A 57,671-nucleotide genomic window follows, 5' to 3' on the forward strand; every position below is an offset into this window, starting at 1 on the left:
CCGGCATGGTCGCGCTGGTCTGGTGGATCATCGAGATCCCGCACGGCGGCTCGCTGATCACCCTGGGCATCGCGGTGCTGGCCCTGGTCGGCTTCGTGATCTGGGAGAACGTCACCTCGTCGCCGATGGTCCCGCTGGCCCTCTTCAAGAACCGTGACTTCAGTGGTGGCTCGCTCTCGCTGACCCTGGTGCAGGTCGGCAACGGTGGCCTGCTGCTGGTCTTCACCCAGTACCTGCAGTTCGTGCTCGGCTACTCGCCGATCAAGGCCGGCCTGGCGTTCGTGCCGCTCGCCGTGGCCGCGCTGATCGGCAACGCGACCGGTGCGGCGCTGGCCGCGAAGGTCGGCAACCGGGCGCTCGTGCTCACCGGGATGCTGGTGATGGCCGGCGCGTTCGTCCTGCTCGCCACGGTCTCCGCGTCGACCGGCTTCCTCGTGGCGGCGATCGGGCTGGGGCTGCTCGGCGTCGGCGCGGGCCTGGCCATGCCGGCGGCCATCAGTGCGCTGATGGGGACCATCCCGCCTGCGCAGGCCGGGGTCGGATCGGCGCTCAACGACACCATCCAGCAGGCCGGGACCGCGCTCGGCGTCGCCATCCTCGGCTCGCTGCTGACCAGCGGCTACCGGGCTGAGATGCCGGCCGGAGCGCCCGCGGAGGCCCGGGAGTCGATCCTCGGCGCGGCCGGCGACCCGGCCCTGGCGGCGGCCGCGCGGGAAGCCTTCACCAGCGCGATGTCGACCACCTTCACGATCAGCGCGATCGGGGTGGTTGCGGCGGCGGTGCTGGCGGCGGTCGTCATGCGGGGTCGCAAGCCGGCGCCGGAGCGCGAGGAGGTCCTCGCCGGCTGACCACACGGCGGCGCGGAGGTGGGGAGTCCAGCCCGGACTCCCCACATTTCAGCCGTCAGCCGGGTTGGGGTGCGGCAGCGGGGCTGCGAAGGCCGGACCGGCCGACCGCCCGGACACCGAAGAAGACGTTGTCCTTGGAGATGTCGACGGTCACGGAGGTGACGTTGCCGACCGGGATCACGTGCTCCCAGTCGGGAGCGGTGGTCTCGCGCCAGACCACCTCGTAGCCCGCCAGGTCCGCTTCGGTGCCGGCCTGCCAGCGCAGGGTGGTCTCGTTGGTGAGCTGCGTGGTGTCGATGACGACGCCGCGCGGGGTGCCGGGTGCCTGGGCCAAAGACCAGAGAGTGGCGGCATTCACCCTGGCGACGCGTGCGATGTAGTCGAAGTCGCAGAATTCGACCAGGTCCCCGTACTGGATGCCGTTCTCGACGCGGACGTCCTGGTGTTCGTGGGCGAAGTTCTCCCGGGGCTCGGTGAAGCGGGCCGCCGGGTAGCCGCGCAACAGGAACGAGATGTGGTCGCTGCCGCGCAGGTAGCGGTCGCGGCGCCAGATCGGCCGGACGTTCATGCCGGTCTGCGGGTTCTCCGCGACGTCCTCGACGAACCGGCCGAGCTGGCGGGAGGGGCCGTCGTTCTCGCCGCCGACGCTGCGCCGCACGTTGGCCTGCGCGGCGGTCTCCGCGGTGGGTACGCCCTCGACGAAGAGCCGTACGGTGCGCGGGTCGGGTCTGGTGCCGTCGCCGGGGTTGCCGGTGCCGACGATGTCGTTGCTGAACATCGCCTGGATGTCGGCGTTGGCGTCCTTGTACCGCTGGGCCATGTGGTCGGAGCCGTAGAGGCCCTGTTCCTCGCCGGCGACCGCGGCGAAGACCAGGGTGGCGGCGGGGGAGCGGGTGGCGAGCACCCGGGCCAGCTCCATGATCACCGCGACGCCGGACGCGTCGTCGTCGGCGCCGGGCGCGTCACTCACCGCGTCCAGCACGTCGGAGGCGCGGGAGTCGTAGTGGCCGGTCACCACGTAGATCCGCTCCGGCGAGGTGCTGCCGCGCAGGGTGGCGATCACGTTGGTGATCGTGGTGGGCACCGGGATCCGCGGCGAGACGGGCTGGACGAACGACTGGAGCTCGACGGTCATCCGGCCCGCGGAGGCGGACGCGTACTCCTGGAGCTGCTGGTGGATCCAGTCCCGTGCGGCGCCGATGCCGCGTGCCGGGTCGGTCTGCGAGGAGAGGGTGTGCCGGGTGCCGAAGGAGGCCAGCTTCCGCACGATCGCCTCGATCCGGTCCGCGTCGATCTCGCGGAGGATCCTGCGCAGGTCGGCGTCCGGCGGGTGCTTGCGCGGGCCGGCCGCCTGTGCGGCCGGCGAGGAGCCGACCAGCGGTGCTGCGGCCGCGGCGGCAGCGGTCACGGACAGGAAGGTACGCCTTCTGGCCATGGGAGACACTCTCGTCCACCCCGGACGAGATGTCCATGGCCATCGATATTCAGATCGTGCCGGTGAGGTAGCGCTGGACGGTCGGCGCCAGCCAGGCGATCGCCGTCTCCCGGTCCAGCGCGACGACCGGCGGCAGGCGCAGCACGAACCGGCAGAGCGCGAAGCCGAGCATCTGTGTGGCGATCATGCCGGCCCGGGTGGGTGCCTCCGCCGGGTCCGGTGCCACCCGGGCGGCGAGCGGGCCGACCTGGGCGGCGAAGAGGCCGCGCATCCGCTCGGCCGCGGCCTCCTGGGTGACCGCGGCGCGCAGCAGGGCGAGCAGTGTCTCGTCACCCTCCCAGCGGCTGATGAAGTGGCTGACCAGGAGGGTGCCCAGCTGGTCGGCCGGTGCGCCGGTCAGGTCGGGCATGCGCAGGTCGAACTCGGCCGCCGCGGCGAACAGCCGCTCCTTGTTGCCGTAGTAGCGCATGACCATCGACGGGTCGATGCGCGCGTCGGCGGCGATCGCGCGGATGGTGGCCCGCTCGAACCCGTCGGCGGCGAACCGCTCCCGCGCGGCGGTCAGGATCGCGGCCCGGGTGGCGTCGGAGCGTCGTGGTGCGGTCATGCCCTCAGGCTATGCCAACAAGTGTTTGCCAACAAGTGTTGACTCGATCTCGTGAGAGCGCCTACCGTTGCCAACAAGTGTTGGCAAACTGATCGGAGAAGCGTCATGCACACCACCGTCGCCATCGTCGGAGCCGGACCGACCGGCCTGCTGCTCGCCGGGGACCTGGCCCTCGCCGGAGTTCCGGTGACCCTCTACGAACGTCGCAGCGACACGTCCAACCTCACCCGGGCGTTCGGCGTGCACGCCCGCACGCTGGAGCTCCTCGACGCCCGCGGGCTCGCCGACGAGATCCTCACCACCGGTGTCCGGATCGACCGGCTCCGGCTCTTCGACCGCATCCGGCTCGACCTGTCCCGGCTGCCGTCCCGCTTCCCGTTCCTGTTGATCACGCCGCAGTACCACGTGGAGCGGTCCCTGGAGGAGCGGGCGGTCAAGGCCGGCGCTCGGATCGTGCGCGGCGCGCGCCTCACCGGCCTGCGCCAGGACGACTCCCGGGTGACGCTCGAGTTCGGCGAGGACACGGCCACCGCCGACTACGTGGTGGGCACCGACGGCGTGCACAGCGTCGTCCGCTCCGCACTCGGGCTGCCGTTCCCGGGCCGTGCCGTGCTCACCTCGATCATGCTGGCCGACGTGCGCCTGGCGCGGCCGCCGGAGGACGTGCTGGCGGTCAACGCGATCGGTGACGCGTTCGCGATGGTCGCCCCGTTCGGCGACGGGTGGTACCGGGTCTTCGCCTGGGACCGCCGCCGTCAGGTCACCGATCAGACCCCGGTAACGCTCGACGAGATCCGCGCGGTGCTCGACCGGGTGCACGGCACCGACTTCGGGCTCGGCGAGGCGCGCTGGCTGTCCCGGTTCCACAGCGACGAGCGGCAGGCGCCGCGCTACCGGGTGGGACGGGTCTTCCTCGCCGGGGACGCGGCACACGTGCACTCACCGGCCGGTGGCCAGGGCATGAACACCGGGCTGCAGGACGCGGCGAACCTCTCCTGGAAACTCGCCGCCGCGGTGCGGGGCTGGGCGCCGGACGGGCTGCTGGACACCTACCAGGCGGAGCGCCACCCGGTCGGCGAGCTGGTCCTGCGCAGCAGCGGCGCGCTGATCCGGATGGCCATGGTCCGGTCCACGGTGGGCCGGTGGGCCCGCAACACCGCGGGCTCCGTGCTGCTGAGGCTGCCGCCGGTGGTCCGGCGCGCGACCGGCGTCATCTCCGGCGTCGGCATCTCCTATCCGGGCGCGCCGCGCGCGGAGGACGTGGCCCTGCGGGGCGGCGAGCGCCTTTACGAGGCGCTGCGCGAGGGCAAATACGTGCTGATCACCGGTTCCCCCGTTCCGGGACATGCGGACCGCCTGCGCGTGGCGGCGCCGGAGGCGGACTCCGGCGAGGCGAGGCTGATCCGGCCGGACGGCTATGTTGCGTGGCACGGACCGGCCGCCGAGGCCGCGGCGGTGCTGCCCCGCTTCCTGCCGTAGGCGATCCGCGGACCGCGCCCGAGGGGACGAGCTGTGATCGAGATTCGCGGGCGCCGGCCGGAGAGGTCAGCTGTCGCTGACCGCGGCGTCCACCCCGGTCTCGCGGCGGCCCAGGAAGACCGGGTCGCGCTGGGAGAGCACGTCGAGAGCGGCCTTGAGGGCGGCGCCGTGCTCGCGGACCTCGCCGCGCAGCCATTGCGGGCGGTAGACGCGTACCGAGTCGTCGCCCACCCCGGTGGCGTCGACGCCGAGTGTCCGGCAGAGGGCCACGGCGCGCTGGAGGTGGAAGTCCTGGGTGACCACGATGGCCCGGTTCACCCCGAAGATCCGGTGAGCGCGTGAGCAGGAGTCGTACGTGTCGAACCCGGCGTGGTCCAGGATCACCTGACTCGCCGGTACGCCCCGGGCGACGAGCCAGACCAGCATCGCGCCCGGCTCGTCGTAGTCCCAGTCGGCGTGGTCGCCGGAGACCAGGATCGCCTTCACCTTGCCGGCCCGGTAGAGCTGACGGGCGGTCTCCAGTCGCGCGGCCAGGAACGCCGAGGGCTGGCCGCCCGGCAGGACCTGGGCGCCGAGGACCAGCGCGACCGGGGCGGGTGGGACGGACCCCAGGTCGTGGACGTGGTCTTCCGCGGTCACGCGTACCCAATGATCCGCGCCGGCGATGGCGCTGACCACGAGGGTCGCGCTCAGCGCGCCCACCGTGACCAGCCGGTTGAGGACGGCGCGCGGGGAGGGAAGCTTCGGCACCGGCCCGAGGATGTCAGATTCGGTCAACGAACCGTCACCCTGGCATCGGGCCGGACAGCTTCGATGCGGCAGCATGGCGTCATGACCGAACGGGATCCCCTGATTCGCTGGGCGGTCGCCGCCCGGGATGCCCGCGTCTGGCGCCGCCCGGACGCGGTGATCGTGGCCTGCCCCGATCTGTCGCACTGGGACCGGCTCGTGATGGACGGCGACCCGGACGCGCTTGCGCTACTGGTCCGCGAGGTGCTGCCCGAGGTGACCGGCGACTTCCGGCCGTTCGGTGCGGAGCAGCTGGTCGCCGCGGTGGTCGAGCGGGTCACGGAGCTGGAGGTCAGCGCCCGGTTCGCGTGGATGGAGACCACCGAGCCGGTCGGTTCCCGCGCGCCGGGGGACCACAAGCCGGCCTGGCTGCCGGAGGACGCCTGGCCCGAGGTGAGCGAGCTCATCGAGGAATCGTTTCCGGACTCCTACGCGAAACCCGGCGACACCGACGTGCGGCGCTGGGCGGGCATCAGGGACGACGGTGGACGGCTGATCGCGGTCGCCGCGGAGGCCTGGTCCACCGACGAGATCGGCTTCCTGGCCGGAGTGACCACCCGCCCGGACGCCCGCGGCCGGGGCCTGGCGGCGGAGTTGTGCGGGTTCGTCGCGGACGACCAGCTGGTGGGGCGGGAGCGGGTGGCCCTGCTCGCGGACTACTGGAACACCGCGGCCATCGCCACCTACCGCAAGCTGGGCTTCACCCTCCGGCCGGTGGCGGCCGCCCGGCAACGCTGACGGCCGCCGCCGGAAGGTGTCAGCCCGCACGCCGGGCGGTGTACAGCAGGTACTCCCAGTCCATGACGGCGCCGCCCTGGTCGAATCGGCGGGCCAGCGCGACCAGCTCGGAGTCCAGTGCGGCCACCTGGGACGGATCGTCGGCGATGTTCTTGTAGACCGCGATGGTCGGCCCGTACCGGCTCTTGAAGTAGTCCCGGAACGCCTCGGGACGGTCGAACAGATCGACCCGCAGGCTGCGGCGTTCCACGGTCACGTCCTCGACGCCACCACCGAACAGGCCGGCCAGGTGGGCGGGGTCGCCCCAGCGCGGCGGCGGCTGCGCACCCGGCGGGGGCGGCGGGGCGTACGGCTTCATCGTCGCGAACATCTGCCCGATGAACCCTTCCGGCGTCCAGTTGATCAGCCCGATGGTCCCGCCGGGCCGGCAGACCCGCAGCAGTTCACCGGCGGCGGCCTCGTGGTTCGGTGCGAACATGACGCCGATGCAGGAGATCACGGTGTCGAACTCGGCGGTCTCGAACGGTAGCGATTCGGCGTCCGCCTCCCGCCAGGTCAGCTTGGCGTCCAGGGAGGCCGCGTGCCGCTCGCCGACGGCCAGGAGCTCCGGGGTGAGGTCACTCGCCGTGACGGTGGCTCCGGCCCGCGCGGCGGGAATGGAGGCGTTGCCGGTGCCGGCGCCGACGTCGAGAACGGTCTTGCCCGGGCCGATGCCGGCCGCCTCGACGAGGACCGGCCCGAGTGGGGCGACGATCTCGCTGGCGAGGGCCGGATAGTCACCCGACGCCCACATCGCGCGGTGCTTGGCTTTCACAGGGTTGGTCATGCCTTCGACGCTAGAGATTCGGCGCCGATCCGGCCTAGTACATGATGTGTACCGCCACTGTCCGCAATCGGACGTCGCGCATTGATCGCGCCGGGCATATCGTCGCTGCATGGGCGCGTCTTACGGGCAGTTCTGCCCGGTCGCGAAGGCGATGGAGCTGCTGGACGAACGCTGGACCGTGCTGGTGATCCGGGAGCTGCTCTCCGGCAGCCGGCGCTTCAACGACCTGCGCCGCGGCCTGCCGCGGATGTCGCCGACACTGCTCTCCCGCCGCCTGCACCAGCTGACCGCGGCCGGCCTGATCGAGCGGCAGCAGTTCGGCGCCGAGGTGGAGTACACGCTGACCCCGGCCGGCAAGGAGCTGGAGTCGATCGTGATGGCGCTCGGTGTTTGGGGCACCCGGTGGATCCCCGAGCTGGGCGACCGCGATCTGGACCCGAAACTGCTGCTCTGGGACATGCACCGGGAGATCGATCACAGCGCGGTGCCGCGCCGGCGGACGGTGCTGCACTTCAGCTTCCCGGCCGCGCCGCCCAAGCTGCGGGACTGGTGGCTGGTGATCCGGCCGGACGACGTCGATCTCTGCGACGTCGATCCCGGGCACGAGGTGGACCTGCTGGTCACCGCCGATCTGCGCGGCCTCACCGACGTCTGGCTCGGCAAGCGCACCTGGGACGCCGCGCTCCGGGCCGGCGAGCTGCGCTTCACCGGCCCGGAGAAACTGCGCCGGGCGATGCCCGGCTGGTTCAAGAGGTCCGCTTTCGCCAGCATTCCGAGACCTTGACCCATTCGGGGTACGAGTAATCGCCGAGTCCCGCCGCTCCCGCGCGACGTCCGCGCCCGCTCCCGTCCGCAGCGCGGCCGCCGGGAAATGGCAGGTGGCTTCCGGGCGCAGCGGAAGCCACCTGAATCTCGGCAGGCGCGGGAGCCGCCTGAATCTCAGCTGATCCGGAACTTCGCGGAGTGCAGGGACGACGGGCGGGAGTCCGGGCCGACGAGCAGCTCGAAGTCGCCCGCCTCGACGACCCGCCGGCCGTCGGCGTCGACAAGCGTGCACACGCTCGCCGGCACCTCCAGCTCGACCGTGACGCTCTCTCCCGCCGGCACGCTGACCTGCCGGTACGCCTTCAACTCCCGGGCCGCCCAGGTCACGCTGGTCACCAGGTCGCTGACGTACACCTGCACGGTCTCCAGCGCGGGTCGCGTTCCGGTGTTGGTGAGCCGCACCGTCGCCCGCACCACACCGTCGGCCGGAACGTCGGGTTCGCCGATGGTCAGACCGTCGTAGACCACCGTCGTGTAGCTGAGCCCCTCACCGAAGGCGAAGAGCGGATCCTGGGTGAGGTCGGCGTACCGGGTGCCGTGCTGGCCACGCAGCTGGTTGTAGTAGATCGGCTGCTGGCCGGCGTGCCGGGCGGCCGAGATGGGCATCCGGCCGGTCGGCTCGATCAGGCCGAGGAGCAGCTCGGCGATCGCCTGCCCGCCGCGCATGCCCGGGTTGAACGCCTGGATGATCGCGGACGCCTCGAGCGCCGACGGCGGCAGCACGTGCGGCTTCGAGTCGATCAGCACGACGATCATCGGGGTGCCGGTGGCGGCGACCGCGTCGAGCAGGGCGATCTGGCCGCCCTGGAGTTCCAGGGTGGCGGTGGACTTGCCCTCGCCGGTGAGGTCGACCGTGTCCCCGACCACCACGACCGCGTAGTCGGCCTGCTCGGCGGCGGCCGTGGCAGCGGTGAGACGCAGCGGGGAGGCCGGGATCGGCTGCGCGATGGCGGGTCGCGGCTGCCCGTCCGGGAACGTCTCGCCGTCCGGGTCCGGCACCAGCCGGACGATCTCCGCTCCCGGCTCGTGGACGACCTCCCAGTCCGCGGGCACGGCTTTCAGGAGCCCGTCCAGCACGGTGGAGGTCAGCTCGCGGGGGTGGCCGTCGGGCATCCAGTCCACCTGGCCGGAGTTGCCGGCCCAGTCGCCGAGCTGCGCCGACACGTCGTGGGCGTTGGGCCCGAGCACCGCGATCCGCCGGGATCCGCCGGACGGCAGGGGGAGTACGCCGTCGTTGCGCAGCAGGACCAGCGACCGGCGGGCCACCTCGAGGTTGAGCTCGGTGTGCGCCGGGGCGCCGATCACCGCCCGCTGCCGCTCGGCGTCCGGGGTACGCGGGTTCTCGAAGAGGCCCAGCTCGAACTTGAGGCGCAGGATCCGGCGTACCGCGGCGTCGATGTCGTTCTCGGTCAGCAGCCCGCGCCGGATCGCCTCCTGGGCGCCTTCGAAGAAGGCGGGTGTGACCATGACCACATCGTTGCCGGCCTTCACGGCGGCCGCGGCCGCCTCGGCGTAGTCGGCGCAGACCTTCTGCTCCCAGACCATCCGGCCGACGTTGTCCCAGTCGGTGACGAGCGTGCCGGTGAAGCCCCACTCGTCCTTGAGCACGTCGTTGAGCAGCCACTTGTTGGCGGTGATCGGCACGCCGTCCATCGACTGGTAGCCGAGCATGAAGACCGCGCAGCCTTCCTGGGCGGCCCGCTCGAACGGCGGCAGGAACCAGGAGCGCAGCTTGCGCCGGCTGATGTCGGCCTCGCTCGCGTCCCGGCCGCCCTGGGTCTCCGAGTACCCGGCGAAGTGCTTGGCGGTCGCCAGGATCGCGGTCGGGTCGGTGAGCCCGCCGCCCTGGTAGCCGCGGATCATCGCGGCGCCCAGTTCGCCGATCAGGTACGGGTCCTCGCCGAAAGTTTCGTCCACCCGGCCCCAGCGCAGGTCGCGAGCGATGCAGAGGACCGGGGAGAAGGTCCAGTGGATGCCGGTGGCGGCGGCCTCGATCGCCGTGATCCGCGCCACTTTCTCGACCAGCTCGGGGTCCCAGGTGGCGGCCATCGCGAGCTGGGTGGGGAAGACCGTGGCACCGGGCCAGAAGCCGTGGCCGTGGATGCAGTCCTCCGCGGTGATCAGCGGGATCCGCAGCCGGGTGCGTGCGACCAGCTCAGCGGCCTCGACCAGCTTGGCCGGGGAGGTGTGCAGGATGGAACCGGCCAGCTTCTCCAGGACGATCTCGCCGAGGTCCTGGCGGGCGTCGAGCTGGAGCATCTGCCCGACCTTCTCGGGCAAGGTCATGCGGCCCAGCAGATCCTCCACGCGCTCCGTCGTGGGGCGCGAGGAGTCCTGGTACGGGAAGTCTGCGGGCATGTGTTGCCTCCGGTGGCGATGAACACGAACGGTTCGGAGTCTTCCAGTACGGAACCGGTTCCGGCACCCCACCCCGGTTCCGGAACTTTGCGATCTCCGTTCACCCGGGCGGGGAAGCGGATTTACCCGGATGCCGGTATGGTCCTCACTGGACCGCACGCATCGAGGTTGAATTATCACCTTGAGTCACCGTGAGGGGGAACATGGGTTCGGCCGACCGGGTCCTCAGACGGACCAGCGAAGCGATCGAACACATCTCCGGCATTTGTTTCAAGACCGGCCCGCCCCGGCGGATCGGCGCCGAACTGGAATGGACCACGCACCCCGCCGCCGACCCGTCCGCGTACCTGCGTACTGATCAGCTGGCCACCGCGCTGGGTGAGCACGCACCCCGCTCGCTCGGCAACCCGCACCCCGTGCCACTGCCCGCCGGAGGCACGGTCACCGTCGAACCGGGCGGCCAGGTCGAGATCTCCTCGGCCCCGGCGGACTCGCTGACCGCCCTGCACGCCGTCGTCACCGCCGACCGCGACACCCTCGCCGAGCTGCTGGCCCGCTCTGGGATCGTCCTCGGTGAGCGCGGGCTCGACCCGTACCGGGCGCCCCGGCGAATTCTCGACACTCCCCGCTACGCCGCCATGGAGCGCGCCTTCGACGATGCCGGGCGCACCATGATGGGTGCCACGGCCGGACTCCAGGTCTGCCTCGACGGCGGTACGCCGGACCGGTGGGCCGCCCTGCACGAGTGGGGTCCGGCGCTGATCGCCCTCTTCGCCAACTCCCGGTTCCGCGCCGGCCGGGACACCGGCTGGGCGTCCGCGCGGATGGCCGCCTGGTACGGCATCGACCCGCGCCGCACCGCGCCGGTGCCGCTCACCGGCGACCCGGCCGAGACCTGGGCCCGGTACGCGCTGGACGCCCCGCTGCTCTGCGTCCGCCGCGACGGCGACCGGTGGGACGCCCCACCCGGGACCACGTTCGCCGACTGGATCGAGACCGGTGGCATCGAACGCCGCTGGACCGGTCCGGGCCGGATCAGCGCACGCCGGATCGGTGCCCGGCTGCGCGGCAAGCCGAGGGCCGCCGAGCCGGTCGAGCGCCCACCCACCCTGACCGACCTGGACTACCACCTGAACACCCTCTTCCCGCCGGTACGGCCGCGGGGCTACCTCGAGGTCCGCTACCTGGACACCCAGCCGGCCGGGCAGTGGATCGCTCCGGTCGCGGTGCTGACCGCCCTGCTCGCTGACGAGGCGGTCACCGACCGGGCGCGAGGGCTCGCCGCCGGGGCCGCCGACCGGTGGCATCCCGCCGCCCGGCACGGGCTGGCCGACCCCGCCGTGCGTACCGCGGCCGCCGGCCTGGCCGATCTGGCCTGCCGCAATCTGGCCGCCACCGGCCTGCCACACGCCGTCCGCGACACCGTCGCCGACGTCGTCTCCCGTCGCCTGCACGCCGCCGTCTCCGGCCGGCTGATGAAAACCGCCTGAGGAGGGACCCCGCACATGACCCAGGACCTGCGGCTCACCATCGCCGCCGAACTGGAACGCACCCGGGCCCGGACAGCGCTGCTCACCGACGCCGTCGACGACACCGATCTGATCCGCCAGCACTCACCGCTGATGTCCCCGCTGGTCTGGGACCTGGCGCACGTCGGCAACCAGGAGGAACTCTGGCTGGTCCGGGACGTGGGCGGCCGCGACCCGGTACGCCAGGACATCGACGAGCTGTACGACGCCTTCAAACACGCCCGCCGGGACCGCCCGGCCCTGCCGCTGCTGGATCCCGGGCAGGCCCGGGCCTATGTCGCCCAGGTCCGCCAGAAGGCCCTGGACGTGCTGGACCGGGTGCGCTTCGAACCGGATCGGCGCCTGGTCGACAACGGTTTCGCGTTCGGCATGATCGTGCAGCACGAGCAGCAGCACGACGAGACCATGCTGTCCACCCACCAGTTGCGGGCCGGCTCACCGGTGCTGACCGCGCCCGCGCCGCCACCCTCGGCGGCCCCGGTGACCGGGGAGGTGCTCATCCCCGGCGGCCGATTCGTGATGGGTACGGACACCGACCCGTGGGCGCTGGACAACGAGCGGCCCGCGCACACCGTCGACGTCCCGGCGTTCCGGATCGACGCCGCGCCGGTCACCAACGCGCAGTACCTGGCCTTCATCGACGCCGGCGGCTACGACGACCCGCGCTGGTGGAGCCCGCGCGGGTGGGAGCACCGGAACAACGCGGGTCTTCAAGCACCGCTGCACTGGATCCGGGATCCCGGCGGCTGGCTGTACCGGCGGTTCGGCCGGGTCGAGCCGGTGCGGGGCGACGAGCCGGTGGTGCACGTCTGCTGGTTCGAGGCGGAGGCGTACGCGGCGTGGGCCGGCAAGCGGCTGCCCACCGAGGCCGAGTGGGAGAAGGCGGCCCGCTGGGATCCGGCGACCGGGCGGTCACGCCGCTTCCCCTGGGGTGACGACCCGCCCGGTCCCGAACACGCCAACCTGGGACAGCGGCATCTGGCGCCGGCGCCGGTGGGCGCCTACCCGGGCGGCGCCTCCCCGCTCGGCGTGCACCAGCTGATCGGTGACGTCTGGGAGTGGGTCTCGTCCGGGTTCGAGGCCTATCCGGGGTTCGCCGCGTTCCCGTACCGGGAGTACTCCGAGGTGTTCTTCGGCGGCGACTACCGGGTGCTGCGCGGCGGCTCGTTCGGCACCGACCGGGCCGCCTGCCGGGGCACCTTCCGCAACTGGGACCACCCGATCCGGCGGCAGATCTTCAGCGGCTTCCGCTGCGCCAAGGACGTCGCCTAGTGTGCCGCCACCTCGGTTACCTCGGCTCACCCGTACCCCTATCAGATCTGCTGCTGGACCCACCGCACGCGCTGGTGAAGCAGGCCTGGGCGCCGCGCGACATGCGCGGCGGAGGCACCATCAACGCCGACGGCTTCGGCGTCGGCTGGTATCCGCCCGGCGCCGAGGCGCCGGTGCGGTACCGCAGCGCGATGCCGATCTGGACCGACGCGTCGCTGCCCGCGCTCGCGGGCGCGACGTCGGCGGGCGCGCTGCTCGCCGCGGTGCGCTCGGCGACGGTCGGCCTGCCGGTGGTGGAGACCGCGGCGGCACCGTTCGCGGACGGCCGGTGGCTGTTCAGCCACAACGGCGTGGTGCGTGGCTGGCCGGGCACGATCGCCGGCCTGGCCGGCGAGATCCCGGTGGAGGATCTGCTCACGCTGGACGCGCCCACCGACTCGGCGGCCTTATGGGCATTGGTACGCGCGAGGCTGCGCGCCGGTGAGCCCGCGGCGAAGGCCGTCGCCACCGTGGCCGGCGAGGTCGCCGCCAGCGCACCCGGATCCCGGCTCAACCTGCTGCTCACCGACGGAACCCAGCTGGTCGCGACCACTCTCGGCCACTCGCTGTCGGTCCGCTCCCGGCGCGACTCGGTGCTCATCGCCTCCGAACCGCTCGACGCCGATCCGTCCTGGCGGTCGGTACCGGACGGCCGCCTGGTCGTCGCCACCGCCTCCGCGCTTCTCATCGAGGAGATTTCGTGATCAAGCTGATCGACGACCGGGATCTGGCCCGGTCGCTGCGGACCGACGTGCGTGCCGGTCTGACCGCCGCGCCGAAACAGCTGCCGCCCAAGTACTTCTACGACGCCCGGGGCAGCGAGCTGTTCGAGGAGATCACCCGCCTGCCGGAGTACTACCCGACCCGTACCGAGCGGGCCATCCTCACCCGGCGCGCGCCGGACATCGCCCGGATCACCGAGGCGAAGACGCTTGTCGAGCTGGGTTCCGGCTCGTCGGAGAAGACCCGGCTGCTGCTCGACGCCATGCTCGGGCACGGCACGCTCGGGTCGTTCGTGCCGCTCGACGTCTCGGAGGCCGCGCTGGCGGGTGCCGTCACCGCGCTGAACCACACCTATCCGGGACTGACCGTCAGCGGGGTCGTCGGCGACTTCGTCGAGCACCTGTCGTACCTGCCGGAGGGTGACAACCGGGTGGTCGCGTTCCTCGGCGGCACCCTCGGCAACCTGGAGCCGGCCGAGCGGGCCGGATTCCTGGCCGGGCTGCGCGCGGTGCTGCAGGACGGTGAGTGGCTGCTGCTCGGCGCCGACCTGGTCAAGGACCCGGCGGTGCTGGTCCCGGCGTACGACGACGCGGCCGGGGTGACGGCCGACTTCAACCGCAACGTGCTCCGGGTGATCAACCGGGAGCTGGGCGGCGACTTCGACCCGGACGCCTTCGAGCATGTCGCGCTCTGGGACCCGGACCGCGAGTGGATCGAGATGCGCCTGCGGTCCCGGGCCGCTCAGTCCGCCCGCATCCGGGACCTGGACCTGACGGTCGGGTTCGCGGCGGGGGAGGAGCTGCGTACCGAGGTCTCGGCGAAGTTCCGCCAGGAGGGACTGGCCGCCGAGCTGGCCGCGGCCGGTCTCACACTACGGCACTGGTGGACCGATCCGCGGAACTGGTTCGGGGTGGCCCTCGCCCAGGCATGAACGCTGACGAAGGGGTACGCCGTCCTCCGACGGCGTACCCCTTCCGCGTCCGGTGGAATGCGGTTGCCGCGGGGCTCTGCGAGTTGATACGGTCTTCTGCATAGTCATGCGGAGGTAAGTATGGGAATCCGGGTCGCGGTAGCAGGGGCAAGTGGGTACGCGGGGGGCGAACTGCTCCGCCTGCTCGCCGGGCACCCCGAGTTCGACCTCGTCACGGCCACAGCACACAGCCAGGCTGGTTCGCCCGTCAGTGCCGTACATCCGCAGTTGGCCGGCCTGGACCTGACGCTCGGCGCGACCGACGCGGCCACCTTGAGCGGCGCTGACCTGGTGTTCCTCGCCCTCCCGCACGGGCAGTCGGCGGCCGTGGCCGCCCAGCTCGACGCCGGGGTCAGGGTCGTCGACCTGGGCGCCGACTTCCGGCTGGAGAGCGCCGAGCAGTGGACCCGCTACTACGGCGGCGGCCACGCCGGCACCTGGACCTACGGGCTGCCGGAGCTGCCCGGCGCGCGGGCGGCGATCGCCGCGGCCGACCGGGTGGCGAACACGGGTTGCTATGCGGCCACCATCACCCTCGCGCTCGCGCCGTTGATCGCCTCCGGCGTGGCCGACCCGGAGGACGTCGTGGTCGTCGCCTCGTCGGGCACCTCCGGGGCCGGGCGCAACGCCAAGACCCACCTGCTGGCCAGCGAGATCATGGGCGACCTGTCGCCCTACAAGGTCGGCGCGCACCAGCACGTCGCGGAGATCAAGCAGGCCACCGGCGCGGCATCGCTGTCGATGACGCCGATCCTGGCGCCGATGCCGCGCGGCATCCTGGCCACGGTGACCGCGCGCCGGCTCAACGGCGGGGATCCGCGCGAGGCCCTGCTGGCGGCGTATGCGGACGAGCCGTTCGTGCACGTGCTGCCGGAGGGCACCTGGCCGCACACCGCGGCCACCGCGGGGTCGAACTCGTGCCACCTGCAGGCCACGGTCGACATCGACTCCGGCCGGATCATCGTGGTCAGCGCGCTGGACAACCTCGGCAAGGGCGCCGCCGGCCAGGCCGTGCAGGTCGCCAACATCATGTTCGGGCTGCCCGAGACCACGGGCCTGTCGGTGTTCGGAGTTGCGCCGTGACTGTCACCCATCCGAAGGGTTTCCGGGCCTCCGGGGTCGCCGCCGGGCTCAAGACCAGCGGCAACGCCGACGTCGCCCTGGTCGTCAACGACGGGCCGGACTTCACCGCGGCCGGTGTCTTCACCGCCAACCGGGTCAAGGCCGCGCCGGTGCTCTGGAGCGAGCAGGTGCTCAAGGGCGGTGTGATCCGCGCGGTCGTGCTCAACTCCGGCGGCGCGAACGCCTGCACCGGCTCGCAGGGTTTCCGGGACACCCACGCCACCGCCGAGCACACCGCGGCCGCGCTGCGTACCGGCGGGAAGCCGATGATGATCGGCGCCGGTGACGTGGCGGTCTGCTCGACCGGCCTGATCGGCGAGCTGCTGCCGATGGACAGGCTGCTGCCGGGTGTGAAGGCGGCCGCGAAGGCGCTCGCCGGCGACGGCGGCACCAGGGCGGCCGAGGCGATCATGACCACCGACACGGTGCCGAAGAACGCGGTCGCCCAGCGCGGCGGCTGGTCGGTCGGCGGGATCGCGAAGGGCGCGGGCATGCTCGCTCCGGCGCTGGCCACCATGCTCGTGGTGATCACCACGGACGCGTCAGCCGACAACGAGACCCTCGACGCGGCACTGCGCGCGGCCACCCGGGTCACCTTCGACCGGATCGACGCGGACGGCTGCATGTCCACCAACGACACCGTGCTGCTGCTCGCCAGCGGCGCCTCCGACGCGCAGCCGACGCTCGCCGAGCTGACCGACGCGGTCACCGAGGTCTGCCACGACCTGGCCCAGCAGCTGATCGGCGACGCCGAGGGCGCCACCAAGCACATCGCCATCGAGGTGATGGGCGCGGCGAGCGAGGCGGACGCGGTGCAGGTGGGGCGGACGGTCGCCGGCAACAACCTGGTGAAGACGGCGTTCTTCGGCAACGACCCGAACTGGGGGCGGATCCTCGCCGCGGTCGGCACCACGAGCGCGGCCTTCGAGCCGGACCGGATCGACGTGGCGATCAACGGCGTCTGGATCTGCAAGAACGGCGCGGCCGCCGAGGACCGCAACAAGGTCGACCTCACCGGGCGGGACGTCAAGGTCACGGTGAACCTGCACGAGGGTGAGATGAGCGCGACGATCTGGACCACCGATCTGTCCCACGGGTACGTCCACGAGAACTCGGCGTACTCCTCGTGAAAGCGCAACAGAAGGCCGAGATCCTGATCGAGGCGCTGCCCTGGCTGGAGCGTTTCCACGGCAGCACCATCGTGATCAAGTACGGCGGCAACGCGATGATCGACCCGGCGCTTCAGGAGGCGTTCGCGGCCGACATGGTCTTCCTGCGGCTGGTCGGCATCAAGCCGGTCGTGGTGCACGGCGGCGGCCCGCAGATCAGCCGCATGCTGGGCCGGCTCGGTATCGAGAGCGAGTTCCGCGGCGGCCTGCGGGTCACCACCCCGGAGGCCATGGACGTGGTCCGGATGGTGCTGGTCGGGCAGGTCGGCCGGGAGCTGGTCGGGCTGATCAACCAGCACGGCCCGTACGCGGTCGGCCTCTCCGGTGAGGACGCCGGCCTGTTCACCGCGGTCCGCCGGCAGGCCGTGATCGACGGCGAACCGGTCGACATCGGCCAGGTCGGCGACGTGGACCAGGTGAACACCTCGGCCGTGGACGACCTGATCGCGGCCGGCCGGATTCCGGTGATCGCGACCGTGGCACCGGACGCCGACGGGGTGCTGCACAACGTCAACGCGGACACCGCCGCCTCGGCCCTGGCCGTCGCGCTCGGCGCCCGCAAGCTCGTCGTCCTCACCGACGTGCCCGGCCTCTACACGAACTGGCCGGACCGGGACTCGCTGACCTCGGAGATCGACGCCGACGCACTGGAGAAACTGCTGCCCGGCCTGGAGTCCGGGATGGCACCCAAGATGGAGGCCTGCCTGCGTGCCGTCCGTGGCGGGGTGCCCGCCGCGCACGTCGTCGACGGCCGGGTCGGCCACTCGACTCTGCTCGAAGTCTTCACGGAAGAAGGATTCGGAACGATGGTAGTCCCTGCCATTCGCGAGCTTGCGAGCGAATCGATGGGTTCAGTGCCGGACTCATGTCGATGCCGGAGCGAAGCGGAGGTGTCGGCATGAGCCTCGTCGATCGGTGGCAGGCGTCCATGATGAACAACTACGGCACCCCGGCGATCGGCGTGGTGCGTGGCGAGGGCGCGGTGCTGACCGCTGAGGACGGCAAGCAGTACGTCGACTTCCTCGGAGGCATCGCGGTCAACGCTCTCGGCCACGCCCACCCCGCCGTGGTCGCCGCGGTGACACAGCAGATCCAGCAGCTGGGTCACGTCTCCAACCTGTACATCTCCGAGCCGCCGGTGGCCCTCGCCGACCTGCTGCTCGCGCTCGCCGGCCGGTCCGGGCGGGTGCTGTTCTGCAACTCGGGCGCCGAGGCCAACGAGGCCGCCTTCAAGATCTCCCGGTTGACCGGCCGCACCCATGTCGTGGCCACTGACGGCGCCTTCCACGGCCGGACCATGGGCGCCCTGGCCCTGACCGGGCAGCCGTCGAAGGCCGATCCGTTCCGGCCGCTTCCGGGCGATGTCACCCATGTCCCGTTCGGCGATGTCGAGGCTCTCGAAGCCGCGGTGACGACCGAGACCGCGATGGTCATCCTGGAGCCGATCCAGGGGGAGAACGGCGTGGTCGTCCCACCCCCGGGATATCTGGCGGCGGCCCGCTCCATCTGCGACCGGTCCGGGACCCTGCTCGTGCTCGACGAGGTGCAGACCGGCATCGGGCGTACCGGGCATTGGTTCCACCACCAGGGCGAGGGCGTCGAGCCGGACATCATCACCCTGGCCAAGGGCCTCGGCGGCGGCCTGCCGCTGGGCGCCTGCATCGCCTTCGGCGCGACCGCCGACCTGCTGACGCCCGGTTCGCACGGCACCACCTTCGGCGGCAACCCGGTCTCCTGCGCGGCCGGCCTCGCGGTGATCCGCACGATCGCCAACGAGGGCCTGCTCGACCACGTGAAGCGGGTCGGCGAGCAGCTGCGCCGCGGCCTCGAGGGCCTGAACCACCCCCTGGTCAGCCACGTACGCGGCGCCGGCCTGCTGCTCGGCGTCGTGCTCACCCAGCCGGTCTCCGCCGAGATCGCCGCGAAGCTGCGCGACGCCGGCTTCCTGGTCAACCCGGCCAAGCCGGACGTGATCCGGCTGGCCCCGCCCCTGATCATCTCCTCCGATCAGGCCGATGCCCTGATCGCTGCCCTGGACGGTATCCGGTGACCCTGCGCCACTTCCTCCGCGACGACGACCTCACCCCTCAGGAACAGTCGGACGTGCTCGACCTGGCCGCCGAGATGAAGGCGAACCGGTTCGCCTACACGCCCCTGGCCGGCCCGCGCTCGGTGGCGGTCTTCTTCGACAAGGCCAGCCTTCGGACCCGGCTCTCCTTCGAGGCCGGCATCGCCGAGCTGGGCGGGCAGCCGATCATCGTGGACACCCAGAACACCCACTTCGGGCGCGGCGAGAGCCTCGCCGACGCCGGCCGGGTGGTCTCCCGGTACGTGGCCGCGATGGTCTACCGCACCCACGGGGACGAGCGGCTGGCCGAGCTGGCGTCCGGCGTCGACGTCCCGGTGATCAACGCGCTCAGCGACGGTTACCACCCCTGCCAGCTTCTCGCCGACCTGATGACGGTCCGGGAGCGGTTCGGCGGCACGTCCGGCCGGACGCTGGCGTACGTGGGTGACGCCGCCAACAACATGGCCCACTCGTACCTGATCGCCGGGGCGACCGCCGGTATGCACGTCCGTGTCGCCGGCCCCTCCGGTTTCGACCCGTCGCCGGCCGTGGTCAGCCGGGCAGCGGAGATCGCGGCGTGGACCGGCGGCTCGGTCGAGGTACTGCGCGACCCGCGCGAGGCGGTCGACGCCGCGCACGTGGTGGCCACCGACACCTGGACCTCGATGGGCCAGGAGGCGGACGGGAAGGACCGGCTCACCCCGTTCTGGCCGTACCAGGTGAACAAGGACCTGGTCGCGGCCGCCGCGCCGGACGCGATCGTGCTGCACTGCCTGCCGGCGCACCGCAACGAGGAGATCACCGACGAGGTGATCGACGGGCCGCACAGTGCCGTCTTCGATCAGGCGGAGAACCGGCTGCACGCGCAGAAGGCCCTGCTGAGCTGGCTGCTGGCGGTCCGGGAAAAGTGAGCGCGCCGGTGACCAGGGCCGGGCGGCACGCCCGGATCGTCGAGCTGATCCGCAGCCGGACGGTGCGCTCGCAGACCGAGCTGGCCGACCTGCTCGCCCACGAGGGCGTGCAGGTCACCCAGGCCACCCTCTCCCGGGACCTGGAGGAGCTCAACGCGGTCAAGGTGAGCGGGGCGTACCTGATCCCGGAGGACGGCAAGCGTCCGCTGCGGGAGACCCAGCAGGGTCCGGCCCGGCTGATCCGGCTGCTGCGGGAACTGCTCACCGGGGTGGACTCCAGCGGCAACATCGCGGTGCTGCGTACCCCGCCGGGTGCCGCGCAGTTCCTGGCCAGCGCGCTGGACCGGTCCGGGTTGTCGGACGTCGTCGGCACCATCGCCGGCGACGACACCATCTTCGTCGTGGCCCGCGACGGCGGGCCCACCTCCGGCGCCGCACTTGCCGAGAAGCTCGGCAACTGGAGCCGGTCGGACTCCGAACACCGTGAGGAGAGCCATCAATGACCTTCATGCCGGCGGTGGAGGCACGCTTCCCCGATTTCGCCGATCACACCGACACGCTGGTCGGGCACGGCGTGGAGTTCTTCCTCGCCTCCAACGAGACGTTGCGGCCGCACCTCAACGAGAACCCGTACGGGCACAAGCTGACCTGGCTGGACTTCACCGACACGACGGAGAAGGACTGGTCGATACGCGACTTCCTGAACTACTTCAACGTGATCAACGGGATCGCGTTCGGCGACCGGGGCATCCCGATGCCGCAGTGGGTGATGGTCGACCTGATCCTGATGCCGGCCGCCGCGCTGATCGCCGGGCTGCCGCAGGACGATTTCGCCGCGATGGTGGAGCGGTCCACGTTCCGTTTCGACACCGACGTCAAGCAGCTGCTGCGCAAGGTGCAGCAGGAGATGCGCGACAACGGTTACCGCGGCCCGGTCCCGGTCGGCGGCTACTGCGCCGCGCCGAGCGCCGAGCACGGCCGCTGGGTCGGCTGGTCACTGTGGTCGCTGATGCCGGCGGTCGGCCTCGGCAAGGCGGCCAAGGCGCTGGCCCTCTCCGCCTACCGGGCGCAGAAGCTCGACGGCGTCACCCAGTACGACAACAGCGCGCTCAAGGTGCACACCGAGTTCGGCCCGCTGCGGGTACTGGTCGCCACCGTTCCGTTCCACACCTCGCCGGGCTCGTTCGTCTACCAGAGCGACCTCACCCTGCCCGCCGGGGGAGAGCTGCCCGAGCCGACCTTCCTGCTCGATCCCTTCGACTACGATCGCCAGCGGGCGATGCAGAAGGACATCGAGGCGGGCCGCTGCGTATTCCATGTCCTGCCGCCCGGCCACGTCCGCCGCGACGGCAAGACGTATGTGCCGATTCTCGAAGGAAAGCCGCAATGACCACCAAGCGCAAGATCGTTCTCGCCTTCTCCGGCGGCCTGGACACCTCGTACGCCCTCGTCGCGTTCCGCGAGGCGGGCTGGGACGTGGTGACGGCGAACATCGACACCGGCGGCCTGCACAGCGGTGAGGGCGAGGCCGTCAAGGCCCGCGCCGAGGAGCTGGGCGCCGTCGAGCACCACATCGTTGACGCCCGCGCGGAGCTCTACGACCGCGTCATCACGTACGCGATCAAGGCGAACTATCTGCGCAACGGCGCCTACCCGTCGTGCGTCGGCGCGGAGCGGCTGATCCAGGCGGAGAAGGTCGTCGAGGTGGCACTGAAGGTCGGCGCGGACGCCGTTGCGCACGGCTCCACCGGCGCCGGGGCGGACCACGTCCGCTACGACGCGGTGATCCGCGCGCTGGCACCGCAGCTGGAGATCGTCACGCCGATCCGGGACGAGCGGCTCACCCGCGAGGAGGAGACCGACTTCCTGCGCGGCCGCGGCTACGAGGTGAGCGAGAAGGTCAAGAAGTACTCGATCAACGAGGGTCTGATCGGCACCTCGATCGGCGGCGAGGAGACCTACGGCTCCTGGGAGTACCTGCCGGAGGACGCCTGGACGTACACGAGGTCGATCGACGCGGCCCCGGCGACGGGTGTCGAACTGCAGCTCACCTTCGACAAGGGCCAGGTCGTCTCGGCGACCACGCCGGACGGCAAGCCGCTGACCGAGGACACCGAGAACTTCGCCATCCTTCAGGCGCTCAACGAGCTCGGCGGCGAGCACGGCATCGGCCGGGGCATCCACATGGGCTCGACCATGGTCGGCAACCTGGCCCGGGTCGGCTTCGAGGCCCCCGGCATGCTGATCCTCATCGCCGCACACCGCGAGCTGGAGAAGCTGGTGCTCTCCAACCGCCAGCAGGCCACCAAGGCGACGCTCGGCAACACGTACGGCGACATGCTGCACGAGGCGATGTACTTCGACCCGATCATGGACGACTTCCGGGCCTTCCTGGACTCCAGCCAGACCCGGGTCACCGGCACCGTCCGGGTGCTGCTGCACAAGGGCAACATCGTGCCGCTCGGCAGCAAGAGCCCGTACAGCCTGCTGGACGCCGCCACCCGGTCCGGCGTGGTCTACGGCCACGGCTCGTCGCTGTGGACCGGGGAGCAGGCCCGCGCCTTCGCCCACATGTACTCGGTGCCGGGCGCGATCGCCCGCGCCGCCGCCAACCCCGCGAACTGACCCGTCCGTGCTGCGGCTGGTAGCTGCTGATCCTAGTAGCTGCCAGCGCCAGCCTGGTCCGGGCGGACGTGGACAAGCAGGCCCGCGCGGTCGTCGAGATCATCGATCGGAAGGCCCGGGCGGTAGCCCTGCTCCAGTTCCGGTTCTCCGACGCGTACGGCTTGCAGACCGCCTACACCGCGTCGGATCACGAGCTGAAGCACGGGTTCTTCGTCGGCCGTCGAGGAACAGACCGCGACCACCGGAGAGATGAACCGCGGCGTTTCCAACGCCGCGGTCGGCAGCGGCGAGATCACCGAGAACATCGCCGACCGTACGCGGGACAGCGCCGACCATTCCCGGCAGGCCGCCGACGAGCTGACTCAGCTCAGCGAGGCCCTCAACGATCTGACGCGTAGTTTCCGCCTCACCTCGGCGGACCGCCTCAGCTGAGCCAGCTGGTCAGCACGCGCAGCGCCTGACGGATCTCCGGCACCGGCACATGCTCGCCGTCGGTGTGCGCCAGCAGCGGATCGCCCGGCCCGTAGTTCACCGCCGGAATCCCCAGCCCGGCGAAGCGGGACACGTCCGTCCACCCCAGCTTCGCCTGCGGCACCCGGCCGACCAGGTCGACGAACTCCTTCGCGGCCGGCCGGTCCAGCCCGGGCCGCGCGCCCGGGGCCGCGTCGACCACCTCCAGCTCGAAGCCGGCGAACACCGAGCGCAGGTGTGCCTCGGCCGCGGCGACGTCGCGGTCCGGGGCGAAACGGTGGTTGACGTAGACGGTGCACAGGTCCGGGATGACGTTCCCGGCGATGCCGCCCTCGATCTTCACGGCGTTGAGACCCTCGTGGTACTGCAAACCCTCGACCACCGGCTGCCGCGGCTGGTAGGCGCGCAACACGTCCAGCACCGCCCCCGCGCTGTGGATGGCGTTGCTGCCGCGCCACGAGCGGGCGGCGTGCGCGGCCACGCCCGGCACGGTGATCTTCACCCGCATGGTGCCCTGGCAGCCGCCCTCGACCGTGCCGTCGGAGGGCTCGCCGAGGATCGCGAAGTCGCCGGCCAGCCAGTCCGGGTGGTTGCGGACCAGACGGCCCAGGCCGTTGAGCTTCGCCGCGACCTCCTCGTGGTCGTAGAAGACGTAGGTGACGTCGTAGCGCGGGTGGTCGAGGAGCGCGGCGAGCTGGAGGAAGACGGCGACCCCGGCCTTCATGTCGACCGTGCCCCGGCCGGACAGGATCTCGCCGGTGATCGTGGTCGGCAGATTGTTCGCGATCGGCACGGTGTCCAGGTGGCCGGCGAGGACGACGCGGGTGTCACGGCCGAGAGTCGTGCGGGCCACCACGGCGTCGGCGTCGCGGAGAACCTCGAGGTGCGGGTATGCGCGCAGGGCGGTCTCGACGGCGTCGGCGAGAGCTCTCTCGTCGCCGCTGACGCTCGGGATGTCGCAGATGGTCCGGGTGAGATCGACGATGTCGCCGGTGAGATCGAGGCTGGCCATGACGCAACTTTATCATCTTGGTAGTATTTTTATGCATCGAGGCGTGAGGTCCTGCCTGACCGCCTCAGCGATAGGGTCAGGAAGTAGTTTCCTGCGCGAGTGACCAAGGAGAAGGTGTGCCGGAGAACGAAGAGCCCACGCGGCTCTGGGGTGCTCGTTTCGCGGGCGGTCCGGCGGAGGCGCTGGCCCGGCTGAGCGTCAGCGTCCAGTTCGACTGGCGGCTCGCGCCGTACGATCTGCTCGCCTCCCGCGCGCACGCCCGGGTGCTGGCGAACGCGGGTCTGCTCGACGCGGACGAGCTGGGCCGGATGCTGGCCGCCCTGGACGACCTGGAGTCGGCGTGCGCGGCCGGCGAGTTCCGGCCCACGATCGAGGACGAGGACGTGCACACCGCCCTGGAGCGGGGCCTGCTGGAGCGGCTCGGCTCGCTCGGCGGCAAGCTGCGCGCCGGCCGGTCCCGTAACGACCAGGTCGCCACCGACCTGCGCCTCTATCTGCGGGATCACGCCCGCGGGGTGGCCGTGGCGCTGATCGAGCTGGCTGACGCGCTGACCGAGCAGGCGGCTCGCAACGTGCACACACCGGCGCCGGGCATGACCCACGTGCAGCACGCGCAGCCGGTCAGTTTCGGGCACTGGCTGCTCGCTCACGTCCAGCCGCTGCTGCGTGACCTGGAGCGGCTGCGGGACTGGGACGTGCGTGCCGCGATCAGCCCGCTCGGCAGCGGTGCCCTGGCCGGCTCGTCGCTGCCGCTGGATCCGGCCGCGGTCGCCAAGCAGCTGGGCTTCACCGCCCCCGCGGAAAACTCGATGGACGCCGTCGCCGACCGTGACTTCGTCGCCGAGTTCCTCTTCGCCACCGCGCTGATCGGCGTGCACCTGTCCCGCCTCGGCGAGGAGGTGGTGCTCTGGACCTCCACCGAGTTCGGCTGGGTGGAGCTGGACGACGCGTTCGCCACCGGTTCCTCGATCATGCCGCAGAAGAAGAACGCGGACATCGCGGAGCTGGCCCGGGGCAAGAGCGGCCGGCTGGTCGGTGGCCTGGTCGCGGTGCTGACCATGCTCAAGGGACTGCCGCTGACCTACGACCGGGACATGCAGGAGGACAAAGAGCCCGCATTCGATGCGGTGGACACTCTGGAGCTTCTGCTGCCGGCTCTGGCCGGCATGATCTCCACGATGACGGTACGGGTGGACCGTCTCGCCGCCGCCGCGCCTGTCGGTTTCTCGCTCGCCACCGAGGTCGCCGACTGGCTGGTCCGCAAGGGAGTGCCGTTCCGCGACGCGCACGAGATCACCGGCAAGCTGGTGGCGCTCTGCTCGGCCCGTGAGTGCGAGCTGGAGGACGTCACCGACGACGACCTGAAGACGGTCAGCGAGCATCTCGACCCGTCCGTCCGCGAGGTTCTCTCGGTCGCGTCGGCACTGGCCGCCCGGACCACTCCCGGATCGACGGGTCCGGGCCCGGTGGCCGAGCAGCTCGCCACGGTGCAGCACAAGCTGGACACCTGGCGGCAGTGGGCGGTGGAGAAGGTCGTGCCGCGGTGATCTGACACCCGGCGTCCATCCAGGGCGGTGACAGGCATGAGCCTGTCACCGCCTTTTTACATTGCCTGTCCGCTTTCTTACTGGTTGCGCCGTGGGCCTGCTCCGGACCAGTCAGGGCTTTCAGTGCATCGTGAAAGAAGTTGCAGAGCTGTGTTCTTCCAAGGGCTGACGGCGGACCGCCCTCGCTGGCAAACTCATGCAACCGCTTCCATGACGATTGCGTTGCGACAGTGTGTTGCACGCGGACAGAGCCGCAGCTAGAGGCCTTGCCTCGCCCGCTTAGTCCGGATCGTGGGTCTTCCGAAGAGCGCAGTGTTGCAAGTTGGTTCGCAAGGGGTTTCTAACTCAGAAACTTCTTGCTACGGTCCGTCCGAACCCAGCAGGTAATCAAGGAGCGCAACATGCGTCGCATAACCAAGGGAATCGCCGCTCTGGCCTCCGTGACCCTCGCCTTCTCCATCGCGGCCTGCGGTGGAGACAAGAAGGAGGAGTCCACCGAGGCGGCCAAGGTCGACCCGGCCTCCCTCTCCGCCGAGCTCACGTGGTGGGACACCTCGGACGCCAAGAACGAGGGTCCGGCGTTCAAGGAACTGATCAGCAAGTTCAACCAGACCTACCCGAACGTCAAAATCAACTACCAGTCGGTTCCGTTCGGGGACGCGCAGAACAAGTTCAAGACCGCTGCCGCGGCCAAGACCGGTGCGCCGGACATTCTGCGGGCCGAGGTCGCCTGGGTCCCGGAGTTCGCTTCGCTGGGTTACCTCTACGCGCTCGACGGCTCGGAGCTGCTCGCCGACGAGGCCGACTACCTGGAGGCGCCGCTCGCCTCCAACAAGTTCGACGGCAAGACCTACGGCGTACCGCAGGTCACCGACAGCCTGGCGCTGCTCTACAACAAGGAGCTCGTCGAGAAGGCCGGCGTCACGGTGCCGAAGACCTGGGCCGAGCTGAAGACCGCCGCACAGACCATCAAGTCGAAGACCGGCACCGACGGCCTGTACGTCAACGCGGCCGGCTACTTCACCCTGCCGTTCATGTACGGCGAGGGCGGTGACGTCGTCGACACGGCGAGCAAGAAGATCACCGTCAACTCGGAGCAGAACGTCGCGGGTCTGAAGATCGCCAAGGACCTGATCGACAGCGGCGCCTCGGTCAAGCCGTCGGCCACCGACTCCTACGGCACGATGATGACCCTCTTCAAGGAGAAGAAGGTCGCGTTCATCATCAACGGCCCGTGGGAGGTCAACAACATCAAGACCGCCCCGGCCTTCGGTGGCGTCGAGAACCTCGGCATCGCCCCGGTCCCGGCCGGTTCCGCCAAGGCCGCCGCGCCGATCGGTGGGCACAACTACGTGATCTGGTCCGGCGTCCCGCAGGAGAAGGCCCCGGCCGCCGTCGAGTTCGTCAAGTTCCTCAACTCCGCCGAGTCCCAGGCGCTCCTCGCCGAGAAGCTGGGCCTGCTGCCGACCCGCAAGTCGGCGTACGAGGTCGACGCGGTCAAGAACAACGCCGTCGTCTCCGCGTTCAAGCCGGTCGCCGAGGCCGCCGCGAGCCGCCCGTGGATTCCCGAGGGTGGCCAGTTCTTCGGCCCGCTCGACCAGATGGCCACCGAGGTCCTGATCCAGAACAAGGACCCGAAGGCCTCGCTCGACGCGGTCGCTGAGAAGTACAAGGCAGAGGTCGTCCCGGCGTACTCCGCCTCCTGATCTCTTGTGATGGGCGCCGGCCGCGAGGCCGGCGCCCGTTTTCCCAGCCGCGCCTGCTTCCCCTGGAGCACCTGAGATGACCACGGTTACCGCCGATCCGGCGCCGAGCGGCGCCGGACTACTGCCCAAGCTGCGGCGCAGCTGGGACAAGCACTGGTCCGCCTGGGCGATGGTCGTGCCCGTCGTCCTCGTCATGGCGGTCCTGATCTTCTACCCCCTGATCAACGGCGTCTGGATCTCGTTCACCGACCAGACCGAGGCGAACCAGCTCGCCGAGATCTGCACCAAGTCCATCACCGGTGGCGAGGTCTGCAAGGAGAACCCGAACGCCTGGTCGTTCGTCGGCTTCGACAACTACGTCAACATCCTGACCGGCAAGATCGGTGAGTTCTGGCTGTGGGCCGGCAACACACTGGTCTGGACCATCGCCGGCGTGACCTTCCACTACGGCCTCGGTCTCGGCCTGGCCGTGATGCTGCACCGGCAGATCCGGTTCCGTGGTCTCTACCGGGTGCTGCTCGTGCTGCCCTGGGCGGTGCCCGCCTTCATCAGCGCCTTCGCCTGGAAATTCCTCTTCAACGAGCGCCTCGGGCTGGTCAACTCGCTGCTCAACGCGGTCGGCATCGACTCGGTCGCCTGGTTCTCCGAGCGGTGGTCCGCGCTGCTCGTCGCGATCCTCACCAACATCTGGCTCGGTGTGCCGTTCATGATGGTGGCCCTGCTCGGCGGCCTGCAGAGCATCCCCGAGGAGCTCTACGAGTCGGCCGAGATCGACGGCGCGTCGGCGTGGCAGCGGTTCCGCGCGATCACCCTGCCGGGTCTGCGGCCGGTCAGCATGACCGTGATCCTGCTCGGCACGATCTGGACCTTCAACATGTTCCCGATCATCTTCCTGGTGACCGAGGGGCAGCCGGCCGGACAGACCGAGATCCTGGTGACGGGTGCCTTCCGGGCCGCCTTCGAGGGCATCCGGAACTACTCGCTCGCCTCCACCTACGGCGTGCTGATCCTGTCGATCCTGCTCATCTTCTCGGTGTTCTACCGCCGGGTGCTGCGCAAGCAAGGCGAGGTGTGGTGATGACCCAGATGGCCACTAGTGCGCCGGTCACTCCGGCGGCCGCGGTGCCGGTGAGTCCGGCCCCGCTCAACCGGCCACGTCGCGGCCGGCGCTCGGTCGGTATGTCGGTGCTGCTGCACGGCACGCTGATCGTCGCCTCGCTGATCGCGATCGGTCCGATCGCCTGGGTGGTGCTCTCCTCGTTCAAGCCCGGCTACGCCGTGCAGAGCACCGAGATCACCCTGGTCAAGGACCCGACCCTGGCCAACTACGAGTACGTACTGTTCGAGACCAGTTTCCCGACCTGGTTCCTGAACTCGGTGATCGTCGCGGCGCTGACCATGCTGATCGGCATCTTCTGCTCGGCCACCACCGGGTACGCGCTGTCCCGGTTCAACTTCCCGGGTCGCCGGCCGCTGATGATGGTCTTCCTGGTCACGCAGATGTTTCCGGTCGCCATCCTGATCGTCCCGATCTACACGATCATGGCCACCCTCGGGCTGATCAACACGCTGCCGGCGCTGGTGATCGCGTACCTGACCATCGCGGTGCCGTTCTGCGCCTGGATGCTGAAGGGCTACTTCGACTCCATCCCGACCTCGCTGGACGAGGCGGCGTCGCTGGACGGCTGCGGCCCGTTCCGTACCTTCTACCGGGTCATCCTGCCGCTCGCCCGGCCGGCCATCGCGGTCACCGGCTTCTACACCTTCCTCACCGCCTGGGGTGAGGTGGCGTACGCCTCGGCCTTCATGCAGACCGACGACAAATTCACCCTGGCGTACGGCCTCCAGCAGTTCGTGCCCCAGTTCAATGCGCAGTGGGAATATCTGACCGCGGCTGCGGTGCTCGTCACCATCCCGGCCGGAATCGTATTCCTCTTCGCGCAGAAGCATCTTGTCTCGGGCCTTACCGCGGGCGGCACGAAGGGCTGATTTCTTCATCAGGCGCCCCGTCGTATTAATGGCGGGGCGCCTCCTTTTCCATAAGAGCAGAGAACGCTCTCACGATGGGCGGCCGGAACCTGGCCGCCCATCGCCGGTATTTCAGGCGGCCGGTGTGGCGACCGGTAGGTCGGCCCGGACCGGGGCGATCGCCGTCGAGTTGCGGACCACCAGCTCGGGGTGGAAGAGGTACTCCGAGTGCGGCGCGCCGTGCCCGTGGATCTCGTCGACCAGGGAGCGCACCGCCGCCACCGCCATCGAGGTCACCGGCTGGCGCAGCGTGGTCAGCGGCGGGTCGGTGAACGGAATGAGCGTGGAGTCGTCGAAGCCGATCACCGACACGTCCTCCGGCACCCGCAGCCCACGGCGCCGCGCGGCCCGGATCGCGCCGAGCGCCATCATGTCGGAGGCGCAGATCAGGCCGGTCGCGCCCTTGGCGAGCAGCCGCTCCGCGGCCACCTCACCACCCTCCACGCCGAACAGCGTCAGCGAGACCAGGTCGTCCAGCTCGGGCTCGGAGAAGCCGGTCTCCCGGCGCATGGCGGCGCGGTAGCCCTCCAGCTTGCGCTGGGTGTTGATGAAGCGGTTGGGGCCGGAGATGAGGCCGATCCGGCGGTGACCCAGCGCGACCAGGTGGGTGACGGCCATGTCGCCGGCCAGCCGGTCGTCGCAGGAGACGAAGGGCGCCTCGAGGCCCGCCGCATACCCGTTCACCAGCACGATGGGCAGTGGCCGGTCGAGCAGGCGCTGGTAGCGGGAGCGGTCCGAGGTGGTGTCGGCGGCGAGCGAGGAGATGAAGATGATGCCGGAGACCTGCCGGTCGAGCAGCATCTCCACGTACTCGTCCTCGGTGACGCCGCCCGGTGACTGGGTGCACAGCACCGGCGTGTAGCCGTGCTGCGCCAGGCTCGACTCGATCACCTGGGCGAAGGCCGGGAAGATCGGGTTGTCGAGCTCCGGGACGACCAGGCCGACGAGCCCGGCGCTGCGCTTGCGCAAGCGTTCCGGTCGTTCGTAACCGAGAACGTCTAGTGCGGTGAGAACCGCCTGCCGTGTTTCCGCTGAGACGCCGGGGCGGTCGTTGATGACACGCGACACCGTCGCCTCACTGACTTGAGCCTGTTTGGCGATGTCGGCCATTCGCGCACGCATGGTTCTCACTCTAGTTGGTCCGTTGTCTGGACGGCATGGTACTGAAAGGTCTTCCATTGCATGCAAGTACTTGCTAACGTCCCGGCAACAGACACGATACAGCCGATCTTCGATGGCATGACCCTCGGTCGGCTTTTATTTCCGGTGTCTTCCGGCCGTAGACATACACCACAATCGATACGCACCGATACCACCGAATCGGAAGGGTGCACCGCTGTGGCACCAGACAGATCGTTACACCGCCGAGGCAGGCTGGGCGCCGCACTGCTCAGCCTCTTCCTGTCCCTGATCGCCGTTCCGGCCGCGTCCGCTCCCGCCGCCGCGGCGCCGGCCGAGCCGGGCGCAGCCGTGATGGCCAAGTGGGGCTCCGACGAGCCCGCGAAGAACGAACAGTTCTACTTCGTCCTGCCGGACCGGTTCGCCAACGGCGACACCAAGAACGACAAGGGCGGCCTCTCCGGCGACCGCCTGTCGACCGGGTACGACCCCGCCGACAAGGGCTTCTACCACGGCGGTGACCTCAAGGGCGTGATGGACCGCCTGGACTACATCCAGGGCCTGGGCACCACCGCCATCTGGCTCGCGCCGGTCTTCAAGAACCGTCCCGTGCAGGGCACCGGCAGCGACGTCTCGGCCGGCTACCACGGTTACTGGATCACCGACTTCACCCAGGTGGACCCGCACTTCGGCACCAACGCGGACCTGAAGAAGCTGGTCAAGCTGGCGCACCAGCGGGGCATGAAGATCTACCTCGACATCATCGTCAACCACACCGCTGACGTGATCAAGTACGAGGAGAACCAGTACACGTACATCGACAAGGACACGTCGCCGTACACGGATGCCGAGGGGCAGCCGTTCGAGGACCGCAACTACGCGACCGGGAAGAGCTTCCCGGCCACCGACGCGACCTCCTACCCCTATACACCGACTTTTGCTAACAAGTCGGATGGCGCCGTCAAGCGGCCGGCGTGGCTGAACGACGTGAACATGTACCACAACCGGGGTGACTCCACCTTCGCCGGTGAGAACAGCGAGTACGGCGACTTCTACGGCCTCGACGACCTCTTCACCGAGCGTCCCGAGGTGGTCCGCGGCATGACCGAGATCTACTCCGACTGGATCAAGGGCACCGGGATCGACGGCTACCGCCTGGACACCGTCAAGCACTCCAACCTGGAGTTCTGGCAACAGTGGGCGCCGGCCGTCCAGAAGGCGGGCGGCAAGGACTTCTTCATGTTCGGCGAGGTCTACAGCGCCGACCAGGAGATCCAGTCGACCTACGTCCGCGAGGGCAACCTGCCGGCCACGCTGGACTTCTCCTTCCAGGAGACGGCACGCGGCTTCGTCACCGGCAACAGCGGTGCGAACGCGCTGACCAGCCTGTACGCCAAGGACGACCTGTACACCGCCCGGAACACCGGCGCGGACCGGCTGCCGACCTTCCTCGGCAACCACGACATGGGCCGGATCGGCTCGTTCATCGCCGGCGCGGCTACCGCGGAGACCCAGCTCAAGCGCGACCAGCTGGCGCACGAGCTGATGTTCCTGACCCGCGGCCAGCCGGTCGTCTACTCCGGAGACGAGCAGGGCTTCACCGGCCCGGGCGGTGACAAGGACGCCCGCCAGGACCTGTTCGCCAGCAAGAGCGCGGACTACCTGGACGACGACCTGATCGGCACCGACAGCACGCACGCGGTGGACAACTACAACACGAACCACCCGGTCTACCGGACCATCGCCGACCTGGCGAAGCTGCGCAAGGCGCACCCGGCGCTGGTGAACGGCGTGCAGACCACCCGGTACGCCGCCGAGGGCCAGGGCGTCTTCGCGGCCTCCCGGATCGACCAGGCGAAGCGGTCCGAGTACGTGGTCGCCGTCAACAACGCCGCCACCGCACAGACCGTCACCTTCCCGGTCTCGACGGCAGCCGCCTTCACCGGCGTCTACGGCGCGACCACCACGGTCACCCCGGCCGACGGCAAGATCACCATTACTGTCCCGGCGCTCTCGTCCGTCGTCTTCAAGGGCGGCGCGATCGCGGCCCCGGCCGCGGCGCCGACGGTGAGCATCACCACGCCGAAGCCGGACACGAGCGTGCCGACCCGCACCGAGATCGTCGCGGAGACGACCGGGGACCCGCTGTCCACGGTCACCTTCGCCGCGCAGGCCGGCAACGGCGAGTGGAAGCTGCTCGGCACCGCCGACAAGGCGCCCTACCGGGTCTACCACGACCTGACCGGGCTGGCCGGCGACACCGAGGTGCGGTACAAGGCAGTGGTGCGCGACAGCAAGGGACGCCTCGCGTCGTCCACTACGAACATCACCGTCGGCACGCCGGAGGCCACCTCCAGCGCCGGCTACGCGGTCGTGCACTACCAGCGGCCCGAGGGCGGGTACGAGGACCAGGGCCTCTACGTCTGGGGCGACGTCGACGAGTCGATGACCACCACCTGGCCCAACGGGCAGCCGTTCGTCGGTGAGGACTCGTACGGGCGGTTCGCGTACGTGAAGCTCAAGCCGGGCGCGAAGAGCGTCGGTTTCATCGTGGTCGACAAGAACGGCAACAAGGACGTCGACGCCGACCGCAGCATCAACGTCGCCGAGAACCCGGAGATCTGGCTCAAGCAGGGCGACGCCAAGGTGTACCCGACCCGGCAGGCCGCCACCGGCGAACCCGACCCGGCGCAGGACCCGAACAAGGCGATCATCCACTGGCGCAAGGCCGACGGGAACTACGACGGCTGGGGCCTGCACGTCTGGGAGGGTGCCGCGAACCCGACCGACTGGGCGAGCCCGCTCGCTCCGGCGCGGATCGACTCGTACGGCGCGGTCTTCGAGGTGCCGCTCAAAGAAGGTGCGGCCTCGCTGAGCTACATCCTGCACAACGGCGACACCAAGGACCTGCCGACCGACCAGTCGCTGGACTTCGGCAAGGCCGGCCGTGAGGTGTGGCTGCTCGCCGGTCAGGAGAGCCGTCTGCTGCCGCTGGTGAAGACCGCCGACGGCGCCGGCGAGATCGACGTGGCCAAGTCGCGGGCGGTCTGGATCGACCGGGGCACGGTGGCCTGGAAGACCGGCACCGGCACCACCCTGGAGCCGGTCGGCGCGGGCACCGACGGCAAGGTCTACGACCTGGTGTACGCCCGGAACGGCGGAATCGGCGTCGCCGGAGGTGAGCTGACCGGCACGTACCAGAGCGTCCGGCTCTCGGCCCGGCGCAACGGCCTCACCGACGCACAGCGGGAGAAGTTCCCGCACCTGTGGCAGTACGGCGCCTTCACGACGAACGCCAAGAACGTCGCGGACATCCTGCGCGGCCAGGTCGTGGTGACCGAGCGCGACGCCGCCGGCAAGCTGCTCTCGGCCACCGGTGTGCAGACCGCGGGCGTGCTGGACGACGTCTACGAGAAGGCCACCGACGCGACACTCGGCCCGGTGAAGTCCGGCGTCGCCGTCTGGGCGCCGACCGCGCAGAACGTCGAGCTGGAGGTCTACGACACCGCCACCTCGGCCACGCCGGCCGTCAAGGCCATGACCCGCGACGACCGGACCGGCGTCTGGTCAGCGAAGGGCGCCTTCACCGGCAAGTTCTACAAGTTCCGGGTCACCGCGTGGCAGCCGGCCGCGCAGAAGGTGGTGACGGCATCGGTGACCGACCCGTACTCGGTGGCGCTCGCCGCCGACTCCACCCGCAGCCAGTTCGTCAGCCTGGATGACGCGGCGCTCGAACCGGCCGGCTGGGACCGGCTGAAGAAGCCGGCCGCCACTGCTCCGGCGAAGATCCAGATCTCGGAGCTCTCGGTCCGGGACTTCTCGATCGCCGACGAGACGGTCGCTGCGAACCAGCGGGGGACGTTCAGCGCCTTCACGAACCCGCAGACCGCCGGGATGAAGCACCTGAAGGAGCTGGCCGACGCCGGTGTCACCCACCTGCACCTGCTCCCGGCGTTCGACTTCGCCACCATCCCCGAGAAGCGGGCTGACCAGGCCCAGCCGGACTGCGATCTGAAGAGCCTGCCGGCCGACTCGGAAGAGCAGCAGGCGTGCATCGAGAAGGTCGCCGCCACCGACGGCTACAACTGGGGCTACGACCCGCTGCACTACACCGTTCCCGAGGGTGGCTACGCGGTCGAGCCGGAGAACAGGACCAGCGAGTTCCGGTCGATGGTGGCCGGGGTCAACAACGCCGGCCTGCGCGTGGTGATGGACGTCGTCTACAACCACACCTCGGCCGCCGGGACGGACGCCAAGTCGGTGCTCGACCAGATCGTGCCCGGCTACTACCAGCGGCTGCTCGACGACGGCTCGATCGCCAACTCCACCTGTTGCTCCAACACCGCGCCGGAGAACGCGATGATGGGCAAGCTCGTGGTCGAGTCGATCGTCACCTGGGCGAAGGCGTACAAGGTCGACGGGTTCCGCTTCGACCTGATGGGCCACCACCCGAAGGAGAACATCCTGGCGGTGCGCAAGGCCCTGGACAAGCTCACGCTCGCCAGGGACGGCGTCGACGGCAAGAACATCTACGTGTACGGCGAGGGCTGGAACTTCGGCGAGGTGGCGAACAACGCCCGCTTCGTCCAGGCGTCCCAGACCGAGCTGGCCGGCACCGGGATCGGTACGTTCAACGACCGGCTCCGGGACGCGGTCCGCGGTGGCGGGCCGTTCGACGAGAACCCGCGGATCCAGGGCTTCGCGTCCGGCCTGGCCGGCGCCCCGAACGGCGACGCGGTCAACGGGACCGAGGCGGAGCAGAAGGCGCGCCTGCTGCACTACCAGGACCTGATCAAGGTCGGTCTGAGCGGCAACCTGGCCGGGTACAGCTTCACCGATTCGTCGGGCAACACCGTCACGGGTTCGCAGGTCGACTACAACGGCTCACCGGCCGGCTACAACGCCGCTCCCGGCGAGGCGATCACCTACGTCGACGCGCACGACAACGAGATCCTGTACGACTCGCTCGCCTACAAGCTGCCGCCGGCCACCACGGCTGCGGACCGCTCCCGGGCGCAGTCGGTGGCCCTCGCGACCACCGTGTTCGGCCAGGGCATCGGCTTCGTCACCACCGGCAGCGAGCGGCTGCGCTCGAAGTCGCTGGACCGCAACTCGTACAACTCGGGTGACTGGTTCAACGAGATCATCTGGGACTGCGCGAGGGGCAACGGCTTCGGCAAGGGCCTGCCGCCCAAGGCGGACAACGAGTCGAAGTACGCGTACGCCAAGCCGCTGCTCGCCGACAAGGCCCTCGTCCCGGACTGCGCGGCGATCGACGCGTCGGACAAGCGCTACCAGGAGTTCCTCCGGATCCGGAAGTCCTCGCCGGTGTTCGGCCTGGCCACCGCGGCCCAGGTGCAGGACCGGCTGTCGTTCCCGCTCTCCGGTGCGAACGAGACGGCCGGCGTGATCACCATGACGATCGACGGCCGCGGCCTCGACCCGAAGTGGAAGTCGGTGACGGTGGTCTTCAACGCCACCCCGTCGGCGGTCACGCAGAAGGTGTCCGCGCTCGCCGGCAAGAAGGTGGCGTTGCACCCGATTCAGCAGTCCTCGGCCGATCCGCTGGTGCGGACCGCGTCGTTTGCCCAGGCGACCGGCACGTTCACCGTGCCTGCGCGTACAGTCGCGGTGTTCGTCCAGAGCTGACACCCCAGAACGCGGCCACCGCTCACCCGATCAGCCCGGGTGGGCGGTGGCCGTCTCCTTCTGTCGCCGTTCGTAGAGTGCGCCGACCGCCTCGGGGCGACCCAGGTGGTATCCCTGGGCGAACTTGCAGCCCATGACCGTGAGCAGGGCGAGCTGGTCGGCGTCCTCGATGCCCTCGGCCACCACCCGCAGGCCGAGCGTGTGCCCGAGCTGGATGACGGCACTGACCAGCTCCTGCTGCCGGCCGTTGCCGACCAGGCCGGTGATGAACGAGCGGTCGATCTTCAGCACGTCGACCGGGATGTCACGCAGATAGCCCAGCGACGAGTACCCGGTGCCGAAGTCGTCGATGGCGATCCGTACGCCGAGGTCGCGCAGCTCCTGAAGGCGGGCGGCGGTCACGGCCAGGTCGCGCATCAGCACCGTCTCGGTCAGCTCCAGCACCAGGCAGTGCGGGGACAGGCCGGTGGCGGCCAGGGCGTACGCGACCTGGCCGGTGAGGTCGGCGAGCTCCAGGTGTGCGGCGGAGAGGTTGACGCTGACCCAGTCCGGCGCGGTCTGCGGGCTGTGCTGCTGCCACTGGCGTACGGTGTGGCACGCCTCCCGCAGGATCCACCGGTCGATCTCCACGATCATGCCGGTCTCCTCGGCGAGCGGGATGAACGTGCCCGGCTGTTGCAGGCCGCGCTCGGGATCCTGCCAGCGCACCAGCGCCTCCACCCCGTGCATCCGGCCGTCCGGCACACCGACCACCGGCTGCAGGTGCAGCCGCAGTTCGCCCCGGTGCACCGCGTCGCGCAGCCGGGCCTCCTGGTCCAGCCGGTTCAGCAGCTGCTCGTGCATCCGGTTCTCGAAGATCATGAAGCGGTTCTTGCCCTGGTCCTTGGCCGCGTACATGGCGACGTCCGCGTTGCGGACCACCTCGTCGGCGTCGGTGTACCGGGCCGAGTCGGGCACCACGCCGATGCTGACCGTGACCAGCGCCTCGCGGGCGTGCACCACGAACGGCCGGGCGAGGGCCTCCAGGCAGGCGGTGGCGAGCGCCTCGACGACCGGCGGGGAGGCGCCCTCCAGCAGGACGGCGAACTCGTCGCCACCGAGCCGGGCGACGGTGTCGTGCGGGCGCAGCACCGCGGTCAGCCGTTCGGCGGCGGTACGCAGTAGCAGGTCCCCGGCGTTGTGCCCGAGGCTGTCGTTGACCCGCTTGAAGCCGTCCAGGTCGAGGTAGAGCAGGGCGATCTGCTCGCCGGACGCCCGGGACCGGGTGAGTGCGTGCTCGAGCCGGTCCAGCAGCAGCTTGCGGTTGGGCAGCCCGGTGAGCCCGTCGTGCAGTGCCTGGTGGCGCAGGTCGTACTCGAGGGCGCGCTGGCGGCTCACGTCGCGCAGCACGATGACACCGCCCATCGGCCGGTCGTTCTTCTCGATGACGCTGACCGTGTACTCGATCCGGATCGACGTGCCGTCCGGGCGTTGCAGCAGCCCCTCGGTGGTGCCCGGGGCGAGGCTCTGACCGGCTTCCGGGAGCACCATGACCGCCTCGCGCTGGAGCAGGCCGTCGATGCCGAGGCCGGTGATCCGGCCGGCCGCCTCGTTGGCGAACGCGATCCGGCCCATGGCGTCGATGCCGCAGATGCCCTCGCCGGCGTTGGCCAGGATGCTGTCGGTGTACTCCTTGGCGAGGATGTCCTGGGCCGAGCGTTCCAGCTTCTCGGCCATCGAGTTGAAGGCCACGGCCAGCTTGCCGATCTCGTCGCGGCCGGTCGGCGGCACCCGGTGCGAGTAGTCGCCGGAGCGGATGATCCGGACCGCGGTGGTGAGCGAGATGATCCGCCGGGTGACCGAACCGGACAGCACGAAGCCGAGCGCCAGCACGAGCAGCATGGCGACGGTGGCGCTGGAGAGGATGATGGTCTGCGCCTGCCGGGCCCCGGCCATCATCTGGTCGTAGAGCGGCGTGTACTCGAGGATGACCGCGCCGATCGTCAGGCCACCGCGGTTGTCCATCGGCACGACGACCTGCTTGATGCCGTCCGGGTAGTCCGGGCTGGTCTCGACGAAGACGCGGGCCGCGCCGTCGGCGATGGTCCGGCCGACCTCGTCACCGGCGTCGTGATGGAACTCCGTGCCGACGTTCTCGTGGATCACGTCGCCGAGGACGTACTGGCCGGTGTTGACCACGACGACGTCGCGCTGCTGCGTGGCGTGCAGTCGCTGGAGGTAGTTGTCGAGGGCCATCTGGCTGTAGTACAGCGGGGTGACGACCTCGTCCCGGGTGGCCACCGGCAGGCCGTGCGCGATGTCCTTGGCGATGCCCCGGGCCAGCTGCGCGGCCTCCTGGGCCGCCGCCTTCTCCGCGGAGGCGTTGTCGGCCCGCCAGGCGATCAGCGCGGTGGCGGCGACCATCAGCGCCACCAGCAGGTATCCGCCCAGCAGTTTCTGCCGTACGTTCATCCGACCCTTCCCGTCCTCGACCGCCATCACATCGGCCGGGCCGGGTCAGGCTTGAGCGGCTACCTTCTTCCGTTCCGCCGGCGGGCCGGACGGCGGCCGGCGAAGGCGGCCGGTCAGGCCGATGCCGATGGCGATCAGAACCGCGACGCCGGTGACCACACCGACCACCAGGGTGGGCAGGTCGAACAGCTTGAGGGCGCTGGCCAGCAGCACGATCACCAGGGCGGCGCGGACCAGGCCGCCGGGGGCACGCGAGGAGATCCGGGAGCCGATCAGCACACCCGGGATGGAGCCGAGGATCACCGCGCCGGCGATGTCGAGCTGGAGGTCGCCGAAGAAGGCGTGGCCCAGCGCGGCCGCGGTGACCAGCGGGACGGCCTGGATCAGGTCGGTGCCGACCAGGTCGTTGGCGCGCAGCTTCGGGTAGAGGGCGAGCAGTGCCACGATGATCAGCGAGCCGGAGCCGACCGAGGTGAGGCCGACCACGATGCCACCCATGACCCCGATCAGGATCGTCGGCAGCGGCTTGACGGTGATCTCGGCGGCCGGCCCGTCCCCGTTGCGCCGGCTGGTCCAGGCCTTGAGCAGCATGCCGCCGGCGGCCAGCAGCAGCGCCGCGCCCAGAGCGATCTTGACCCCGTGCTGAACGCTCTCGTCGCTGCCGAAGAACCGCAGCAGCAGGACGCCGAGGAAGGCGCTGGGCACGCTGCCGGCGCACAGCCAGAGGACCAGTCGCCAGTTCACCGTGCCGCGCCGGGCGTGCACGTAGCCGCCGAACGGCTTCATGATCGCGCTGGCGGCCAGGTCGCTGGAGATGGCGGCGACCGGGTGCACGCCGAAGAGCAGGACCAGGATGGGGGTCATCAGCGCGCCGCCGCCCATGCCGGTGAGCCCGACGATGATGCCGACTCCCAGACCGGCGAGCGCCATGATCGGATCCATGCGCGGAATTCTTACTAAGTCAGTTGACTTTGTCGAGTATCCCGAAGGGTGAGTAGCAGCTCTACGTCCGAAGCGGGCATCGGGCGGGCGAAGTGGTAGCCCTGTGCGAACCGGTACCCCGCCTGGTAGAGCCATTCGGCCTGCTCAGCGGTCTCCACCCCCTCGGCGACGGCCTGCATCCGCAACCCGCGGGTGATCCCGATCAGGCCGTTGACGATCACCGCCTGGGGGCTGTCGGAGGTCACCCCGTCGACGAATGACTTGTCCACCTTCAGCCAGGTCACCGGGCAGTCCACCAGAAGGCTGAGCGACGACTGGCCGGTGCCGAAGTCGTCCAGGGCGATGCTCAGGCCCAGCTCGTGCAGCCGGCGCACCACGTCCAGGGCGACCCCGGTACCGAGCACCGCGGTCTCGGTGACCTCCACGACCAGCCGGGCCGGGTCCAGCCCGGCGGCGGAGAGCAGCGCCTCCATCTCGGCGGGAAAGCCCGGCTCGTTCAGCTGCCGGGCGGAGACGTTGACGCTGACCTTGGTGGGGGCGTCGGCGCCGTACTCGCGCTGCCAGCGGGCGGTCTGGTGGATCACCTGCTCGAGCACCCAGCGGCCGACCTCCATGATCTGGCCGTCGCGTTCGGCCAGCGGGATGAAGACCGCCGGTGACACCAGGCCGTGCTCGGGGTGCCGCCAGCGGACCAGCGCCTCCACCCCGGCGAGCCGGCCGTGCGGGAGCTCGACGATCGGCTGGTAGACCAGGAACAGCTCGTCGCGGATGATCGCCTGGCGCAGGTCGTTGCTGAGCCGGGCGTCGCTGTCGGCCAGCTGGTCCATGATCGGGTCGAACCAGGTCCACCGGCCGCCGCCGTTCCGCTTGGCGGCGTACATCGCGACGTCGGCGCGGCGCAGCAGCTCGCCGGCGGTGTCGTCCGGACCGCTGGCGGTGACGCCGACGCTGATCCGGGGCACCATCTCGTGCCCGCCGACCAGGACCGGGCACTGCACCTCGGCCAGCAGGTCGCGCAGCAGCACCTCGGTGTCGGCGGCGCTCAGGCCGGGCAGCAGAAGGGTGAACTCGTCGCCGCCGAGGCGGGCCACGGTGTCCTCCGGGCGCAGCCGCTCCCGCAGGCGGCGGCTGATCGTCTGGAGCAGTGTGTCGCCGGTGTGGTGCCCGTACCGGTCGTTGATCACCTTGAAGTCGTCCAGGTCCAGCAGGGCGACCACGAACGGTTCGCCGGCGGCCAGCCGGGTGGAGATCTCGTCGGCGTACGCCGACCGGTTGCCGATGCCGGTGAGCGCGTCGTGCGACACCTGGTGATCGAGTTGCTTCTGGTACGCGCGGAGCTGCGCCAGGTTGGCGTCGACGGTGTCCAGCAGCCCGGCGTTGTCCCGCAGCGTGGTGAGCTGGCGCAGCACGACCAGCACGGTGAGCGCGGTCACCGAGATCGCCATCGTCGCCTCGTCGCCGCCGCGGGGCAGCTCGACCTCGAGCAACACGGCGTAGAGCAGCGCGATCGCCAGGTACGGTGCCACGCTGAACCGCCGCCGCCCGGCCTGCTCCGGCGCCGGCGTGGCGCTGTTGAGGCGCTGCCGCCGGGCGGCGAACATCGTGGTCAGCTGGGACATCGGCAACGCCAGCAGGCTGGACGACAGGTGCGGCTTGTCGACGATGAACGGCGTGACGAGCGCGGTCGAGCCGGACAGGACGACGCCGGCCGAGAGCAGGTGCAGTGCGCTGCGGTCGAGCCGGCCGGCTCCGGCGAACGCCACCTTGATGAAGGTGATCAGCGAGATCGCGGCCACCGCCAGGATCACCGCGAACGAGCGGGGATTGGCGTTCGGCGCGTCCGAGAAGTCGATCCGGCTGACCCAGAAGTGCCAGGCCAGCACCCCGCCGGTGAGCAGGATGATGCCGGTGTCCAGGGCGAAGCGCAGCCAGTCGCCGCGGGTGCGCTGCCAGGTCGGCAGGCGCAGCAGCGCCCACATCACGACGACCAGGGAACCCCCGAAGAACAGCTGCGTGCGGACGCTGAGCTGCTGGGACAGGACCGGGCCGCCGAACGTGTCGTACATGGCGCTGAACGTGCTGGGAGCCAGGATCGCGCAGGCGACGCCGAGGCGGGCCCAGAAGCTCCGGGTGGCGTGGTCGAGCTCGGTGCTGCGGGCGGTCCGCATGCACTCGTAGACGGTGATCATCGACAGCACCGGCAGCGGCAGCCAGCCGATCACCGGGTACGGCCACACGTGGAACAGCCCGATGGCGAACCAGCCGAGCAGGAACACGAGGAGGCCGAGAGCCACTACGACCGGCGCGTCGAGCCGGCCCCGGGAACTCAGGAGGGGCATAGTCCGCTCATCGGCCGCCGGACGGTTCCGATGAGAAAACACGCGGTACGGTCACCCGCTACCGGGGTAAGGGCCGATGCATGGAGCAACTGGAGTGGCTCGCCGTCGTCCGGCACGGTTTGAGCACCGGCAACGTCACCGCCCAGGAAGCCGAGACCGGTGGCGCCGAGCTGATCGACATCCCGGAACGCGACGCCGACGTGCCGCTCGCCGACCTGGGCCGGGAGCAGGCCGAGGCGGTGGGCCGGTTCCTGGTGAAGCAGAAACCCCGTCTCGCGGTCGTCTCGCCGTACCTCCGGACCCGGCAGACGGCGGAGATCGCGCTGGGCGAGAGCGGGGTCGAGACGATCGTCGACGAGCGGCTGCGCGACCGTGAACTGGGCGTCCTCGACCTGCACACGGCCCGCGGCGTGCAGGCGCGGCTGCCGGAGGAGGCCGGGCGGCGCGCCCGGCTGGGCAAGTTCTACTACCGGCCGCCGGGCGGTGAGTCCTGGGCCGACGTGCTGCTGCGGCTGCGGGCGCTGCTCCGCGAGATCCGCGAGGATCATCCGGGCGAACGGGTCGTGCTGTTCGCGCACGAGGCGACCGTGCTGATGGTGCGCTACCTCGCCGAGGGCCTGGACGAGCAGCGGCTGATGGCGCTCGCCCACGACACGACCATCGCGAACTGCTCGGTCAGCAGCTGGCGGCGCTCCGGCGACCGGCTCGAGGCGGAGCTGTTCAACTCGGTGGAGCACCTGCACCGCGAAGAGACCCCGCCGACCCGGCAGGAGGACGTCGATGACCAGCCGGTCTGAGGAGCGGGTGGTCACACCGGCTCTGCTGCGGGAGTGGGCGCTGCCCGACCCGGACGGCGACAAGGAGTCGCGGGGCACGGTGCTCGTGGTCGGGGGAGCGCGCTGGACGCCGGGCGCGGTTCTGCTGGCCGGTGTCGCCGCGCTGCGGGCCGGTGCCGGCCGGCTCCAGCTGGCCGTCGCCGCCGAGTCGGCGGTGGCGCTGAGCATCGCGGTGCCGGAGGCGAAGGTGGTCGGTCTGCCGCCGGACGGCGACGCCCCGGACGAGGTGGCGAGCCTGGCCGAGCAGGCGGACGTCATCGCCCTCGGGCCCGGCCTGGACGACATCGAGCACACCACCCGGCTGATGCGGGCGGTGCTCGGCGCGGCCGGTGACGGCACCTCGGTGGTGCTGGACGCGTACGCCCTGGGCGCGCTCAGCAAGGACGCCGGCTTGCTCCGGCAGTCCCGTGCCGTGCTCACCCCGAACCTGATCGAGGCCGGGCACCTGCTCGGCCGCGATCCCGGCGACGATCTCGCCGCGGCGGCCCGGGAGCTGGCCGACCGGCACAAGGCGGTGGTCTCGCTCTACGGCCACATCGCCGAGCCGGGCGGCAGCGCCTGGCGGGAGGAGAGCGGCGACGCCGGGCTGGGCACGTCCGGCAGCGGCGACGTGCGGGCCGGCATCGTCGCCGGCCTGCTGGCTCGCGGCGCCGAACCGGCGCAGGCCGCCTGCTGGGCCGCCTATGTGCACGCGATGAGCGGCCGCCGCCTCGCACCCCGGTACGGCCGGATCGGCTTCCTGGCCCGCGAACTCGTCGACGAGGTGGCCGCGACGATTGCAACGGTCTGAAGCGGGTACGTCCTGTAACGACACTGTGACAACTATCGAAAGGAGTCACTCGTCATGACGACCGCCCGCGAGATCATGAGCCGGGACGTCACCTGCGTCGGCGAGAAGGAGTCCCTCGCGGAGGCCGCCCGGAAGATGTCCGAGCTCAACGTGGGTTCGCTGCCCATCTGTGGTGAGGACAACCGGCTGCACGGCATGCTCACCGACCGGGACATCGTGGTGAAGGCGCTCGCCAAGGGCCGCAACCCGGCCGACGTGACCGCCTCCGAACTGGCCAGCGGCAAGCCGATCACGATCGGTGCCGACGACGACGCCGCCGAGATTCTGCGCACCATGAGTCAGTACAAGGTGCGCCGGCTGCCCGTCATCGACGGCCACCAGCTGGTCGGCATCGTCGCGGTCGCCGATGTGGCCCGCGCGCTGCCGGATCGTCCGGTCGGCGACCTGATCGACGCGATCAGCGAGTAATCCCCCCTCGGTACCGACACCGCGGCGGCCCGGGACCTCACGTCCCGGGCCGTCGCCGTGCTCAGCCGTCGAAGCGCTCCCAATCCAGGCCCAGCTTGCGGAATCGGCGCAGCAGGGAGCGGTGCCGGGCGCCCACGTACACCTCGTACCAGTCACCGTCGTCGGCCGCGCCGACCAGGATGACGATGCCCGGCCCGACGTAGAACCGGGACCGTGCGCACGGCCAGCGCGCCGGCCGCAGCGGCACCCGCCGCAGCGGCGCGATCATCCGTTTCATCTGCGCGCGGTCGGTGAAGGCCATGCCACCGGGCGAGGTGTCCATCGCGGCCGTGCTCAGGGCGGCGAGCAGCAGGTACGCGCGAAGCCGCTCCCGTTCCCGCAGCGGCTGATCACCGAGCCCCCGGTAGTAGACCGGCGGATCGCCCGGCGTGGTGTCGGTGAGCAGGGTGAACACACCGTCGCCCTCCTGCCCGAAGGCCAGTGCCCCGGCGGCGTCCACCGGCTCCGGGTAGATGTGCAGGCCGGTGCCGTAGACCTGGGACCGGCCGGCGGCGGCGCGGTGGAAGGCCCGCAACGGCTCGGGTTGCCCGTCCGGCGGTTCCGGCAGGTCGCGGGGCGGGACGTCGGCGTACCAGCCGCCGATGAACTCGTTCAGCGCGGCGGACGGATCGCCGGGCAGCAGGTCGAGCCAGCCGACGCCGGGCTGCTGCGGGGGCGGGCCGGTGGGTCGTACCCGATCCAGCAGGTCGTAGGGGAGTGGCGCGTCCAGGACCAGGTCGAGGTCCTGGAGCGCGCCCCGGCGGCGGCCGAGGCGGGCCACCCGGGCCGAGCCGAGGGCCATGCAGCCCTCCGGCAGGCGGGCGAAGGCCAGCACCGCGGGCGGTTTGGCGGCGGTCAGCAGCGTGGCGACGTGGGCCGGGAACGGCCCGGCTACGGCAAGATCCTCAGCGGTACGCACGGCGCCGTCCGCTACCACCACGACGGTGTCCCGGCCGGCCGCCAGCACCGCCGCGGGACCGAGATGGAGTTCCGTGTCCTCGCCGGCCAGCGTCAGGGCGTCGGCCTCGGCGACGACGGACCAGAGCCGGATCTCCACCGGCCGCTCAGGCAAGGGCACGGGCCGCGTCCTCGATGAGTGTCCGGGAGCTGCCAGGTGAGAGAGCGTGCTCCTCGATGGTGGCGAAGATGTGCGCGAAACGGGCGACGTCCGTCTCCGCGTCGAGCAGGGAGATGCCCATGATGCTCTCGGTGTAGACCAGCGGACGATCATGGGGATCCGGGAAGTCCAGCATGACGAACGTGCCCCCCAGGCCGAGATGTGGTCCGGCGCTGAACGGGACGATCCGAAGCGTGACGTTCCGCTGACCGGCGGCCGAGACGAGCCGGTTCAGCTGCGCGCGCATCACCCTCGGGCCCCCCACGATTCGCCGGATCACCGCCTCGTCCAGGATGGCGCAGAATGCCACCGGGGAGGGCCGGGTCAGGATGCTCTGCCGGTGGATCCGGACCGCGGTGCTGCGCTCCACGTCGTGCGGGAACACCTTGGCGCCCTCACTGAGCAGCGCACGTGCGTAGTCCTCGGTCTGCAGGAGCGCGGGCACGGCGGTGGGCGCGATCGCCCGTAGCCTCTCGGCCTCGTGCTCGAAGCCGACGAAGGCGCTGTAGACGTCCGGCAGTTCCGGTGTGAACTGCTTCATCCAGGCCTGCTGGTCCGCGTCCTTGAGCCACTCGAGGAGGGTGGCGCGGCGGTCGGGATCCGTCACCCCGTACAGGTCGAGCAGGGTGGTGACGGTACGGCGCTGAGGTTTGTTCATGGCCCGCTCGATGCGGTAGATCGACGAGGCGTCCAGCCCGGTCCGTACGGCGACGTCCTCCTGTTTGAGGGCCGCCGCCACGCGCAGCCGCCTCAGCTCGGTGGCCAGCCGGCGCAGCCGGATGCTCGGTGGTCTGCGACTCGCCATGGCGAACCTCCCCGTCAGATCTCGGTCAGTCTGCCCCGGACGCCCTGGTCAGCACCAGGCATCTGCATGATGTGAATTTGCAAGCCTTGCATTCCAGGTGTCAGGCTGCCCACGCTGAGACGGTGAAAGGGGGTGGTGATGCTTCAGCCGCGTACCGAGCACCGCTACGTCCGCCCCTCCTGGAACTGCCTGCGCTGCGGCGACCCCTGGCCGTGCGCCCGGGCCCGGGCCGACCTCGTCGAGCAGTTCGATCCGGCGGACATCCCGCTCACCGCCTACCTGAGCGCCGCGCTGTTCGAGGCGCTCAACGACCACGTCGTGCGCTCGCTTCCGGTCCCCTCCGACCTGCACGACCGGATCCTCGGCTGGGTCCGTGACCATCAGCCGTGACAACTCCGGTGAAACGTCCGCCGAATATCCGTTCGACGGCTGCCCGGGCGGGCCGGTGCCCTGATACATAGAAACGCATGACTCTCCTACCCAGAGCTGTGGTCGACCGCCGTACCGTGCTGCGGCTGGCCGGACTGACCGCCGGAGCCGGCGCCGTCGTGACGGCCGCCCTTCCCGAGGCCGCCACCGCGGCCGAGGGAGCCTTCCGGCACGGCGTCGCCTCGGGCGATCCCCTTCCCGGCGGCGTCCTGCTGTGGACCCGCGTCACCCCTACCGCCGATTCGGTGCCGGGCTCCGGTGCCGGCCCGGCGGTGAGCGTCGAGTGGCAGGTCGCCACCGACGCCGGGTTCGCCACCGTGGTCTCCTCCGGCACCTTCGCCACCGGGCCGGAACGCGATCACACCGTCAAGGTCGACGTCTCCGGCCTGGAACCGGCGACGACCTACTGGTACCGCTTCGGCTACGACGGGACCTGGTCGCCGGCCGGCCGCACGATGACCGCACCGGCCGCCTCGGACGCGGTCGGCCGGCTCCGGGCCGGCGTCGTCAGCTGCGCCAACTGGGAGGCCGGGCACTTCGCCGCCTACCGGCACCTGGCCGAGCGCGGCGACCTCAACCTGGTCGTGCACCTGGGCGACTACCTGTACGAGTACGGCACCGGCGACTTCACCGCGGGCGGATCGGTGGTCCGCCGGACCGAGCCCGCGCACGAGACGGTGACGCTGGCCGACTACCGGATCCGGCACGCCCAGTACAAGACCGACCCGGACCTGCGTGCCCTGCACGCCTCGGTGCCGTGGGTCATCACCTGGGACGACCACGAGGTCGCCAACGACATGTGGAGTGGCGGCGCGGAGAACCACACACCGGGCAGCGAGGGCGACTTCCGCGCCCGGGTGGCGGCCGCCCGTCAGGCGTACGCGGAATGGATGCCGGTCCGCCTCGCCGGAGACGGCCACATCTACCGGCGTCTGCGGTACGGCGACCTGTTCGAGTTGTCCATGCTGGACCTGCGCACGTACCGCTCGGAGCAGCAGGGCGGCACGGCGGCCGACGACGAGGACCGCACCATCGCCGGTGCGGAGCAGCTGGCCTGGCTCACCGACGGGCTGGTCTCCTCGACCGCGCTCTGGAAGCTGGTCGGCAACCCGGTGATGATCTCCCGGCTCGACGTGGGCACGCTGCCCGCCTGGCTGGTGCCCCCGCTGGCCGAGCTGATCGGGGTGCCACAGAACGGCGTGGTGCTGAACGTCGACCAGTGGGACGGCTACAACGCCGACCGGGAGCGCCTGGTCGACACCCTGCGCGCGCACGGCACGAAAGACGTCGTCTTCCTGACCGGCGACATCCACACGTCGTGGGCCAACGAGCTGACCACGAAGGACACCGGCCCGACCAGGCCCGCCGCCGCGGAGTTCGTCGTGCCGTCGGTGACCAGCGACAACCTCAACGACTTCCTGAAGACCCGCGCCGGCGGCCCGCTGAGCGTGCTGGCCGGGTCACTGATCCGGGCGACGAACCCGCACATCCGATGGGTGGAGACCGACGGGCACGGCTTCGGGGTGCTGGAGGTGACCCGGTCCCGCTGCCGGATGGACTGGTATCACCTGGCCGACCGCACCAGGCGGGACTCCGCCGCCCGCTGGGTGCAGGGCTGGTCGGTGGGCCGCGGCTCGGCGAAACTCCGCCGGGAGACGGGCGCGCCGCTCAGCTGACCGCGGCGCGGCGGAACGCGGCGAGCGTACGCTCCACGTCCTCGCCGCTGGTGCGCCAGTTGCTCACCGAGAGCCGGATGGCGCGCCGCCCGCCCACCGTGGTGCCGCTCAGCCACGCCTCGCCGCTGTCGATCACGTCGCGCAGCACCCGCGTCGTGGTGTCGTCGTCGGCGAAGCGGAACAGCACCTGGTTGACCACCACGTCGCCGACGACCTCGCAGCCGGGCACCCCGGCCAGCCCGGCCGCGAAGGTCCGCGCGTGCTCGCAACAGCGGTCCACCAGGTCGGCCACGCCTTGCCGGCCGAGCGAGCGCAACGCCGCGTACACACCGAAGCCGCGGGCCCGGCGGGAGAAGCCGGGTGTCCAGTCGATGGCGTCCCGCGGTGAGCCGTCGCCGCCCTGCGTCAGGTAGTCCGCGGTGGTGCTGAGCGCGGCCCGGTGTGGCTCCGGGTGGGCGCAGAAGGCGATGCCGCTGTCGTACGGGACGTTGAGCCACTTGTGCGCGTCGAACGCCCACGAGTCGGCCCGCTCCGCACCGGCGGCCAGGTGCCGCAGCGCCGGGCTGGCCAGTACCCACAACCCGAACGCGCCGTCGACGTGCAGCCACGCCCCGGCCGGCGCGCACGCGTCGGCGATCGCGGCGAGATCGTCGAAGGCGCCGGTGTTCACCTCGCCGGCCTGCGCGCAGACGATGGTGGGGACCGGGGGACCGGCGAGCACCGAGCGCACCGCGGCGGCGTCCATCCGGCCGGCGTCGTCGGCCGGCACCACGGTCAGGCCGGCCGTGCCGAAGCCGAGCAATCGCAACGCCCGGTCGATGGTGGTGTGCCGCCGGGCGCTGACCACGACGCGGATCGGCGGCGCGCCGTTCAGGCCGGCCTCCTCGACGTTCCAGCCGGCGCGGCGCAGCACGTCGTGCCGGGCCGCGGCCAGACAGGTGAGGTGGGCGGTCTGGCAGCCGGGCACGAACGCGTACGACGATCCGGCCGGCAGGCCCAGCAGATCGCGCAGCCACTCACCGGCCACCTCCTCGGCGACCGCGGCGGCGGGACCGCAGGCGTAGAGGCCGGCGTTCTGGTCCCAGACGGTGGTGAGCCAGTCGGCGGCGACCGCGGCCGGCAGCCCGGCGCCGATGACGAAGCCGAAGTAGCGGCCGGACGGGATCGCCACCAGACCGGGCTCGGCGGCCGCGGCGAGATCCTCCACCACGCGCAGCGGCGGCACCGGTCCGGCCGGCAGCGGGCCGCCGAGCCGCTCCCGCAACTCGTCCAGGCTCACGGTCTCGCCGACCGGCCGATCGTCCAGGGTGTGCAGCCAGTCCGTGGCGATCCGCGCGGTCCGGGCCAGGACGTCGTCGAACTCTTTCTCCACCCTCTCACCGTAGGCCCGTGCGGTTGAAAAGGGTCTAGTCCTCGTGGTCGGTGGCGCGGGCGGCGCAGAGGAACGATCCGCCCACCGCGAACGCACCCAGTACCGCGAGCGAGATCTGCTGTTCGTGATCGAGCTGCCGTTCGTAGGTCACCCGGTCCACTTCGATCACCCGGTCGTTGTCCTGGAGGACGTAACGGCCGTCGCGGACCGCCGGGCTGCCGTCGAGGGCGGTGAAGGCTAGGACGATCGCCAGCCAGAAGCCGAAGAAGGCGCCGGCGGCCACGACCCCGGCCCACACCGGCACGTGCGGCGGTACCCACGAGGCGAGGCTCCACAGGCGGCGGGGTGCGCGGGTGCGGTAGCCGCGGCGGTTGGCGAGGACGCCGGCGGCGAAACCGGGGACGGTGAGCAGGGCGGCGACGCCGATCGCGAGCGCCGAGTGGACCAGGCGTGTGCCGGCGGCGAGGGCCACGACGAGCGTGGCCGACCAGAGCACGGCGGCTCCACAGATGAGGCTGAGCCCCAGCAGTCCGCGGTTCGAGATCATCACTGGGAACGCTAGTGTTCCGCCCGCTCCCGCGCTGCCGTTTCACGTCAAGAGAAGGGGTGCTATCGTGGGCGGTTGACTCCGCCTGAATCGATAAAGCGCCGAAAAACCCACTATCAAGATAGCCCCTGGGAGCAGCCTTGTCAAGTCTGTCAAGCGTCCAGTCGGAAAATCTCGCAGAGGAGCAGCACCACCTCACCGATCTGTACCGTCACCTCGACGACCTGCGCTTCCGGACCGAGCAGCGCCTCGCCGAGGCCCGACGGGAGGGCGGCGGCACCCCGCAGGCCCGGTCCCACCGGGACGCGGTCACCGCCGGGTACGCCGAGCGCCTCGCCCAGCTCAGCGCGGTCGAGCAGGGACTCTGTTTCGGCCGCCTGGACCGGCACGACGACGAGCGGCTGCACATCGGCCGGATCGGGCTCACCGACAGCGAGCGGCAGCTGCTGGTCGACTGGCGGGCCCCGGCCGCCCGTCCGTTCTACGTGGCCACCGCGGTGACCCCGTACGGGGTGTCGCGCCGACGGCACATCCGCACCCGGGAACGCCTCGTGGTCGGGCTGGACGACGAGATCCTCGACCCGGCGGCGGCCGGTGAGTCCGCCCCGGTGACCGGAGAGGCCGCGCTGCTGGCCGCGCTGACCGCGAACCGGACCGGACGGATGCGGGACATCGTCGAGACGATCCAGGCCGAACAGGACCGGGTGATCCGATCCGGTCTCGGCGGCGTCCTCGTCGTGCAGGGCGGGCCGGGCACCGGCAAGACCGCGGTCGCGCTGCATCGGGCCGCCTACCTGCTCTACACGTACCGGGAGCAGCTCAGCGCCCGCGGCGTACTGATCGTCGGGCCGAACGCCACCTTCCTGCGGTACATCTCGCACGTGCTGCCGTCGCTGGCGGAGACCGGCGTGCTGCTGGCCACGCTGGGTGATCTCTTCCCGGGCGTGACGGCACGGCGTCCGGAGCCGCCGGCCGCTGCCGAGCTCAAAGGTCGCGCGACGATGGTGGAGCTCCTGGCCGAGGCGGTACGCGGGCGGCAGCGCGTCCCGGACGAGCCGGTCGAGATCGTGGTGGACCGGCACGTCCTGACCCTCGACCCGGCGGCGGTCGAGGCGGCCCGGCAGCGCGCCCGCGGCTCCGGCCGGCTGCACAACCTGGCCCGCCCGGTCTTCGCCGAGGCCGTCCTGGACACGCTGGCCGCCCAGATCGCCGAGCGGATCGGGTACGACCCGTTCTGGGCCGACCCGCTCGGCGAGGACGACGCCCTGACCTCGTCGAACGTGCTGGAGGAGGGAGACCTGGCGGACATCCGCGCCGACCTGGCCGCCGAGCCCGCGGTCCGCGCGGTGCTCGACGAACTCTGGCCGGTGCTCACGCCCGAGGACCTGCTCACCGGCCTGTACGCCGACCCGGCCGCGGTGCCGGGCCTCAGCCCCGCCGAGCGGGAGCTGCTGCGGCGCGAACCGGGCGGCGGGTGGAGTCCGGCCGACGTGCCGCTGCTGGACGAGGCGGCCGAGCTGCTCGGCGAGGACGACGCGGCGGCCCGGGACCGGGCGGTGCGGCGGTGGCGGCAGCGGCTGGCGTACGCGCAGGGCGTCCTGGACATCACCGCCGGCTCCAAGTCCTACGAGCTGGAGGACGACTTCGAGGCGGCGATCCCGAACGTGGCCGACGTGATGGAGGCCGACATGCTGGCCGAACGGTACGCGGACCGGGAGCGGCGCTCGGCGGCCGAGCGGGCGGCCGAAGACCGGAAGTGGGCGTACGGGCACGTGATCGTCGACGAGGCTCAGGAGTTGTCGCCGATGGCCTGGCGGTTGCTGATGCGCCGCTGCCCGAGCCGGTCGATGACGGTGGTCGGTGACCTGGCGCAGGCCGGGGCACTCGGCACGCCGGCGGACTGGGCGGAGGTGCTGAGCCCGTACGTCGCGGACCGCTGGCGCCTGGCCGAGCTGACCGTCAGCTACCGCACCCCGGCGGAGATCCTGGCGTACACCCGCCGTGTGCTGGCCGCGGCCGGCGTGCCCATCGAACCGCCGCAACCGGTACGCCACTCCGGCGTCGAACCGTGGGAGGAGAGCGGCGGCCCGAGCCACCTCGCCGGCCTGGTCGCTCGCGAGATCGCGGAGCTGGACGGCGGGCGGCTCGCGGTGATCGCCCCGGCGGCCGCGCGGTCCGCGCTCGCAGCCGCCCTGCCGGTCTCCACCGATCCGGAGGAGAACGCCGTGCTGCTGACCGTCACCGAGGCGAAGGGCCTGGAGTTCGACGTGGTCGTGGTGGTCGACCCGGCCGGGATCCGGGCCGAGTCCCCGCGCGGCGCCAACGACCTGTACGTGGCGCTGACCCGGCCGACCCGCCGCCTGGGAGTCTTCAAGCCAGCTTGAGGGTCTCGCCGCGGCCCAGGGCCTGCACGCCGGTCAGCGACCGGACCTGGCATTCGGTGAGGAAGTCGCCGAGTGGAGACTTCATCACCGAGTAGTCGTCGTAGTGGATCGGCAGGGTCAGCCGGGGCCGGATCAGTCCGGTCAGCTCGGCGCCCTGCCGACCGTCCATGGTCAGCGTGAGGCCCAGCAGCTTGGTGCCGCCCAGGTGGATCAGCATCACGTCCGGTTCGCCGCAGCGTTCCCGGATCTCGCCGAGGAACGGCCGGTAGAGGGTGTCACCGGTGATGTACAGGCGCAGCCGCCGCTCCCCGGCCACCTCCCACTCCACCAGCGACCCCATGACGTCGGGCAGCAGCCGGTCGACCAGGCCGGGCCCGTGCCGGCCGGGCAGAGCGGTGATCCGCAGCAGTTCCCCGTCGCGGCGCCACTCCTCGGCGTCCCAGGTGGGCAGGCCGCGTACGTCGGAGAAGCTGCGCCGCCGCAACCGCCGCTGCGCCTGGGCGGTGGTGACGATCGGCAGGTCGCGGGGGAGTACCCGCCGCGCGGCGCGGTCGAAGTGGTCGCCGTGCAGATGCGACAGCAGCACCGCGTCCGGGGACGGCAGTTCCGCGTACGTCATCGCCGGGTCCAGCAGCCTGCGCGTCCACGCGCCGTAACCCAGGTGCACGCGGCTACCGGCCGCGCCGAAGGCCGGATCGGTGAGCAGGGTGAACCCACCCAGCCGCAGCAGGGTCGTGGCGTTTCCGACGAAGGTCACGCTGGCGTTCGACGTCATGCGGCGCGGCTACCCGCCGGGCGGCCGGCGAAACCCGTGACACGATGGCGGTCATGTCGATCGACACCGCTGCCGCCGAGCAGTTCTGGAAGCAGTACGAGACTGTCCACCCCGACGCGGTGCGCGCCGCCCCCGACTACACCGTCGAGCGGTTCGGCGACTCGCCCCGGCTCGCCGACGAACTGCTCGCCCTGGTCATGGCGGGCACCAAGCGAGCCACCTCGTCGCTGCTCCGCGAGTTCATCGCGGAGGGCACCCCGCTGCCGCGGATCGGCGGCCACTGGATCGTCTGCGACGGGGCCGGCGCACCCCGCGTCGTGCTGCGCACCACCGAACTGCGGCTGGGCACGTTCGACAGCGTCGAGGAGTCGTTCGCCCACGCCGAGGGCGAGGACGACCGCACCCGCGAAAGCTGGATGCGCGAACACCGCCGTTACTGGCAGCGCCGCTGCGCCGCCCTCGGCGCGGAGTGGACCGAGAACGACGAGATCCTCTTCGAACGCTTCACCGTCGTCTTCCCGCCAGACCTGGCCGACTGACCAAAGATCAAACCCATCCGGGGTACGCGTAACCGCCCGTCCCGCCGAACCAGCCCCGTCCCCGCTCTCCCGGCGCGAGCCACCCACCGCCCGAGGCCCCAGCGCGGCCGCCGGGAAACAGCAGCGAGTCAGCCACTCCTACGGGGTGTGTGGCGGCGATAGACGCTGACCGTGGGGTCGCCGCTGATCCAGAACCGCCACGGCACGTCGTGGGCCGACGTGACGCCGACGCGCGGGCCGGCGGCGATCGTGCCCGCCGGTTCAGCCGGTGGGCTGAGCGTCGCCGGCCCCGTCCCGTCGATCACCGACGTGTCGTTGGCGCCCTTGTCCAGCGCCAGTACCTGCATCAGCTTCGCCGGCCCGGCGGCCAGGTCGGTGTCGCGCCGCGCGGCCGGCCGGCGCTGCCGGGCGATCTCCAGGCCGTCCACCACCGCGCCGGCCCGCAGCAGCACGGCGGCCGCCTTGCCGGACTCACCGCAGACGATGTTGGCGCAGAAGTGCATGCCGTAGATCTGGTACACGTAGAGGCGCCCGGCCGGGCCGAACATCACCGCGTTGCGGTTGGTCGGCCCGCGGTGCGCGTGGCTCGCCGGGTCCTCGCCCAGCCCGCTGTACGCCTCCACCTCGGTCAGCCGCACGGTCACCCCGTTCGCGGTGAGCCGCCAGCCGAGCAGCAGGCGGGCCGCCTCGTCCACCGCCTCGGAAGGTAGTTCCAACCAGCTCGTCGTCACCGGACAAGCCAATCATGTGAGCTCGCCCGACGTTCGCCGGCGGGTGCGGAGAACCGTCCGGCGTCGATATAGTTCCCCGGCTGGGCGGAGCTGGGAGCGTGCGGATGCGGCAGGTGGCGGAACCGGTGGGGCGTACCTCGAAAAGGCGCACGCTGGTGTGGTCGTCAGTGCTCGCGTTGCTGCTGGTGGGTCTGGTCGGGGCCGCGAGTTATTTCTTCGTCCAGCTGACCGACATTCCGCCGTCGGCGGCGAAGCCGCCGGCGGGCCCGCCGCCGTCCTTTCCGGTGGAGGGCGGTGCGTCCGGGCCGCGGGCCGCCACCGATCCGGTACGCACGACGGACGACCTGGAGCTGGTCTGCGAGAACTGGTACTACCCGGGTGCGCCGAAGTTCCGCGGCGCGGCGCCGCATCCGGTGCTGATCAGCGTCCGTGACCAGCTGGAGGTCACCTACCGGTCGGTCCGCACCCTGAACCAGACGGCGTACGCGGGCTCGGCCGCCAAACGCAAGGCGTGGGCGCCCAAGCCCGCGCAGACCCAGTTGGTGGCCTGTCTCGATCTGGTCGGCGGCGGGCCGAAACTGCGGGACTGCAAGGTGGAGGACCCGGATCCGCTGGTACTTCCGATGAAGCAGGGCCGGTACCGGCTGACCGTCTACGAGGTGGCCACCCGCGAGAAGGTGGCCGAGTCGAACCTGATCGGCAAGGACGAGTCCTGCCCGTGGGTGGCGATGACCGGTCCGGACCGGACCCTGCACAGCACGGTCGACGACGACCAGCTCTACCGCGTCCTGCGCAAGCGGGTGGAGGGCTAGGCCCAGCCGAGGAAGCGCTCGTAGAGGTCGGCCGGTGGCCCGCCGGCGCCGGCCGCCCAGTCGTCGATCGCCTCGACCATGCACGAACCGAGGTAGACCGAGAGGCCGTGCGGGAAGTCCCGGTACTGCTCGGCGAGCTCCACTTTCGCGGTCGCGCACGGCCATGGCCGGCCGCAGACCCGGCAGTCCCACGACGGTCGGTGGCCGACGTGTTCGGTCCGCGGCACCAGCATTCAACCCTCACTTTGAGCGATTCGGCGGCTACACATTGGAGCGTCGCCTGGCTTACGCTCCACCTCAAGCGGGATCGGTGAGAATCCCGGAACTGGATTCTCGCCGTCTCGCCCGGGGCGATCGGATCGTCTCGTTCGATACACCGCGGACCTTGGGGAGCGAATTGATGACCGAGACCGGGTCGACCGTGCCGCGCCGGCAGGTCGGCCGGCTGCTGCGCCAGTTGCGCGAGCAGGCCGGCATCTCGCTGATGGCCGCGGCGAGCGAGCTGGAGTTCTCCCGCGCCCGGATGTATCGCATCGAGAACGGCGAGGTTCCGGTGCGCAAGCACGACGTCATCGCGATGTGCTCGGTCTACGCCGCGCCCGGCCACATGACCGAGGTGCTGATCGGCCTGGCCCAGGAGTCGAAGGCGAAGGGCTGGTGGCATGCGTACGGTGATGTCGTCCCCGCCTGGTTCGAGCTCTACGTCGGCATGGAGCAGGCCGCGAGCCGGCTGCGCTCGTTCGCCCCGAGCGTGATCCCCGGCCTGCTGCAGAGCCGGGAGTACGCGGAGTGCGTCTTCCGCCGGTGGCACGGCGACGACGAGGCCGCGGTGGAGAACGCCGTGGCCGTACGCCTGGAGCGCCAGTCGTTGCTCAGCCGGCGCCGCCCGGAGGCCCCGCGGCTTGACGTGATCATCGACGAGGGGGTGCTGCATCGCGCCATTCCCGACCGGCTCGGCATGCAGAAGCAGCTGGCGTACCTGGTCAACGCCTCGACCCGGCCCAACATCAGCGTCCGGGTGATCCCGTTCGCCGCCGGGCCGCACAAGGCCGCCAGTTCCGGCCAGTTCACGGTTCTCGAGTTCCCCGCCGTCGGTACCGCCTCTCCGGAGCCCACGACCATCTACTGCGAGAACCTCACCGGTGCTCTGTACCTGGATAAGCTCAAGGAGGTGGAGACGTACCAGTCGATCTGGGCCGAACTCGAGACGACCGCGCTCAGCCAGTCCGACTCCGACGATCTGATCGCCGCGATCATCGAACAGAGCGACGGCCGAGAGGAGACCGATGGCAGACCTGACCGGTGCCATCTGGCACAAGAGCACTCGTAGCGGCGGCAACGGGGGCGACTGTGTCGAGGTGGCCGCCAACCTTCCCGGCATCGTCGCGGTCCGTGACACCAAGGACCCGGATGGCGCCACCCTGGTGTTCACCCACGCCGAGTGGAAGGCGTTCCTGGCGGGCGTTCGTGACGGCGAGTTCGACCTGGCGTGAGGCCGCCGCCCGCGGCCTTATGACTCGGTGTGCCGGTCCTTAAGGAATCCTTTCCCCGGCGGATCTCGGCGCGGCGCTCGCGCATAGTGAGGTGGCGCCGTTCCCCTGTCCGAGTCACCGAGGTGAATTCCCCGTGCCCTTCTCCGCGGCCCGTGTCCGTTACACCCTGGTGGCGGGCTCGGCGGCAGTGGTGATGGGTGCCGCCTTCATGGTGGCCGGCCTGGCGCAAGGGTCCACCGAATCCCCTGCCCCCACATCGGTGGATGCCCCGCTCGCCGCCGCCGCATCCCCCGGCGGCGCGGGCGAGGCAGAGCCGACACCGTCCCCTTCCCGTTCCCCCTCGGCCAAGGCCAAGAAGCCGGCTCCGGCCAGCCCGAGCAGCAGCCGGAAGAAGAAGTCCACGACCAGAGCGCAGGCGACGTCCGGAACCGTGGTCGAGCAGGTCCTCGCGCACATCAACGAGGCGCGGGTGGCCGAGGGCCGCCGGGCGCTGATCCTGGACACCAAGCTTTCCAAGGCCGCCGCCTTGCACAACCGGGTGATGATCGGCGGCTGCGGGCTGTCGCACCAGTGCTCCGGCGAGTCCGGCCTCGGCGACCGGTTCAGCGCGCAGGGCGTGAAATGGAGCTCGGCCGGCGAGAACATCGGTTACGGCTCGAGCGGCGGCAGCGACGCCGCGATGGTGAAGGCGGCCAACGGCCTGACCGACGCCATGCTCGCCGAAGTGCCACCGGACGACGGCCACCGCAAGAACCTGCTGAACTCCAGCTTCAAGCGGATCGGCCTCAGCGTCGTCCGGGACGGCAAGGGCGTCACCTGGATGACCCAGGACTTCGTCGGCTAGCAGCCGCAATGATAAAAATGCCCGGTGACCGAGCGGCGTTCCGCGCACCGGCGGACCGAGGTGCTCTCGGCCGCTGGTGAGGTGGTTGCCGCCCGCGGCGCGGACGGGACCCGCTTCACCGACGTGACGGCCGCGACCGGCGTGGGCGTCTCCACGCTCCAGTACTACTTCGGCACCCGCGAGGACATGCTGATCGCCGTCTTCCGGCACGCCGCGCAGCGCGATTTCGACATCGTCGGCGAGCGCCTGGCGGCGCTCACCGATCCGTGGGAACGGCTGCTCGTCATCGCCGGCCATCTGACCGGCGCGGTCGGCAGTGAGACAGCCTGGCGGCTGTGGGTGGAGAGCTGGCGCTGGGCGTTGCGGGATTCCGGGGTACGCGCGGACGTGCTCGGCGACTACCGCCGGTGGCACGAG

51 protein-coding genes (2 of these 51 only partly in view) are annotated in these 57,671 nt (G+C 70.8%); 34 read left to right on the plus strand and 17 right to left on the minus strand.

Features of this window, described 5'->3' with window-relative positions; all coding sequences use genetic code 11:
- Positions 1-848, plus strand: partial view of an MFS transporter gene (locus I4J89_RS32915; RefSeq protein ID WP_196418035.1) — the 3' portion only. The gene continues 613 nt to the left of window position 1, outside the view; only the last 848 of its 1,461 coding nucleotides appear in the window; its start codon lies beyond the left edge, outside the window; the stop codon is at positions 846-848.
- Positions 849-903: 55 nt separating this feature from the next.
- Here I4J89_RS32915 and I4J89_RS32920 read toward each other — a convergent pair whose 3' ends face one another.
- Entirely contained in the window at positions 904-2,283 is a 1,380-nt protein-coding gene (locus I4J89_RS32920; RefSeq protein ID WP_196418036.1) for a M20/M25/M40 family metallo-hydrolase, read from the minus strand.
- Between the two features lie 49 nt (positions 2,284-2,332).
- Positions 2,333-2,890: a TetR/AcrR family transcriptional regulator gene (locus I4J89_RS32925; RefSeq protein ID WP_196418037.1), complete on the minus strand. Its 558-nt coding sequence runs from the start codon at positions 2,888-2,890 to the stop codon at positions 2,333-2,335.
- Positions 2,891-2,995: 105 nt separating this feature from the next.
- Here I4J89_RS32925 and I4J89_RS32930 point away from each other — a divergent pair, with 105 nt between their 5' ends.
- On the plus strand, positions 2,996-4,369 hold the full coding sequence (locus tag I4J89_RS32930; RefSeq protein ID WP_196418038.1) for an FAD-dependent monooxygenase: 1,374 nt from the start codon (positions 2,996-2,998) through the stop codon (positions 4,367-4,369).
- A gap of 66 nt (positions 4,370-4,435) precedes the next feature.
- Here the strand turns inward: I4J89_RS32930 and I4J89_RS32935 are convergent, their stop codons facing one another.
- Positions 4,436-5,146 carry a SanA/YdcF family protein gene (locus I4J89_RS32935; protein WP_230859991.1) on the minus strand — a complete coding sequence of 237 codons (711 nt, stop codon included), beginning with the start codon at positions 5,144-5,146 and terminating at the stop codon, positions 4,436-4,438.
- A 54-nt stretch (positions 5,147-5,200) separates the two neighbouring features.
- On the opposite strand from I4J89_RS32935, the gene I4J89_RS32940 reads away from it, so the two are divergent.
- Positions 5,201-5,896, plus strand: a complete 696-nt coding sequence (locus tag I4J89_RS32940; protein WP_230859992.1) for a GNAT family N-acetyltransferase — start codon at positions 5,201-5,203, stop codon at positions 5,894-5,896.
- A gap of 19 nt (positions 5,897-5,915) precedes the next feature.
- On the opposite strand, the gene I4J89_RS32945 is transcribed toward I4J89_RS32940, so the two are convergent.
- Positions 5,916-6,722: a class I SAM-dependent methyltransferase gene (locus I4J89_RS32945; protein WP_196418041.1), complete on the minus strand. Its 807-nt coding sequence runs from the start codon at positions 6,720-6,722 to the stop codon at positions 5,916-5,918.
- Between the two features lie 109 nt (positions 6,723-6,831).
- On the opposite strand from I4J89_RS32945, the gene I4J89_RS32950 reads away from it, so the two are divergent.
- Entirely contained in the window at positions 6,832-7,506 is a 675-nt protein-coding gene (locus I4J89_RS32950; RefSeq protein WP_196418042.1) for a winged helix-turn-helix transcriptional regulator, read from the plus strand.
- A gap of 155 nt (positions 7,507-7,661) precedes the next feature.
- Here I4J89_RS32950 and I4J89_RS32955 read toward each other — a convergent pair whose 3' ends face one another.
- Entirely contained in the window at positions 7,662-9,905 is a 2,244-nt protein-coding gene (locus I4J89_RS32955) for an exo-beta-d-1,3/1,6-glucosidase (RefSeq protein WP_196418043.1), read from the minus strand.
- A gap of 203 nt (positions 9,906-10,108) precedes the next feature.
- On the opposite strand from I4J89_RS32955, the gene I4J89_RS32960 reads away from it, so the two are divergent.
- The 13 genes from I4J89_RS32960 to I4J89_RS33020 all read left to right on the plus strand — a co-directional run bounded on the left by I4J89_RS32960 (position 10,109) and on the right by I4J89_RS33020 (position 22,765).
- Positions 10,109-11,395, plus strand: a complete 1,287-nt coding sequence (locus I4J89_RS32960) for a glutamate-cysteine ligase family protein (RefSeq protein WP_196418044.1) — start codon at positions 10,109-10,111, stop codon at positions 11,393-11,395.
- A gap of 15 nt (positions 11,396-11,410) precedes the next feature.
- Positions 11,411-12,706: an ergothioneine biosynthesis protein EgtB gene (egtB, locus tag I4J89_RS32965; RefSeq protein WP_196418045.1), complete on the plus strand. Its 1,296-nt coding sequence runs from the start codon at positions 11,411-11,413 to the stop codon at positions 12,704-12,706.
- Entirely contained in the window at positions 12,706-13,449 is a 744-nt protein-coding gene (gene egtC / locus I4J89_RS32970) for an ergothioneine biosynthesis protein EgtC (protein ID WP_196418046.1), read from the plus strand. Before egtB ends, egtC begins: the two co-directional genes overlap by 1 nt.
- Positions 13,446-14,399, plus strand: a complete 954-nt coding sequence (egtD, locus tag I4J89_RS32975; RefSeq protein ID WP_196418047.1) for an L-histidine N(alpha)-methyltransferase — start codon at positions 13,446-13,448, stop codon at positions 14,397-14,399. The genes egtC and egtD overlap by 4 nt, the downstream gene beginning before the upstream one ends.
- A 120-nt stretch (positions 14,400-14,519) precedes the next feature.
- On the plus strand, positions 14,520-15,521 hold the full coding sequence (gene argC / locus I4J89_RS32980; RefSeq protein ID WP_196418048.1) for an N-acetyl-gamma-glutamyl-phosphate reductase: 1,002 nt from the start codon (positions 14,520-14,522) through the stop codon (positions 15,519-15,521).
- A complete protein-coding gene (gene argJ, locus I4J89_RS32985; protein ID WP_196418049.1) occupies positions 15,518-16,690 on the plus strand; it encodes a bifunctional glutamate N-acetyltransferase/amino-acid acetyltransferase ArgJ in 1,173 nt (390 codons plus the stop codon). The genes argC and argJ overlap by 4 nt, the downstream gene beginning before the upstream one ends.
- Complete coding sequence (gene argB, locus I4J89_RS32990; RefSeq protein WP_196418050.1) at positions 16,687-17,631, plus strand: acetylglutamate kinase; 945 nt, start codon at positions 16,687-16,689, stop codon at positions 17,629-17,631. The genes argJ and argB overlap by 4 nt, the downstream gene beginning before the upstream one ends.
- Entirely contained in the window at positions 17,628-18,779 is a 1,152-nt protein-coding gene (locus I4J89_RS32995; protein WP_196418051.1) for an acetylornithine transaminase, read from the plus strand. Before argB ends, I4J89_RS32995 begins: the two co-directional genes overlap by 4 nt.
- Positions 18,776-19,708, plus strand: coding sequence for an ornithine carbamoyltransferase (argF, locus tag I4J89_RS33000; RefSeq protein ID WP_196418052.1), 933 nt, complete (start codon positions 18,776-18,778; stop codon positions 19,706-19,708). The genes I4J89_RS32995 and argF overlap by 4 nt, the downstream gene beginning before the upstream one ends.
- Positions 19,705-20,211: an arginine repressor gene (locus I4J89_RS33005; protein WP_196418053.1), complete on the plus strand. Its 507-nt coding sequence runs from the start codon at positions 19,705-19,707 to the stop codon at positions 20,209-20,211. The genes argF and I4J89_RS33005 overlap by 4 nt, the downstream gene beginning before the upstream one ends.
- Positions 20,208-21,098: a hypothetical protein gene (locus tag I4J89_RS33010; protein ID WP_196418054.1), complete on the plus strand. Its 891-nt coding sequence runs from the start codon at positions 20,208-20,210 to the stop codon at positions 21,096-21,098. Before I4J89_RS33005 ends, I4J89_RS33010 begins: the two co-directional genes overlap by 4 nt.
- Positions 21,095-22,333: an argininosuccinate synthase gene (gene argG / locus I4J89_RS33015; RefSeq protein ID WP_196418055.1), complete on the plus strand. Its 1,239-nt coding sequence runs from the start codon at positions 21,095-21,097 to the stop codon at positions 22,331-22,333. Before I4J89_RS33010 ends, argG begins: the two co-directional genes overlap by 4 nt.
- A gap of 249 nt (positions 22,334-22,582) precedes the next feature.
- Positions 22,583-22,765: a hypothetical protein gene (locus tag I4J89_RS33020; protein WP_196418056.1), complete on the plus strand. Its 183-nt coding sequence runs from the start codon at positions 22,583-22,585 to the stop codon at positions 22,763-22,765.
- Here I4J89_RS33020 and dapE read toward each other — a convergent pair.
- Complete coding sequence (dapE, locus tag I4J89_RS33025; protein ID WP_196418057.1) at positions 22,758-23,816, minus strand: succinyl-diaminopimelate desuccinylase; 1,059 nt, start codon at positions 23,814-23,816, stop codon at positions 22,758-22,760. The two genes, I4J89_RS33020 and dapE, sit on opposite strands and share 8 nt — an antisense overlap.
- Positions 23,817-23,932: 116 nt before the next feature.
- Here dapE and argH point away from each other — a divergent pair, with 116 nt between their 5' ends.
- From argH to I4J89_RS33045, 4 genes are all read left to right on the plus strand, one after another.
- A complete protein-coding gene (argH, locus tag I4J89_RS33030; RefSeq protein WP_196418058.1) occupies positions 23,933-25,363 on the plus strand; it encodes an argininosuccinate lyase in 1,431 nt (476 codons plus the stop codon).
- Positions 25,364-25,764: 401 nt separating this feature from the next.
- On the plus strand, positions 25,765-27,069 hold the full coding sequence (locus I4J89_RS33035) for an extracellular solute-binding protein (RefSeq protein WP_196418059.1): 1,305 nt from the start codon (positions 25,765-25,767) through the stop codon (positions 27,067-27,069).
- A gap of 76 nt (positions 27,070-27,145) precedes the next feature.
- On the plus strand, positions 27,146-28,147 hold the full coding sequence (locus tag I4J89_RS33040; protein WP_196418060.1) for a carbohydrate ABC transporter permease: 1,002 nt from the start codon (positions 27,146-27,148) through the stop codon (positions 28,145-28,147).
- A complete protein-coding gene (locus tag I4J89_RS33045) occupies positions 28,147-29,058 on the plus strand; it encodes a sugar ABC transporter permease (RefSeq protein ID WP_196418061.1) in 912 nt (303 codons plus the stop codon). The genes I4J89_RS33040 and I4J89_RS33045 overlap by 1 nt, the downstream gene beginning before the upstream one ends.
- A 111-nt stretch (positions 29,059-29,169) precedes the next feature.
- Here the strand turns inward: I4J89_RS33045 and I4J89_RS33050 are convergent, their stop codons facing one another.
- Positions 29,170-30,219 (minus strand): LacI family DNA-binding transcriptional regulator, encoded by a 1,050-nt coding sequence (locus tag I4J89_RS33050; RefSeq protein ID WP_196418062.1) that lies wholly within the window; start codon positions 30,217-30,219, stop codon positions 29,170-29,172.
- Between the two features lie 216 nt (positions 30,220-30,435).
- Between I4J89_RS33050 and pulA the strand changes: the two genes are divergently transcribed.
- Positions 30,436-35,865 carry a pullulanase-type alpha-1,6-glucosidase gene (pulA, locus tag I4J89_RS33055; RefSeq protein ID WP_309238571.1) on the plus strand — a complete coding sequence of 1,810 codons (5,430 nt, stop codon included), beginning with the start codon at positions 30,436-30,438 and terminating at the stop codon, positions 35,863-35,865.
- Positions 35,866-35,895: 30 nt separating this feature from the next.
- Here pulA and I4J89_RS33060 read toward each other — a convergent pair whose 3' ends face one another.
- Genes I4J89_RS33060 through I4J89_RS33070 form a run of 3 tightly spaced genes read right to left on the minus strand, consistent with a single transcriptional unit; the run spans position 35,896 to position 41,597 of the window.
- Entirely contained in the window at positions 35,896-38,316 is a 2,421-nt protein-coding gene (locus tag I4J89_RS33060) for an EAL domain-containing protein (protein ID WP_196418064.1), read from the minus strand.
- A 45-nt stretch (positions 38,317-38,361) separates the two neighbouring features.
- Complete coding sequence (locus I4J89_RS33065; protein ID WP_196418065.1) at positions 38,362-39,258, minus strand: sulfite exporter TauE/SafE family protein; 897 nt, start codon at positions 39,256-39,258, stop codon at positions 38,362-38,364.
- Positions 39,259-39,272: 14 nt separating this feature from the next.
- Complete coding sequence (locus I4J89_RS33070) at positions 39,273-41,597, minus strand: putative bifunctional diguanylate cyclase/phosphodiesterase (protein ID WP_196418066.1); 2,325 nt, start codon at positions 41,595-41,597, stop codon at positions 39,273-39,275.
- 80 nt (positions 41,598-41,677) lie between these two features.
- On the opposite strand from I4J89_RS33070, the gene I4J89_RS33075 reads away from it, so the two are divergent.
- The 3 genes from I4J89_RS33075 to I4J89_RS33085 are packed head-to-tail and all read left to right on the plus strand — an operon-like array spanning position 41,678 to position 43,691.
- The gene (locus I4J89_RS33075; RefSeq protein WP_196418067.1) at positions 41,678-42,394 is read left to right on the plus strand and encodes a histidine phosphatase family protein; all 717 of its coding nucleotides are present in this window, start codon (positions 41,678-41,680) and stop codon (positions 42,392-42,394) included.
- Positions 42,378-43,223, plus strand: a complete 846-nt coding sequence (locus I4J89_RS33080) for an NAD(P)H-hydrate dehydratase (RefSeq protein ID WP_196418068.1) — start codon at positions 42,378-42,380, stop codon at positions 43,221-43,223. Before I4J89_RS33075 ends, I4J89_RS33080 begins: the two co-directional genes overlap by 17 nt.
- 54 nt (positions 43,224-43,277) lie before the next feature.
- Positions 43,278-43,691 (plus strand): CBS domain-containing protein, encoded by a 414-nt coding sequence (locus tag I4J89_RS33085; RefSeq protein ID WP_196418069.1) that lies wholly within the window; start codon positions 43,278-43,280, stop codon positions 43,689-43,691.
- Between the two features lie 61 nt (positions 43,692-43,752).
- Here the strand turns inward: I4J89_RS33085 and I4J89_RS33090 are convergent, their stop codons facing one another.
- Together I4J89_RS33090 and I4J89_RS33095 are read right to left on the minus strand one after the other, a co-directional pair.
- Positions 43,753-44,808: a hypothetical protein gene (locus I4J89_RS33090; protein ID WP_196418070.1), complete on the minus strand. Its 1,056-nt coding sequence runs from the start codon at positions 44,806-44,808 to the stop codon at positions 43,753-43,755.
- On the minus strand, positions 44,795-45,652 hold the full coding sequence (locus I4J89_RS33095) for a helix-turn-helix domain-containing protein (RefSeq protein WP_196418071.1): 858 nt from the start codon (positions 45,650-45,652) through the stop codon (positions 44,795-44,797). Before I4J89_RS33095 ends, I4J89_RS33090 begins: the two co-directional genes overlap by 14 nt.
- A gap of 132 nt (positions 45,653-45,784) precedes the next feature.
- Here I4J89_RS33095 and I4J89_RS33100 point away from each other — a divergent pair, with 132 nt between their 5' ends.
- A complete protein-coding gene (locus I4J89_RS33100) occupies positions 45,785-46,042 on the plus strand; it encodes a hypothetical protein (protein ID WP_196418072.1) in 258 nt (85 codons plus the stop codon).
- 77 nt (positions 46,043-46,119) lie between these two features.
- On the plus strand, positions 46,120-47,757 hold the full coding sequence (locus tag I4J89_RS33105; RefSeq protein WP_196418073.1) for an alkaline phosphatase D family protein: 1,638 nt from the start codon (positions 46,120-46,122) through the stop codon (positions 47,755-47,757).
- Here I4J89_RS33105 and I4J89_RS33110 read toward each other — a convergent pair.
- A complete protein-coding gene (locus tag I4J89_RS33110; protein WP_196418074.1) occupies positions 47,750-49,129 on the minus strand; it encodes a pyridoxal phosphate-dependent decarboxylase family protein in 1,380 nt (459 codons plus the stop codon). The two genes, I4J89_RS33105 and I4J89_RS33110, sit on opposite strands and share 8 nt — an antisense overlap.
- 34 nt (positions 49,130-49,163) lie before the next feature.
- Positions 49,164-49,676 carry a hypothetical protein gene (locus tag I4J89_RS33115; RefSeq protein WP_196418075.1) on the minus strand — a complete coding sequence of 171 codons (513 nt, stop codon included), beginning with the start codon at positions 49,674-49,676 and terminating at the stop codon, positions 49,164-49,166.
- 140 nt (positions 49,677-49,816) lie between these two features.
- Between I4J89_RS33115 and I4J89_RS33120 the strand changes: the two genes are divergently transcribed.
- Entirely contained in the window at positions 49,817-52,060 is a 2,244-nt protein-coding gene (locus tag I4J89_RS33120; RefSeq protein WP_196418076.1) for a HelD family protein, read from the plus strand.
- On the opposite strand, the gene I4J89_RS33125 is transcribed toward I4J89_RS33120, so the two are convergent.
- Positions 52,047-52,835: an MBL fold metallo-hydrolase gene (locus tag I4J89_RS33125; protein WP_196418077.1), complete on the minus strand. Its 789-nt coding sequence runs from the start codon at positions 52,833-52,835 to the stop codon at positions 52,047-52,049. The genes I4J89_RS33120 and I4J89_RS33125 overlap by 14 nt on opposite strands.
- Positions 52,836-52,888: 53 nt before the next feature.
- Here I4J89_RS33125 and I4J89_RS33130 point away from each other — a divergent pair, with 53 nt between their 5' ends.
- Positions 52,889-53,374, plus strand: coding sequence for an ASCH domain-containing protein (locus I4J89_RS33130; RefSeq protein WP_230859993.1), 486 nt, complete (start codon positions 52,889-52,891; stop codon positions 53,372-53,374).
- 128 nt (positions 53,375-53,502) lie between these two features.
- On the opposite strand, the gene I4J89_RS33135 is transcribed toward I4J89_RS33130, so the two are convergent.
- Entirely contained in the window at positions 53,503-54,090 is a 588-nt protein-coding gene (locus I4J89_RS33135) for a DNA-3-methyladenine glycosylase (protein ID WP_230860030.1), read from the minus strand.
- Between the two features lie 119 nt (positions 54,091-54,209).
- Between I4J89_RS33135 and I4J89_RS33140 the strand changes: the two genes are divergently transcribed.
- Entirely contained in the window at positions 54,210-54,917 is a 708-nt protein-coding gene (locus I4J89_RS33140; protein WP_196418080.1) for a hypothetical protein, read from the plus strand.
- Here the strand turns inward: I4J89_RS33140 and I4J89_RS33145 are convergent.
- Positions 54,914-55,150: a hypothetical protein gene (locus I4J89_RS33145; RefSeq protein ID WP_196418081.1), complete on the minus strand. Its 237-nt coding sequence runs from the start codon at positions 55,148-55,150 to the stop codon at positions 54,914-54,916. The genes I4J89_RS33140 and I4J89_RS33145 overlap by 4 nt on opposite strands.
- Positions 55,151-55,317: 167 nt before the next feature.
- Here I4J89_RS33145 and I4J89_RS33150 point away from each other — a divergent pair, with 167 nt between their 5' ends.
- The 4 genes from I4J89_RS33150 to I4J89_RS33165 all read left to right on the plus strand — a co-directional run.
- Positions 55,318-56,247 (plus strand): helix-turn-helix domain-containing protein, encoded by a 930-nt coding sequence (locus I4J89_RS33150; protein ID WP_196418082.1) that lies wholly within the window; start codon positions 55,318-55,320, stop codon positions 56,245-56,247.
- The gene (locus I4J89_RS33155; protein ID WP_196418083.1) at positions 56,204-56,410 is read left to right on the plus strand and encodes a DUF397 domain-containing protein; all 207 of its coding nucleotides are present in this window, start codon (positions 56,204-56,206) and stop codon (positions 56,408-56,410) included. The genes I4J89_RS33150 and I4J89_RS33155 overlap by 44 nt, the downstream gene beginning before the upstream one ends.
- Positions 56,411-56,543: 133 nt before the next feature.
- Positions 56,544-57,254: a CAP domain-containing protein gene (locus I4J89_RS33160; protein ID WP_196418084.1), complete on the plus strand. Its 711-nt coding sequence runs from the start codon at positions 56,544-56,546 to the stop codon at positions 57,252-57,254.
- Between the two features lie 24 nt (positions 57,255-57,278).
- On the plus strand, positions 57,279-57,671 hold the 5' portion of the coding sequence (locus I4J89_RS33165) for a TetR/AcrR family transcriptional regulator (RefSeq protein ID WP_196418085.1). 201 nt of this gene lie beyond the right edge of the window; only the first 393 of its 594 coding nucleotides appear in the window; it begins with the start codon at positions 57,279-57,281; its stop codon lies off the right edge, out of view.

Source organism: Actinoplanes aureus (assembly GCF_015704865.1).
GTDB classification, from domain to species: domain Bacteria; phylum Actinomycetota; class Actinomycetes; order Mycobacteriales; family Micromonosporaceae; genus Actinoplanes; species Actinoplanes aureus.

Coding starts and splice junctions, on each gene's coding strand:
- I4J89_RS32960 (WP_196418044.1), top strand. CDS start 10,109: ATGGGTTCGGCCGACCGGGTCCTCAGACGGACCAGCGAAGCGATCGAA.
- dapE (WP_196418057.1), bottom strand. CDS start 23,816: ATGGCCAGCCTCGATCTCACCGGCGACATCGTCGATCTCACCCGGACC.
- I4J89_RS33040 (WP_196418060.1), top strand. CDS start 27,146: ATGACCACGGTTACCGCCGATCCGGCGCCGAGCGGCGCCGGACTACTG.
- I4J89_RS33150 (WP_196418082.1), top strand. CDS start 55,318: ATGACCGAGACCGGGTCGACCGTGCCGCGCCGGCAGGTCGGCCGGCTG.
- I4J89_RS33070 (WP_196418066.1), bottom strand. CDS start 41,597: ATGCCCCTCCTGAGTTCCCGGGGCCGGCTCGACGCGCCGGTCGTAGTG.
- I4J89_RS33115 (WP_196418075.1), bottom strand. CDS start 49,676: ATGATCTCGAACCGCGGACTGCTGGGGCTCAGCCTCATCTGTGGAGCC.
- I4J89_RS33155 (WP_196418083.1), top strand. CDS start 56,204: ATGGCAGACCTGACCGGTGCCATCTGGCACAAGAGCACTCGTAGCGGC.
- I4J89_RS33125 (WP_196418077.1), bottom strand. CDS start 52,835: ATGACGTCGAACGCCAGCGTGACCTTCGTCGGAAACGCCACGACCCTG.
- argG (WP_196418055.1), top strand. CDS start 21,095: ATGACCACCAAGCGCAAGATCGTTCTCGCCTTCTCCGGCGGCCTGGAC.
- I4J89_RS33130 (WP_230859993.1), top strand. CDS start 52,889: ATGTCGATCGACACCGCTGCCGCCGAGCAGTTCTGGAAGCAGTACGAG.
- I4J89_RS33035 (WP_196418059.1), top strand. CDS start 25,765: ATGCGTCGCATAACCAAGGGAATCGCCGCTCTGGCCTCCGTGACCCTC.
- I4J89_RS32940 (WP_230859992.1), top strand. CDS start 5,201: ATGACCGAACGGGATCCCCTGATTCGCTGGGCGGTCGCCGCCCGGGAT.
- I4J89_RS33085 (WP_196418069.1), top strand. CDS start 43,278: ATGACGACCGCCCGCGAGATCATGAGCCGGGACGTCACCTGCGTCGGC.
- I4J89_RS33080 (WP_196418068.1), top strand. CDS start 42,378: ATGACCAGCCGGTCTGAGGAGCGGGTGGTCACACCGGCTCTGCTGCGG.
- I4J89_RS32920 (WP_196418036.1), bottom strand. CDS start 2,283: ATGGCCAGAAGGCGTACCTTCCTGTCCGTGACCGCTGCCGCCGCGGCC.
- I4J89_RS33095 (WP_196418071.1), bottom strand. CDS start 45,652: ATGGCGAGTCGCAGACCACCGAGCATCCGGCTGCGCCGGCTGGCCACC.
- argC (WP_196418048.1), top strand. CDS start 14,520: ATGGGAATCCGGGTCGCGGTAGCAGGGGCAAGTGGGTACGCGGGGGGC.
- I4J89_RS32995 (WP_196418051.1), top strand. CDS start 17,628: ATGAGCCTCGTCGATCGGTGGCAGGCGTCCATGATGAACAACTACGGC.
- I4J89_RS33140 (WP_196418080.1), top strand. CDS start 54,210: ATGCGGCAGGTGGCGGAACCGGTGGGGCGTACCTCGAAAAGGCGCACG.
- I4J89_RS32950 (WP_196418042.1), top strand. CDS start 6,832: ATGGGCGCGTCTTACGGGCAGTTCTGCCCGGTCGCGAAGGCGATGGAG.
- I4J89_RS32930 (WP_196418038.1), top strand. CDS start 2,996: ATGCACACCACCGTCGCCATCGTCGGAGCCGGACCGACCGGCCTGCTG.
- I4J89_RS33050 (WP_196418062.1), bottom strand. CDS start 30,219: ATGCGTGCGCGAATGGCCGACATCGCCAAACAGGCTCAAGTCAGTGAG.
- egtB (WP_196418045.1), top strand. CDS start 11,411: ATGACCCAGGACCTGCGGCTCACCATCGCCGCCGAACTGGAACGCACC.
- I4J89_RS32945 (WP_196418041.1), bottom strand. CDS start 6,722: ATGACCAACCCTGTGAAAGCCAAGCACCGCGCGATGTGGGCGTCGGGT.
- I4J89_RS33145 (WP_196418081.1), bottom strand. CDS start 55,150: ATGCTGGTGCCGCGGACCGAACACGTCGGCCACCGACCGTCGTGGGAC.
- I4J89_RS33045 (WP_196418061.1), top strand. CDS start 28,147: ATGACCCAGATGGCCACTAGTGCGCCGGTCACTCCGGCGGCCGCGGTG.
- I4J89_RS32925 (WP_196418037.1), bottom strand. CDS start 2,890: ATGACCGCACCACGACGCTCCGACGCCACCCGGGCCGCGATCCTGACC.
- I4J89_RS33060 (WP_196418064.1), bottom strand. CDS start 38,316: ATGAACGTACGGCAGAAACTGCTGGGCGGATACCTGCTGGTGGCGCTG.
- I4J89_RS33020 (WP_196418056.1), top strand. CDS start 22,583: ATGAACCGCGGCGTTTCCAACGCCGCGGTCGGCAGCGGCGAGATCACC.
- I4J89_RS33010 (WP_196418054.1), top strand. CDS start 20,208: ATGACCTTCATGCCGGCGGTGGAGGCACGCTTCCCCGATTTCGCCGAT.
- I4J89_RS33075 (WP_196418067.1), top strand. CDS start 41,678: ATGGAGCAACTGGAGTGGCTCGCCGTCGTCCGGCACGGTTTGAGCACC.
- I4J89_RS33105 (WP_196418073.1), top strand. CDS start 46,120: ATGACTCTCCTACCCAGAGCTGTGGTCGACCGCCGTACCGTGCTGCGG.
- I4J89_RS32955 (WP_196418043.1), bottom strand. CDS start 9,905: ATGCCCGCAGACTTCCCGTACCAGGACTCCTCGCGCCCCACGACGGAG.
- I4J89_RS33065 (WP_196418065.1), bottom strand. CDS start 39,258: ATGGATCCGATCATGGCGCTCGCCGGTCTGGGAGTCGGCATCATCGTC.